The sequence below is a fragment of the Micromonospora psammae genome (assembly GCF_036902725.1).
In the GTDB taxonomy this organism is placed as follows: domain Bacteria; phylum Actinomycetota; class Actinomycetes; order Mycobacteriales; family Micromonosporaceae; genus Micromonospora.
Map to the genome: position 1 here is coordinate 1 of NZ_JBAKHM010000032.1, position 52,635 is coordinate 52,635.

A 52,635-nucleotide genomic window follows, 5' to 3' on the forward strand; every position below is an offset into this window, starting at 1 on the left:
GTCGGGGGCGGCGGCGGCAGCACCGGAGCCGGCCGGCGGCGCGGATGGCGGCGTCGGGCGGCCCGGCGCGGCGGCCGGAGCCGGCCGCGGCGGGGCCGTGACGCGGGAGGCGCCGAGCGACGCCCCACCCCGTTCGCCGGCCACCTCGCAGCGGATCTGCCAGCGCCCGCCCAGCTCCTCGTAGAGCGCGTCGGTGAGCACCGCGGCGTGGTCGGACATCATCTTGGCCAGCACCGACGACTTCACCGTCAGCACCAGGGTGTCGCCGTCGAGGTCGCGGACCACCGCGTCGCGCATCAACGCCGCGATCCGCTTGTTGCTCCGGTTGACCTTGCCGACGACCTCGGGCCAGACCCGGCGCACCGCGACCGCGTCCAGCGCTCCGGGCGCCTCCGCACCCGGCCGGGGCGGCTCGGGGGTGGCCGGGTCGCGCATCATCGCCGACGGCGGCACCCGTCGCGGCGCACCCGGCTCCCCAGCGGTCGGGGCGAACCCGCCCGAAGTGGGGGCCCCGGCGGGACCACCGGTGGCAGCCGCCGGGGCGGGACGCCCGTTGGCCGGGGCCGGCCCGGCGGGGGGAGCGGCAGCCGCCGGCGTGCCGGCGGTCTCCGGGTGGGGCGCGGCGGCAGCCGCGGGCGGGGCGGGCGGCTCGGGGCGTACCTGAGGAGCGGGGGTGACCGGCGCGGGCCCGGCGGCGGCCGACGGCAGCTCGACGCCGCCCAGGGTGAGCCGCCGTTCCATCCGCTCCAGGCGCTGGAGCAGGCCACCGGTGGTGTCGTCGACGCCGGGCAGCATCATCCGGGCGCAGATCAGCTCCAGCAGCAGCCGGGGCGCGGTGGTGCCGCGCATGTCCACCAGGCCGTTGTGCACGATGTCGGCGCAGCGGGAGAGGGTGCCCGGACCGAGCCGCTGGGCCTGGGCGGCCATCCGCTCGATCTGGTCGGACGGGCCGTCGATCAGGCCCTTGGTCGCGGCGTCGGGCACCTGCTGGAGCACGATCAGGTCGCGCAGCCGTTCGAGGAGGTCCGAGGCGAACCGGCGCGGGTCGTGCCCGGCCTCGGCCACCCGGTCGACGGTGGCGTACGCGGCGGCGCCGTCCCCGGCGGCCAGGGCGTCGCACATCTCGTCGATCAGCGCCGAGTCGGTGACGCCGAGCAGCGCGGCGGCCCGGGCGTAGGTGACCCCCTCCGGGCCGGCGCCGGCGATGAGCTGGTCGAGCACGGAGAGGCTGTCCCGGGCGCTGCCGCCGCCGGCCCGCACCACCAGCGGGAAGACCGCCGGCTCCACCGTGACGCCCTCGGCCTCGCAGAGCTGCTCCAGATAGGGCCGGAGCGTCTTCGGCGGGATCAGCCGGAACGGGTAGTGGTGGGTCCGCGACTTGATCGTGCCGAGGACCTTCTCCGGCTCGGTGGTGGCGAAGATGAACTTGACGTACTCCGGCGGCTCCTCGACCAGCTTGAGCAGGGCGTTGAAGCCGGCCGACGAGACCATGTGCGCCTCGTCGATGACGTAGATCTTGAAGCGGCTGCGGGCCGGCGCGAAGACGGCCTTCTCGCGCAGCTCACGGGCGTCGTCGACGCCACCGTGGCTGGCCGCGTCGATCTCCAGCACGTCGATGGACCCGCCGTCGGTGGCCAGCGAGCGGCAGGACTCGCACTGCCCGCACGGCTCCGGGGTGGGACCCTGCTCACAGTTGAGCGAGCGGGCCAGGATGCGGGCGCTGGAGGTCTTGCCGCAGCCGCGCGGACCGGAGAAGAGGTAGGCGTGGTTGAGCCGCCCGCTGCGCAACGCCTGCGACAGCGGTTCGGTGACGTGCTCCTGACCGATGACCTCGGCGAAGGTGCGCGGCCGGTACTTGCGGTAAAGGGCCAGTGTCACCCGTACCGCCTCCTCTCGACCGAGCCATTCTGCGCCGGTCAGGCGCGGGTGACCACCCACCACCCCGTGACCTGACCCGCAGGTACGGTACCGGCGCCCGGAGACAAAAAGGCCTCCCGTGCACCCGGCAGAGCCCGCTTATCCTTGCTGCCTTCCGGCCCTGGGGAGGTTCACGAGATACCGCCGCACGGGAGGTGAGCCCAACCCTACCCGACCCGGCGTGGATCTTCAGGGGGTGGTGGGGTGGCCGGGCCGTCGGAGACCTGTATTCTGGCTCGCGGAGGATTCGCCTAGAGGCCTAGGGCGCACGCTTGGAAAGCGTGTTGGGTTCACACCCTCACGAGTTCGAATCTCGTATCCTCCGCTCGCTGAGCAGCACGAACGACAGGGCCGGCCCTCACGGGGACCGGCCCTGAGTCGTCTCTGGCGGGCCGCCGGTGCCACGGAGACCACCGGAACAGTCATGACGTGTCGCCCGACCACCCTTGGACGGGACCCGACTGGTTGGTCTTCTGTTCGGGCAGCCTGGCTAGGGTGACGCCATGATCGACTTCTCCAACGGCTCCGTGTTCAAACTGAATCCCTGCAACCCGGCCGACATCGCCCCTTCGGTCGCACCGCTGCTCATCCCCGGCGAGCAGGTGGTCTCGTGCTTCAAGGCCGTTCGGGACTTTGTGGTGTTCACGGACAAGCGCCTGATCGCGGTCAACGTCCAGGGAATCACTGGGAAGAAGCGGGACTACACCTCGCTCCCCTACAGCAAGATCCAGGCGTTCTCGATCGAGACTGCCGGCACTTTCGATCTCGACGCCGAACTGGACCTGTGGTTCAGCGGGCTCGGAAAGGTCCGGCTGGAGTTCAAGGGGGGCTCGGACATTCGGCAGCTCGGGCACATGGTTGCCTCCTACGTGCTGTAGGCAGCGCTCAGGTGGCGTCGTCGTCCCAGTCCGACACGAAGAGCGGCCCCGCCGTGGGCGCTCTTCGTCGTACGCCAGGAAGGTCGGCGGTTACGCCGCGTGACGCCGCTGAGAGGCATGACCGCCACGAGGGTGATACCTCTGAGTCATCAATATGCCTCTCAGGTATCACGCTCACACAGAAGTGGCCCGCCATCCAGGCCTGCCCTCCTCGCACCCCGTAGGCGGGCCCAGGAGACGAAGCGGTCCGTCAGGCCCGCCGGGGACGTGCCGTGGCCGGAACCGGCCAACTGGTCGGCGGCCTCGGCCTGGAGCGTCGCCAGGTAGACCGTGAGTGCGACACGGTCGTGGCGGTATTCGGCGAGCAGCCGCAGCTTCGCCGGCGAGCAGGGCCAGGCGATGCCGCAGGACTGGCAGCGCCAGGTGGGTCGGCTGGCGACGTGCTCCCGGCGGCGACTCACCGCGACGGCACCGCGACGGCGACGGCGACGGCGGGGACGCGGATCGTGGCGCCGACGCCGACGCGGGACCTGGCTGGCATGGGCGGGGCCTCCTTCGCGGTGGAGGGGGCCGCCCCGCCTCCCCGTCGGGGCGGCCCCTGACTGACGCCGGCCGCCGGGCTCACTCGCCTCCACCGGCCGCGCCGTCCTGCGGCACCACCCTCCCGCGCGTCACCGGACACGTACACCGCGTAGCGATATGGTCGGCGGATATTCGAGACGTCCGATGGAGGGGCCGTGAACGACGCGCTGCGGGTGGCGCTCAGCGACACCGGGCACACCACCGAATCCCTCGCCGCACAGGTCGGCGTCGACCCGAAGACCGTCGCGCGCTGGCTGACCGAGGGCCGCATCCCACACCCCCGCCACCGCTTCACCGCGGCGGAAGCTCTCGGCCGGGACGTGGCGGACATATGGCCGGACATTTCGCGACGTCGGGACCCGATCTGGTTCCGCCCGTGGCAGGAGATCGAGCGCGAGGCGGTGTCGCTGCGTTCGTATCAGTCAGTGGTGTTGCCCGGCCTTCTCCAGACCGAGGCGTATGCCCGCGCCGTGCTCGCCGGCGGCGGCGTGTTTCCCAGGGGCGATGTCGAGCGGCACCTGGCGACCCGGCTTGCCCGCCAGGGCATTCTCAAGCGGGACGACCCGCCGCAGTTCACGGCCGTCGTCGACGAGGCGGTCCTGCGCCGGCCGGTCGGGGGCGGGGCGACCATGCACGCGCAACTACGGGCCCTGGTCACGGCGTGCGCCGAGCCGCACGTCCGGGTGCACGTCGTGCCCTCCACCGTCGGTGCCTATGCGGGCCTGAACGGCCCCTTCGTGATCGCCACCAGCCATGACCACCGGGTCGCCGGCTATCTGGACAACCAACTCCAGGGACAAGTGGTTAGCGACGCTGACGACATCGCGGCGATACTGGCCGCGTGGGAGAACGTCCGGGGTGAAGCGCTGTCCCACTGGCAATCAGTCGACCTCATCACGGAAGTGGCGGAGACATGGAGCTGAACGGCGCGCGGTGGCGCAAGAGCAGCCGTAGCAGCGGCAACGGTGGCGACTGCGTCGAGGTCGCCGACAACCTGCCCGGCATCGTCGGCGTACGCGACTCGAAGGACCCGGCCGGGCCCGCGCTGGTCTTCGCGCCGGCGGCCTGGCGGGCGTTCGTCGCCCGGGTCGCCGAGCGGGCCTGACCTCGTACCCCAGCTCATGGCAGCCTGACGCGGCCCCGCCGCGCCGGCCGGTACCGTGCGGGAGATCGACGGCGGGCGCGGGATCCGTCGTACACATGTTCCATCCACAGCCTGTGGATGGCGGGGGGACCGGATGAGTTACCAGCTCAGCGCCGTGGTCGCGGACGTCGAACTGCTCCGCGAACAGACCGCCGGGTTGGACCACGCGGTCCTCGCGGCGCTGCGGCAGGACTTCGCCCTGCTGCCGGTCACCCCGCAGTTAGTGGAGGAGCTGACCGGCGCGCTACCCGACTACGCCACCGGGGAACCGGAGGCCGGCCAGCCGTTCGAGCTGGTCCTCTCGCCGGCGCTGGCGGACCTCCTGGCCCGCTGGTCGCGGAACGGGCCGGTGGCGTACTTGGAGGCGGAGTTCGCCGGGGGCGCCGGGCGGCAGTCGGCCGTGGTGTGGCTGGACGGGCACCTCAGTTGGGGGCCCCGCTTCGCCGACGCCTTCGACCTGCCCCGCCCGGAATGGCCGATCAACGCGGCGCTGGCCCGGTTGGGTGCCGAGCCCGGCCGGTGGATCGACCCCTTCGCGGAGCTGGGTCTGCACCTGGAGCGGCACACCGACGGCTGGCTCGCGCACGGCCGGCGCGGACTGACCGCCGACTACTGGGACGAGCTGGCCGAGGAGTGGGAATACCGGCAATCTGGCGTCGACCAGCAACCTGAACGCCCCGGTCCCGTTGGGGACTGGGGGATTCCATGAAATTGCGACAATTCGGCTTCATCGCCACACTGCTCACGGCTGCCTCGATCGCCGGCAGCGGCGTCAGTCCACAAGGGCCGATGGTGCCGGCCCGCCCCGTCGGCGACGCCCAGGTGGTCGACCTGGACGGCCTGGGCGGCATCGAGTTCGGCGACACCGAACAGGACCTCACCCGGCGCGGTGCGCTCCGGGCGGAGGTCGACGCCTGCGGCCCGACGCTGGCCGGGCACGAGGAGGTCAGCCCGATCTTCGTCGAGGACCGGCTGGTGCTGCTCTGGCTGGACGACCCGATGAGCACCCCGGACGGGATCACCGTTGGCACGCCGATCGGCGAGGTGCTCGCCAACCACCCGTCGGCGACCCGGCTGCACGCTCCACAGCGGACGTACCGGTTCGACGGGCTGCTGGCCCGCGATGGCGACCGCGCGTACCTCTTCCTGCACGACGGGGTCACTGTCCAGAAAATAATCGCCGGGTACGCCGAGTGGGCCCGCCGCCTCTTCGACGAGGGCCACGGCCCCTGCTGACCGAGCGCCGAACGAGTGTCGGATTTGGGACATCTACTGGGCTGAACACAAACGCGGCCGACAAATTCCGTACAAAGGCCGGGAATATCGATGTGCGCCAGCTTTGCAGGGTCGACCTGCTTCTGACACTCGGCTACGATCGGCCCGCGAGGACCCGGACACACGGAAGTGGCCTGATGGATGAGCTCGTAGAGGCGGTGGACCACAATGGCCACCCCATCGGTGTAATCGGCCGCAAGCTGGCCAATCGTATCGGCGTCTGGCACTTCTGTGCTCAGGTCTTCGTGCTGGTGACCCTCGATGACGAGCCGGCGGTCGTCTTCCAGCGACGCCCCCGGACCAAGTCTGTTTCTCCCGGAGTGCTCGATATCAGCGCTTCCGGGCACGTCACGTTCGGGCAGACGGTTCAGGCAGCCGCCCTGCGCGAGGTCGAAGAAGAACTCGGCTTGCATTTCACCGAGGACGACCTGGTGCACGTGGGCAGGAGAATCGACATGTACGAGGCGCCTGGCGTACTCAGCAGGATCTTCGCGGAGGTGTACGTCGCAAGATCCAGCGTCGATGTGGCCAATTTCAAATACGATCGGGACGAGATCGAAGAACTGGTGGTCATTCCCGCGTCCAAGCTGGCTGACGTGTTCGCCCGCGGAATTCCCGCGACCTGCATCGCCTTCTCTCCCGACCAGCACGGCGAGAACTCCGAGCGGACCATCGAGGTAACGGCCTCTGAGTTCCTGCCGCGCATGGACAATCTGTATTACCGGATCGCTCGCTACGCCTTAAACGACAACTACATATTATAGGGGGAAGAGTGCCCCACGGGTATCCCGGACCCGATATCAGCCGCCTCCGCCCCACCCGAAGAGCCAGAATCCACTACGCGCTGCTCCGTCACCACACAGCCTGGCTGTTCTCGTTCTTTGTGCTCGCCTATTCTGTGATCGCTTCGCTCTTCGGTGTCGTCTACCAGATCCTGTCCTACCTGGGCCACGGCCAGGTCCAGAATACGCAGTCGTTCTGGGACCGCCTCTACTTCAGCTTCATCACGCAACTGTCGATGGAGTACAGCAGTCTGGACCCCACCGCCTGGAGCCGTCCGGTCGCGGTGGTCCAGGCCCTGGTCGGAACCGTTCTCTTCGGTGTACTGACCGCGTACGTCGTCCTACGGGTCACCTCGCCCGACCCGAAGACCCTGGTGCTCTCTCCGGTAGCGGTCTACATCAAATCGGAGAAGGTGCTGGCCATCCTCCTCGTCAACACGTGCGGCATAACCGTCACGGACCTCGCGATCAGCATGGTCCTCAAACTCCGACGGAGGCACACGCGGCTGCAGACGACCACGCTGCCGTATCTGAGGACCTCCGCACTTCTGGTCAAGGGGCTCGGCTACGACCCGGTCACGGATGACATCGGATCGGGCTACGACCCCTCCGAAGACGGTCTGAAGGTTGCCGTCCGGTGTTCCATCCTGGGGGCCGGATTCGGGGTGGACGGCAAGTACAACTTGACGAAGGTGGTGGTGGCGGAGAACGACGACTTCATGGACCGGCCGGAATTCCAGGAGCCCGACCTCGGCAGCAAGGAGTTCTGGGAACTTTTCTCCTCTCCGGTTCCGGATGCCCAGCGGCTCCACGATCTCATGCTGGCGAGAGCCCGGGAGAAGCCCAGTGGAAGCGACGAATAAGCCGTACGAGCGACTCGCTGCCCGGTACGACCTCCGGTCCCACATCGAGCCCAAGAGGCGGGTGGCCCAGTACCTCTCCAGTCTTCTGCCGACCCGGGAGGCGCCGGCCACGCCACTGGTGCTCGATCTGGCGTGTGGGACCGGTAACGTTTCGGCGGCCCTCGTGACGAACGGCTTCGACGTCGCCGCCATCGACATCTCTCAACAGATGCTGAGTCGCGCAAGGCGCAAGAACCCACGGGTGGGTTTCGTGCGCGGCGACCTCAGGAAGTTGCCCTTCCGGGGCACCTTCGACGGGGTCGTCTGCCTCTCGTTCTCGCTGTCCTACCTCACGATCCCGGATGACCTGCGGGGCCTGGTCTCCAACCTTCACCGGATCACCCGTAAAGGCGCTCCGGTGATCCTCGACGTCATCCGTCCCGAGGCCCTGGACAGCGATTGGCTGCAGCGCGAGGCCGCACGGTGGGAGGCCAAGGGCATCCAGTTCGACTTCAGGTGGCTCAGCAAGCCGAACCGCCTCTACAGCATCGGGTACTCACCTCGGAGGTCAGGGCGCGACGGAGTGTGGCGAGAGGCCCACGTGGGACGCGCATACACGGCCCAGGAGCTGCACGACCTCTTCGAAGGTCGAGGACTGTTCAAACTCGAAGCGAGCTCCGTCCTCGACGCGTCGTGCGGCACCAGTCATCTGTCCTACTACGTGGCAAGTCGATCAGGAGCGGACGTGGGATCACCATGATGGATACCACCGTCGCGGCGCTGGGCCGCTTCAACGAGATGTCGGGCCGGCTACGCGTCTCGGTCACCCACGCATGTCAGCTCCGGTGCAAGTTCTGCCACCAGGAAGGGATCAGTGATCACTGGCAGCCGATCCACATGGATCCCGTGGTCTTCGGTCGGGTGGTTGACGCATTCTGCGCGCTCGGCGGCAAGGAGATCGATGTCACCGGTGGCGACCCGCTCGTTCACCCCAGGATCATTGAAGTGCTCGAACACCTGGCGGACCGCAACATCCACCGCGCCCTCTGCACCAACGGCCTCCTGCTCCACCGCGTCCGGAAACCGCTCGAGCAGGGCTACATCGACGAGATCAAGCTGAGCGTTCATGCGTCCAGCGACTCGGTCGGCAAGGAACTACTGGGGGCCGCCTGGTCGGAGAAGCAGATGGACGCGATGCTGGGTCTGGCCCGCGACGTCGGCGTCGCTGTCACCATCAACTTCTCGGTCACCTCCGAGAACGTTCAGGAATTCGAGATGGTGCTGCAGAAGTCGCTCGCGATGCGCACCAACCTCCTGGTCATTGACCTGATCGGCACCCGGTGGGACCTGCAGCAGAGGGGTCTTCGGGAGACCTCCACCAACGCCATCGTCTCCAGAATCGCCGCGCTGGCGGAGCCCGCGGGCGTCGTCCACGACCGGACGGGCTGCAGGATGACCCGCTTCACCAGTCCGACCGGAAACCTGTGGATGGTGAAAGATGTCCGAAACGGGCTGCTCTTCACCGGAATGTGCAACGGCTGTCAGTTGAAGCAACGCTGCGGGGAGGGAGTGTTCGTACTCCGCATCGACTCTCGCGGCACCTTCAGACCGTGCTTGATCCGGCCCGATCTGGAGGTCAGGCACAACATCGGCTCCTACGGACCGGAGACGATGAGAGACGCCATGGCGCAGAGCCTCACGGGGATGATGGCCGAGCCGTGCCGGGTCGAGGCGGGTGTCAGCCTCTACGGCTGACGGGACGGAACCAGGACCGGAAGCGGAACGCCCGGCCGGTCCTCGCGGACCGACCGGGCGTTGCCACACCGAACAGCTCAGTACAGCGGGAGACTGCTCTCCGGCGCGGCGATACGGCTGCCGTACCCGAGCAGCAAGGTGCGGTTGCTGCGCAGGTTCAGACCGCTCGTCGAGGTGCTCTGCGGTACGAGCCCGCCGGTGGCGCCGTAGAACGAGCTCAAGGTCCCGGAGGGGTACCCGGCGGTGTCGCCGGAGACCTCTTCCCGGGGCGACGCCACGAGGGCGTCCAGCCCGCCGGTGCCGTTGAGGTTGAGCAACGCGACGCGGGCCCCGAAGTTGTCGCCGCGCTCCGCCGAGCCCGGGACGACCGCGTGGTTCTGATCGAACGCCTGGGCTCCGCTCCCGCTCAGCCCACCGGCGGCACCCTTGAGCAGGGTGACGACGCCGGCCTCACCCGTCGAGCCGATCGCCTCGCCGGGCGCACCGACCAGTACGTCCGCCTTACCGTCGCCGGTGACGTCGCCGGCCGCGAGCGCCGCACCGAACCGGTCCCCGCTTTCGGGGTCCCCCGGTACGCCGGTCGTCCGCTGCGTGATGACCCGCACGGCGCTGCCGGAGAGACCACCGGTGCGGCCCGTGAAGACCGTGATGAGACCGCCGTCGAGTTGCGGCGTCTGGGCGCTCGGCGCCCCGGCGATCACCTCGCCCAGTCCGTCACCGTTGACGTCGCCGATCGTGAGCGCCAGACCCAGGTACCACGCGATGGTGTACCGGTCGCCCGTCGCGCCGTGCACCCCCGCGCCGGTGACCGCGGTGACGCCGGTGCTCGACACACCACCGGCCGAACCCCGCAGCAGGGTGACGATGCCGGTGCCGTACGACGACGAGCCGTCGTTCTCCATGGGAGCCCCGATGGCCAGGTCGGCGTACCGGTCGCCGTTGACCTTCCCGATCGCGAGCGTCCGGCCGAACTGGTCGTTGCGCTCCGCCGCGCCGGGCACCGCGGCCTGGTCCTGGTGGAAGTACTGCGCTCCGGTGGCCGTCAGGCCATCGGCTCCACCGAAGAGGACGGTGACCGCGCCGGCCTGCGCCTTGGTCCCGATCGCCTCGCTGTACGCCCCGACCGCCAGGTCGTCGCGGCCGTCACCGTTGAGATCGCCGGCCGCGAGGGACGCGCCGAACCAGTCGAGGTTCTCCGGGTCGCCGGGAACGCCCGGCGAACTCTGGTTGAAGTGCTTCGCCGAGTCCACCACCAGGCCGCTGCTGCTGCCCGGGATGATCCAGACCCCGCCAGCGCGGGCCTTGTTACGCGGATCGGCCTCGTCGGCGTCACCGACGGCCAGGTCGTCATAGGCGTCGCCGTTGAAGTTCCCGGCCACGATCGCCGATCCGAACGAGCCGCCGTTGTCGGACAGCATGGCACCGAAGAAGTAGTCGACCTGCGCCGCCGAGGAGTAGCGCACCGCGACCGCACCGGTCGGATAGTGGGGCAGATTGTGGTTGAAGGGGTCACCGACCGCGGCGATGTCGTCGACGCCGTCGCCGTCGAAGTCGGAACGGGTGACGCCGGTCCCCTTCATCGAGGCACCCGTCTTCGCCACCCGGTGGTATTGAAGGACGATGCCGTCCCGGGTGATGGTCCGGAACTCGTCCGCCGCCTGGGCAGGGGCACTGACCGCCAGTCCGGCCGCCACCGCCAGAACCGAGACCCCGGCAATTTTTCGTCGCAAAAAGATCCTCCGCTCCCTGTGGGCTTCCACATCGTAGGGAGAATTCGATCATTGGCAATCGCCGACGGACGGACACCTCGACGACGACCGGCCAGCATCACCGGCCGAAAGGACGCGCGAGGGGCATCCCCCGCCGGAGTGCTTCGCACGTTGATGGTGGTTTGCGTAACGTCTGCGCACTTCGGAGCGCCTTCTGGTCGGCGGGCCAGGGTCCGGTCCCGACCCGCGTCGCAGATCACGAACGGGGAACGATGAGCCGAGCAGCACACAGAAGCCGGCGCGCACGGATCTGGCTGGTGGGGGTGGGTGCGCTCGCCCTTCTGACCGCCGGTGCGGGCACCGCCGTGGCGGCCAGTGCGGTGGCGGGCAGTGACCGGCCCGCCGACCGCAACACCGCGGAAGCGCAACTGGTCGCCGAGAGCACCACCTCCAAGGCCGACCGGGCGCCCAAGTCGCCGCAGCCGGGACGGAAGCCACGTCCCACCGCTTCGCCGACGTCCAGCCCGACCGCCAGCCCGACGCCGACCCCGACCACCACCTCGCCGCCGAACACCGACCGGAACGTGCAGATCCCGATCCCGGGGTACGTCACCGGCTTCCGGTTCGGTGACATCCTGGTGGACGAGGCACGCGGCCGGGTCTACCTCACCGGGGGCAAGGGCACCGACGGTCTGATCGTCACCGACCTGGACGGCAAGGTCCTGCGCACGCTTCCGGGCATCGCGCCGGGGGCCGCCGGGATGACGCTGAGCCCGGACGGCCGCAAGCTCTACATCGCCGCCGGCGACCAGGACTGGCTCAGGATCGTCGACCTGGACACCTGGGAACTGGACGGGCAGTTCGCCGGCAAGACCGACGGGACCATGACGTGCCCGAAGGACATGGCCTTCGCGGCCGGCCAGCTCTGGGTCTCCTGGGGTTGCGAGAACGAGCCGACGGCGGGCATCGGCCGGGTCGACCTCGCGACCCGCAAGTTCGACGTGTACGCCGTCGACGCCATCGACGAGCGGATCAGCTCGGCGATGCTGCTGGCCACCTCGCCGGCTCAGCCCGACATGGTGATCGCCGGCGCGACGGGGAGCAGCCCCGCCCTGCTGGTCCGCTTCGAGGCCACCGCGACGGGGCTGGTCCAGCGGGCCATCAGCCGTACCGACGGTGGCTCGGTCACGCAGTTGGCGGTCACCCCGGACGGCACCGGGGTGATCGTCCCCTCGGGCGCGCCGTACCACCACCCAGTCCTGCGCACGTCCGACCTCGTCGAGGCGCACCGGTATCCGACCGTGCCGTACCCGAATGCCGTGGCGATCCGGCCCGACGGCCTCGTCGTCGCCGGCACCGACTCGTCGTACGACAAGGACGTCCGGGTCTTCGAGCCGGGCGGCACCACGCCGATCGCCATGTACGAGTTCGGGCACCTGCCGAACCAGGAGACGTGGGCGCACAACCTGGTCAAGGGCGGCCTGGCCGTGTCCGGCAACAAGATCTACGCGGTCACCGACCAGCTGGCCGAGCCGGAGATGGTGACCTTGCGAATCCGTACCCTGCCCTGACCTCTGATCGCCCGGCCCGTCACCCGACGGGCCGGGCCCGGAAAGCGGAACGCCCGGTGCGATCCTCACGGATCGACCGGGCGTTCTCGCTGTTCACGAGCGGTGGCGGCGGGATTTGAACCCGCGGAGGGCGTAAACCCTCACACGCTTTCGAGGCGTGCTCCTTAGGCCACTCGGACACGCCACCGCCGACGAGGGTACAGGACCGCGGGTTCGGATGCCGAACCGGCGTCCCCACACCCGGCCTGGCAGGATCTTTGCCATGAGTACGCACATCGGCGCGAAGCCGGGAGAGATCGCCGAGCGGGTCCTGATGCCGGGCGACCCGCTGCGGGCCAAGTGGATCGCGGAGACCTACCTCGAGGACGCCACGTGCTACTCGACGGTCCGCGGCATGCTGGGCTTCACCGGCCGCTGGAACGGGGTGGAGGTCTCCGTCCAGGGCTCCGGCATGGGCATGCCGTCCGCCTCGATCTACGCCCACGAGCTGGTCAACGAGTACGGCGTGAAGACGCTCATCCGGGTCGGCTCCTGCGGCGCCCTCAGCGAGGATCTCAAGCTGCGCGACGTGGTGGCCGCGATCGGGTCGTCCACCGACTCGAACATGAACCGGATGCGGTTCGACGGGCTGATCGACTACGCGCCGGTCGCCGACTTCGGGCTGCTGCGTACCTCGGTCGAGGTGGCCGAGCGGCGCGGCATCAGCATGCGGGTGGGGCCGATCCTGGCCGCGGACGCCTTCTACACCGACCGGCCGGACCTCTACGACACCCTGGCCGACTACGGCGTCCTGGCCGTGGAGATGGAGTCGGCGGCGCTCTACACGATCGCCGCCCGGTTCAAGGCCCGCGCGCTGACCATCCTCACGGTCAGCGACCACATCAAGACCGGCGAGAAGACCACCTCGCAGGAGCGCGAGCAGACCTTCGGCCAGATGGTCGAGATCGCCCTGGACACGGTCATCGCCTGATCCGGCTCGTCGAGAGGGGCCCCCGGTCGACGCGTCGCGTCGACCGGGGGCCCCTCCTCACGCCGTGAGGGCCTCGGTCGGGGAGAGGCGGGCGGCGCGGACGGCCGGGTAGAGGCCGGCGACCCCGCCGATCAGCAGGGTGGCGGCCACACCACCGAAGGTCGCCCAGGCGGGGACGACGGTGGGCCAGTCCTGCGAGACGGCGTAGCCGGCGGTGACCAGGATGCCGAGCAGCACTCCGCCGATCCCGCCCAACGCCGACAGCAGCAGCGACTCGGCGAGGAACTGGACGCGGACCTGACCCCGGGTGGCGCCGAGCGAGCGGCGCAGGCCGATCTCGGCCCGGCGTTCCAGCACCGAGATCACCATGGTGTTGGCCACGCCGACCCCACCCACCAGCAGTGCCACCGCGCCGAGGCCGAGCAGCAGCCCGGTGAACGCCGCGTCGGTCGCCTCGGCGGCGGCCAGCGCGTCGGACGGCCGGGACACCTCCACCTCGTTGGGCGCCTCCGGGTTGGCGGTCGCGCCGAGCACCGCCCGGACCGCCTCCACCTGGTCCTCCCGTGCCCGGGTGTAGACGGTGGTCGGGTGCCCGTCGAAGCCGAGGTAGGTCGCCGCCGCCGGCCAGCCGACCAGCGCGGACGCGTCCAGCTCCGGGGCCAGCGGCACGGGGGCCAGGATGCCGACGACGGTGAACCAGCGGCCGCCGATCGAGACCTGGACGTCCGCACCGGCGGCGCCGAGCCCGAGCCGCCGGGCGGCGGTCGACCCGAGCACCACCGCCGGGTAGCGGGCCGTCGCCTCGTTGAGCCAGGTGCCGCTGGCCAGCGCCGCGCCGACGGTGTGCGGCAGTTCCAGCCGGGCCGCCCGGGTGGCGATCCCGCCGGTCTCGGCGGCCGGGATGCGGTCGGAGCGGTAGACCGGCGCGTCGGGGACCTGCCCGGTCGCCGACACCTCGGTCACCGGCCCGATCCGACCGATCATCGCCACCGACTCGGTCGGCAGCTCCGCCTCGTCGCCGAAGAGGGTGTTCCCCGGGGAGACGGTGAGCAGGTTGGTGCCCAGCGCGTCGAGGGTGCGGTCCAGGTCGGCCCGGGACGACGACGAGATGCCGACCACCGCGATCATCGCGGCGATGCCGATGGCGATGCCGAGCGCGGAGAGGAACGCCCGCAGCGGTCGGGTGCGCAGGCCCACCCCGCCGACGCGCAGCACGTCGCCGGGGCGGAGCCGGGCGGGACGGAGCCGGGCGGGGGCGAGCACGGCCACCTCAGCTCACCCCGCTCAGCAGGGTGTCGGCCTGGATCCGGCCGTCGCGCATCCGCACCTGCCGGGGCAGCCGGTCGGCGATCTCCCGGTCATGGGTGATCACCACCACCGTCGTGCCGGCCCGGTGCAGCTCGTGCAGCAGGTCCAGCACACCGGCGCCGGCAGCCGAGTCGAGGTTGCCGGTCGGTTCGTCGGCCAGCAGCACCGCCGGCTCGCCGACCACCGCCCGGGCCACCGCCACCCGCTGCCGTTCGCCGCCGGAGAGTTCGTGCGGCCGGTGGCCGAGCCGGTGGGCCAGCCCCACCCGGACCAGCGCGGCCTCCGCGCGCCGTCGCCGCTCCGACCGGGGTACGCCGACGTAGAGCAGCCCGTCCGCGACGTTGTCCACGATCGGTACGCCGGGCGCCAGGTGGAACTGCTGGAAGACGAAACCGATCCGGGTGGCCCGCAGGGCGGAGAGTTCCCGGTCGGCGAGCCGGGCCACCGCGTACCCGTCGATGGTGACGGTGCCGGAGGTGGGCCGGTCGAGGGTGCCGATCAGGTTCAGCATGGTCGACTTGCCGGAGCCGGAGGGGCCGACGATGGCGACCAGCTCGCCCCGTCCGACGGTGAGCGAGACGTCGTCCACGGCGACCACCCCGCCGGGGTACCGCTTGCCGACCCGGTCCAGCACGATCACGTCCGGGGTCACGTCGGCACCCCCACGGTGGTGCCCTCGGCGAGGCCCTCGCCGGTGATCTCGACCCGGCCGCCGGCGAAGAGCCCGGTCCGTACGGCGACGATCCGGGTGGCGGCGCCGTCGACGACCTGGACGCCGTAGCCGCCCTCGGCCAGCGCGAGCAGCGCAGTCACCGGGACGGTCAGCACGCCCTCGCGTTCGGCGGCGGTGAAGGTGACCCGGGCCGAGGCGTGGTCGAAGCCGGCGAGGGCCTTCGGGTCGCCGACCGTCACGGTCACCTCGACCTTCGTCTCGGCCTCCGCGGACTGTCCGGTGCCGCCGCCGGAGCCGGTCGTGATGACGGTCTCCACCTTGCTGATCTTCCCGGCCACCCGCCTGCCGTCGGGGAGGACCACCTGCACGGTGGCGCCCCGCCGGGCCAGCCGCTGGTCGTCGACGTCCAGCTCCACGGTGACCAACCGGCTGGTCCCGGTGTACGTCAGCACCGCCTGGCCGGGCTGCACCGCGTCGCCCACCTCGGCCTGGTGGGCGGCGACCCGGACCGGGCCGTCGGCGTACCGGATCCGGCCCGGGTCGACCCGGCCGGTCTCCGGCAGGCCCAGGTCCTCCTGCCAGTCCCGGACCGCGTCGGCGGTGTCGCCGGTGTACTCGTCGTCGACGGTGAAGCCCGCGTAGCCGAACGCCTTGAGGTTGCGCTCGAACTGCTTCACGTCGGCGCCCTCGACCCCGGGGGCGAGCTCCCGGTACGCGGGCAGCCGCCCGTACAGGAGCACCACCGGCCCGGCGTCGACGGTGTAGAGCGCCCGGCCCCGCGTGACGGTGGCGCCGGTGGCGGGCAGCGCGGTGATCGTCCCCGCCAGCCGGCTGGTGGCGGTGCGGGTCGCCCCGTACCCGAGTTCCCCGTCGGCGGTCTCGGCGTCGGCCAGGGTCTGCCGGGTGACCGCGGCGGTGGCCGGCGGGGCGGTGTCCGCGACCGCGGCGTCCCCGCCCGAACCGCCACCGACACCGACGGCGGCGACCACGCCCAGCGCGCCGACCAGCAGCACGGTCGCGCCGACCGCCAGGGCGCGTAGCCGCGGGCGGCGAGCGAAGCGGCTCACTGGCCGCCGCCGAGCTGCGGGGCGTACCGCTGGCACGTCTCCAGCGCGGTCTTCATGGTGGGATCGTCCGGCTTGATCCCGCCGCTGCCCGGCCGGATCTGGATCCGGCCGCCGGCGTCCGGGTCGGGGAAGTCCGGCACCCCGTTCTCCCGCATGCACTTCGCCAGGTTCCGCAGCTGCTCGGTCTGCTCGGCGTTCAGCTGGGGGGCCTGGCCGCCGTTGGGCAGCAGGTTCCGGCACTTCTCCATGGCCTGCTCGACCTGCTGCGGGTCGGTGCCCTCGGCGAACCGGAACGCCGGTCCGCCGCCGGCCTGCGGGTCGGGCATGTCGACCCCGTTCTCCCGCATGCACCGGGCGAACTCGAGCTGGCGGTCCGGGTCGCTCAGGGCGGCGCCGGTCGCCGCGGCGCTGGGCGGCGCGCCACCACCACCGGCGGTCGCCACCGCCGCGCCGTCGGCCGGGTCGCCGCAGCCGGCGAGCGCCAGGGCGAGCAGCACCGGCAGCGCGAGCATTCGTCGTCGCATCATGGTCCGCTTCCTCTCCGGGTCCGGCGCGGTCCGCCGGACGTTGCGACCCAGTTGACCCGGGTGTCGGTATCCGGGGCGTAACCGCGGCCGTTAACGGCGGCGTTATCCGAGGCCGGGCACCATGGACCGGTGCGAGTGCTGGTGGTGGAGGACGAGCCGGTCCTGGCGAACGCCGTCGCGGAGTGGCTGCGGCGCGAGGCGTTCGCCGTCGACGTCGCGTACGACGGCGACGCGGCGCTGGAACGCCTCGGGGTGAACGAGTACGCCGTGGTGGTGCTCGACCGGGACCTGCCGGTGGTGCACGGCGACGACGTGTGCCGGGCGATCGTGGCGGCCGGCGGGGAGACCCGGGTGCTGATGCTCACCGCCGCGGCGGCCGTCCGGGAACGGGTGGCCGGGCTGGCGCTCGGCGCCGACGACTACCTGCCGAAGCCGTTCGCCCTGGTCGAGCTCTCCGCCCGGGTGCACGCGCTGACCCGGCGCGCCCGTCCGGCCGTCCCGCCGACGCTGGTCCGGGCCGGCATCGTCGCCGATCCGGCCCGCCGGGAGGTGCACCGGGACGGCCGGTACGTGCCGCTGTCCCGCAAGGAGTTCGCGGTCCTGGTCGAGCTGCTGCGGGCCGAGGGGGCGGTGGTCTCGGCGGAGGATCTGCTGGAGCGGGCCTGGGACGAGCACATCGACCCCTTCACCAACGTGGTCCGGGTGACGATGATGAAGCTGCGCCGCAAGCTCGGCGACCCCTCGGTGATCGAGACGGTGCCCGGAGCGGGGTACCGGATCCGATGACCCGACTGACCATCCGGGCCCGGCTCACGCTGATCTACGGAGGGCTCTTTCTGCTGGCCGGCGTGGTGCTGCTCGCCGTGACGTACGTCCTGGTCGACCAGCGGATGCCGCAACCGTTCGGGGTGAAGCTGGACGACGTCCCCCAGGTCCGGCCGATGCCCGGCATCCCGGCCGGCGACCAGGACAACCTGCGCCGGCTGGTCCTCGAGGTGCAGAGCGAGGCGAAGCGCAACGCCCTGGAGTCGCTGCTCACCCAGGGCGGGATCGCGCTGGTGCTGGTCTCTGCGGCGGCGATCGCGTTCGGCTGGCTGCTCGCCGGCCGGGCGCTACAACCGCTGCACCAGATCACCGGCACCGCCCGCCGGATCGCCGGCGCGGACACCGCCGGGCGCGGCCTGCACGAGCGGATCGCCCTCGCCGGACCCCGGGACGAGGTTCGCGAGCTGGCCGACACGTTCGACGAGATGCTGGAACGGCTGGACCGTTCGTTCGACGGCCAGCGGCGGTTCGTGGCGAACGCCTCACACGAGCTGCGTACCCCGCTGGCGCTGAACCGGGCGCTGGTGGAGCTGGCGGTGACCCGGCCGGACGCCTCGCCGGACACCCGCCAGCTCGGGGAGTCGCTGCTGGCGGTGAACGAGCGGCACGAGCGGCTGATCGAGGGGCTGCTCACCCTCGCCGACTCGGAGTCCGAGCTGACCGACCGGTCCTCGGTGGACCTGGCCGAGGTGGCCGGCTACGTGATCGACCAGGTGGCCCCGCCGGAGGGCATCCCTGTGCACCGGGAGCTGGCCCCGGCCCGGACCGTCGGCGACCCGGTGCTGCTGGAACGACTCACCGTCAACCTGGTGGAGAACGCGCTGCGGCACAACCTGCCCGCCGACGGCCGGGTGGAGGTACGCACCGGCCTGGTCGACGGCCGGCCCACGTTGACGGTCGGTAACACCGGCCCGGTGGTCCCCGGTTACGACCTGGAGACCATCTTCCAGCCGTTCCGCCGGCTGGCCCGGGAGCGGACGGCCGGCACCCGCGGCTTCGGCCTGGGCCTGTCGATCGTCCGCGCGGTGGCCCGCGCCCACCACGGCACCGTCGAGGCGCAGCCCCGCGACGGCGGCGGCCTGACGGTCACGGTCACCCTGCCGGCGCCCTGACGACGCCGGGCGGTCAGCGGAAGAAGGCGCGCAGCACCGCGGCGTTCTCCGCCTCCAGCACCCCGCCGTACACCTCGGGTCGGTGGGTGGCGCGGAGGTCGCGCAGCACGTCCCAGAGCGACCCCACCGCCCCGGTCTTCGGCTCCCAGGCGCCGAAGACCACCGTGGAGATCCGGGCCAGCCCGATCGCCCCCGCGCACATCGTGCAGGGCTCCAGGGTGACCACCAGGGTGCAGTCCTCGAGCCGCCAGCGGCCCAACCGTTCGGCGGCCCGGCGCAGCGCCAGCACCTCGGCGTGCGCGGTCGGGTCCCCGGTCAGCTCCCGCTCGTTGCGGCCGACGGCCAGTTCGGCGCCGTCCGGGCCGTAGACGACGGCCCCCACCGGCACGTCGTCGACGGTCACGGCGTCGCCGTCCGGCTCCGGGCCGGTGACCGCGATCTCCAGCGCCCGGCGCATCCACAGCTCGTGCCGCTGCCGGCGGCCCAGCTCGCCCGGATCGGCCAGCCCCTCGTGGGCGCCGGGCCCGACCCGGCCCGCCGCGCCGGGGGTGGGATACCCGGGGCGTACGGTCCCCAGCGCGGGGTCGGTCGCGTCGGCCGGTTCGGCGGCCCCGGTCGACGGCGAGCCGCCGCCGGACAGGTGCGGCCCGGAGGACGGCGGGTCAGACCTCACGGAGCTCCTCGACCTCGTCGCCGCAGCCCAGCACCGCGCAGATCTCGGCGGTGACGTCGGCGGGGAGCATCCCCTCGTGGCCGCAGAGCGCGAGCAGCTTCTGGGCCGGGATGCCCAGGTCGGCCAGGAGGTCGGCGTCACCGACCGGGTCGGCCTCCGGGTCCACCGCCGGCTGGTCGGTCTCCTCGTCGCCGCCGGCCGCCGGGCGGGGCTCGTCGACCTCCTCCAGCCCGGTGACCGAGGTCTTGAGGTCGCCGATGAGCAGCGCCCCCAGCCGGGACTCCTCGGCGTACGCGGAGTCGGAGCCGAAGACCCGCAGGTCCTCCCCCTCGTCCAGGCGCAGGATCACCAGATAGGCGTCGTCGGCCTCGACGAAGAGCAGCGACAGGTCGGCGTCCGGCTCGACGTCGCGCAGCCGGTCGGCCACGTCGTCGATGTCGGTGGCGCCCCGCAGGTTCACCTCGGCGGCGCTCCAGCCGCCCTCGTCGCGCACCACGGCGGCAGCGAAGTACGACACGGTCCCCCCAAAGGCTTCGGCACAGCACGCCGACTCGTTACGCGTGCACGTTAACCGGTCGGGTCGGCAGGCGACCGGTCAACGCCCCGAAGGACCGGTCAATCCTGGAAAAGTCTGTTCAGCCCGCGACGCGGCGGCGGGTGGCGATGAGCTGCCGCAGCCGCTCGGTGCGCTCCCGCTGCGGCCGCTCGCGCTGTCGTACCGCGCGGGCCCCCGCCAACTCGGCGAGAATCTGCAGGCGGCGACGGCTGCGCTCCGGGTCGAGCCGCGGGGTGGTCCAGGCCATACCGCAAAGCGTCCCCAGTCACAGCGGGTACGTCAAGATGGCGTTCGAAGCGAAGCCGGGCGATGACGCAGCGTCACCACATCGGCCAGTCCGCGCTGGTCGCCCAGCGCACCACCACGACCGCGAACGCGATGCTCGCACCACCCGCTGTGACGATCGCCACCCCGGCGGCGACCCCGCGGTCGCCGTGCCGGACGAGCACCAGCGCGGCCAGCCAGGCCACCGCGACGGCGACGACGGTCCACCAGGCGTAGCCGGGCACGTCCCGGCCGAGCAGGCCGAAGAGCAGCAGCCAGGCCGCGGCGAGCGCGGCACCGGCGGCGACCCCGCCGCCGGTGACCGGGTGCGGTTCGCGCCAGGTCGGCCGGGGCGGCGGGCCGGCCGGGAAGAGTCCCGACGGGATGCGCGGCAGGTGGCCGGGGTGGTTGGTCACCGGTTCGGCCGGGAAGGCGGGTCGACCGTTCATCGCCGTCACTGCTCCCGTTCTCGGACCGTTGCTGCCGGGGGGCCACCCCCACCGTATCGGTCTGTCAGGATGGCCGGATGTCGTCGCGATCGATCGGGTGCCACACGCGTCCGGCGTACCCGGTGCTGGTGCTCGTCGCGGCGGCGCTGCTCGCCGGCTGCGGGACGGCCGGTCGGCCGGTCGCCGCGCCGAGCGCGGTCTGGGACGGCCCGAGCGGGGCGGCCACCGCCGGGCAGCCGGCCGCCACGGCCGTCGCGCCGACGCCGCCTGCCCGGTCGCCGTCACCGTCGGTCACGCCGAGCGGGGCCCAGCCACGCCGGGTCTTCCCGGTTCCCGCCCGGAAGGTCGCCTACCACCCGACGCACTCGGCGTACCCGGGTACGGACATCTTCGCCGACTGCGGTGAGCCGTTCGTGGCGGTGACCGACGGGACGGTGCTGGAGGTGAGCCGGGTGGACCGGTTCGACCGGCGGGGCCCGAGGGGGCCGCACAACGGTGGGTTGTCGGTGTCGCTGCTCGGCGACGACGGCGTGCGGTACTACGGCTCGCACCTGCGGGTGGTCCGCGCCGGGGTGGACGCCGGGGTCCGGGTGCGGGCCGGGCAGCAGCTCGGCGAGGTGGGCCGGACGGGTAACGCGAACAACGTCTGCCATCTCCATTTCGGGCTCTCGCCGAAGTGCACGGGGCGCGACGACTGGTGGATCCGGCGCGGCGTGGTCTGGCCGGCGAAGTACCTGGATTCGTGGCGTGACCGCGGCAACCGCTCGCCGGCCGCCGAGGTGGCCGCGTGGGAGCGCAGGCACGGCTGCCCAGCGGCACCGCGCGGCAACTGAGCAGGGCGACCGCCGGGCGCGGCGATGGGCTCGTCATCCGCTCGACATATTGACGAAGTGTTATCAACCGGTTAACGTCCGGAGGAGAGAGAGCGCTCTCTCACCTAACAAGACTCCTAATTCCGGCGAACCGCGCGGTCGGCTCGTACGTCGACCCCGCTGGAGGAACGATGACACCTCCCGTCCCGCCCCGCCGCACCCGCTGGGTGCTCGCCACCACCACCGCCCTCACCGTCCTCGTCGGCGGCCTGACCTTCGCCACCACCACCGGCACCGCCGAGGCCGCCCCCGTCGGCGCCGGCAGCTACACCACCGACCCGGTGGGCCCGCTCCCCTCCGGCTGCGGCGCGATGTCCACCAACCCCCGGCAGTTCGCCACCGCCAACGCGCCGGCCGGCCCGGTCCCCACCAACGACTGGTGGTCGTCGCTGCTGTGGAAGCGGACCAACTGCGCGTACAGCGAGCCGCTGCACGCGCATCCGGTCTCCTACCAGCCCTTCGGCGACGGCCTCGGCTTCTCCGCCACCTCCACCCCGACGATCAGCGGCACCGCGACCGGCGTCGGCGAGTACAAGTACGCCTACTCCGAGGACATCCGGGTCGGCGTCAGCGGGCTCGGCGCCCCCGTCGTCAAGGTCGACGGCTGGACCGACTGGACGGTCAGCCCGCACTGGAGCGACGGCACCCGCACCCTGCGCGCCACCATCGGTCACGGCCTTCCGTTCGCGTACTTCCAGACCAGCGGCGGCGACGCCCTGATCAACCCGACCGGCGGCAGCCCCACCGTCTGGTCCAACAGCGGCGCCACCATCGGCTTCACCGTCAAGGGCCACGACTACGTCGCCTACGCCCCCACCGGCGCCACCTGGACCGTCCAGAACGGACGAATCACCTCCGCGCTGGCCGGCCGGGGCTACTTCTCGGTCGCCCTGCTGCCCACCACGCCGGCCACCGGCGCCACCGCCCGCGCCGAGCTGGCGGCCACCTTCGGTCGGTACGCCCACGCCCACGTCACCGGCACCCGGGTCTCCTACTCGTACGACCCGGCGAGCAGCACCGTGCAGACCACGTACGGCTTCACCACCACGCCCCGGGAGGGCACCACCACCCAGACGGTGGTGAGTCTCTACCCGCACCAGTGGAAGTCGCTGACCGGCTCCACCCCGCTCAGCCCGACCTACCCGTCGGCGCGCGGCCGGATGAAGGTGCTCACCGGCGTCGGCGAGTTCCGCACCTCGATGCGGTACCACGGGGTGCTGCCGGAGCTGCCGGCCGTCGCCACCGGCGCCGGGGCCGACCTGACCCAGCTCCGGGAGCAGTTGGCGGCGGTGCGGGGCAACCCGATGGACCAGCGCGGCACCGACACCTACTGGACCGGCAAGGGGCTCGGTCGGGCCGCCCGGATCGCCGAGATCGCCGACCTGGTCGGCGACACGGAGACCCGGACCGCCGCGCTGAACGCCATCCGCACCACCCTGAACGACTGGTTCACCGCGGCGCCCGGCAAGACCGCCAAGGTCTTCTACTACGACCGGAACTGGGGCACCCTGATCGGCTACCCGGCGTCGTACGGGTCCGACCAGGAACTCAACGACCACCACTTCCACTACGGCTACTTCATCGCGGCGGCCGCCACGCTGGCCAAGTTCGACCCGGCCTGGGCCACCAACGACCGGTACGGCGGCATGGTCGACCTGCTCATCCGGGACGCCAACAACTACAGCCGCGCCGACACCCGCTTCCCGTACCTGCGCGACTTCGACATCTACGCCGGCCACGACTGGGCCTCCGGGCACGGCTCCTTCGCCTCCGGCAACAACCAGGAGTCGTCGTCGGAGGGGATGAACTTCGCCAACGCCCTCATCCAGTGGGGACAGGCGACCGGCAACACCGCCGTACGCGACGCCGGTGTCTTCATGTACACCACCCAGGCGGCGGCGATCCAGGAGTACTGGTTCGACGTCGACGACGAGAACTTCCCGGCGGGGTTCGGGCACTCCACGGTCGGCATGGTCTGGGGCGACGGCGGCGCGTACGCCACCTGGTTCACCGCCGAGCCGGAGATGATCCAGGGCATCAACATGCTCCCGGTCACCGGCGGCCACCTCTACCTGGGCTACCGCCCGGCCTACAACCGGACGAACTACGCCGAACTCGTCCGCAACAACGGCGGGGAACCCACCGTCTGGCAGGACATCCTCTGGCAGTTCCTGGCCCTCGGGGACCCGGACGCGGCGCTGGCGAAGCTGCGCGCCAACCCCGGCTACACCCCGGAGGAGGGCGAGAGCCGGGCGCACACCTTCCACTGGATCCGCAACCTCGCCGCGTTGGGTCAGGTGGACACCGGGGTCACCGCCAACCATCCGCTGGCCGCGGTCTTCCAACGCAACGGCGCCCGCACCTACGTGGCGAGCAACATCACCGCCGCCCCGCTGACCGTGAACTTCTCCGACGGCACCCGGCTCACGGTGGCGGCCGGCAGGACGGCGACCACCGGGGCGTACACGTGGAGCGGCGGCAGCGCGGGCGGCGGCACCAACCCGACCCCGCCCCCGACCGACCCGACCCCGACGCCGCCGCCGACCACGCCGCCGCCGAGCGGCTCGCCGACGCGGTACCTGCTGCCCGGTGGCGGCCTGGGGGCGGCCGGCAGCGCGGCGACCGCCACGGTGGCCGGCGCCGGCGGCGCCAACCACGACGGCACGCCGACCAACCCCCTGGTGTTCACCACGACCGGCCTGAACCTCGCCCACGCCGGCGGGCAGACCACGTTCGACCTGTTCCTCGACGCCGGCCCGGCGGTCGGCAACGGGGTGCAGGCCCGGGTGTCGTACGACCTGACCGGGAACGGGAGCTTCGACCGGGTGGAGACGTACCGGTACTTCGCCACCGACCCGGTCACCGGCTACGAGCACTACACGCAGAACGCCGGGCTGCTCTCCGCCGTCGGCAGCCTGGGCAACCTCTCCAACGGCACGGTGAAGGTGGAGGTCTGGTCCGCCATCGGCGCCAACCCGACCACCCTCGGCATCGGTGACCGGTCCTTCGTCAAGCTGCCGTACGCCTGATCCCACCCACCCACCACCAGCCCGCGCCGCCGGTCGTCCCGCGACCGGCGGCGCGGGCGCGTAGTTTGCAGGGCATGAGCGCCCGGGATGCCATCGCCGACCTGCGCCGGATCGCGTTCCTGCTGGAACGGGCGAACGAGGCCACCTACCGGGTCCGGGCGTTCCGGTCGGCGGCGAAGGCGCTCGGCGCGCTGCCGGCGAAGGAGCTGGCCGAGCGGGCCCGCACCGGCAAGCTCACCGAGCTGCCCGGGGTGGGCGACGTGACAGCCCGCTGCGTGGCCGAGTCGCTGGCCGGTGAGGAGCCGGTCTACCTGCGCCGGCTGGTCGCCACCGAGGGCAGCGACCTGGACGCCGAGGCCACCGCGCTGCGTACCGCGCTGCGCGGGGACTGCCACACCCACTCCGACTGGTCCGACGGCGGGTCGCCGATCGAGGAGATGGCGCTCGCCGCGGTCGAGCTGGGCCACGAGTACGTGGTGCTGACCGACCATTCACCCCGGCTCAAGGTGGCCCGCGGCCTCACCGCGGACCGGCTGCGTCGGCAGCTCGACCACGTGGCGGCGGTCAACGAGGCGCTGCCGGCGGGCTTCCGCATCCTCACCGGCATCGAGGTGGACATCCTCGCCGACGGCTCCCTCGACCAGGACGAGGAGCTGCTGGCCCGGCTCGACGTGGTGGTCGGCTCGGTGCACAGCGGGCTGAACGACGAGCGGGCGAAGATGACCCGCCGGATGCTCGCCGCGATCGCCAACCCGCACCTGGACATCCTCGGCCACTGCACCGGGCGGATGGTCTCCTCGCGCCCGGCAGGGGTGAAGGGGCCGGGCGACCGGGCGCACCGGGCGCGTACCCGGGCGGAGAGCGACTTCGACGCGGACGCCGTCTTCGCCGCCTGCGCCGAGCACGACGTGGCCGTCGAGATCAACTCCCGGCCGGAGCGGCAGGACCCGCCGAAGCGGCTGATCCGCCGGGCGCTGGAGGCGGGCTGCCGGTTCTCGATCAGCACCGACGCGCACGCCCCCGGTCAGCTGGACTGGCAGCGGTTCGGCTGCGAGCGGGCCGCCCGCTGCGGCGTCCCGGCCGACCGGGTGGTCAACAGCTGGCCGGCGGACCGCCTGGTGCAGTGGACCCGGGCGCGGGGCTGACCCACGCCAGGGCGGCTCAGCGGCGGGACGCCGGCTCGACCGTCGGTACGGCGGGCGCGGCCACCCCGACCGCCGCGCGCGGCCGGCGCCGGCCGACCAGGCCCTGCGCCACCGCGACCCCGAGCAGCACGATCAGCGCACCGACCGGCTGGTGCCAGTTGAGCCGCTCGCCGAGCACCGCCGCGCCGATGAGCACCGCGAAGATCGGGATCAGGTAGGTCACCGTGGAGGCGGTGCTCGCCCCGGCCACCCGGATGTTGCGCATGTGGATCACGAAGGCCAGGCCGGTGCCGAGCGCGCCGAGCGCCAGCACACTGCCCACCACCTCGGCGGAGAGGCCGGTCGGGACCGGCGGGGCGCCGGCCGCCAGCGGCGCGACCACGGCGAGCTGGAGCGCCGCGACCAGCAGCTGCGCGGTGGAGAGCGAGAGACCGGAGTGCGCGCTGCCGGCGAGGAACTTCTTCTGGTACGGAATGGCCACGCCGTAGCAGGCCGCCGCGCCGAAGCACATCAGCTGGCCGGTGAAGTGCGCCCCGCCGACGCCCTCCCAGACGCCGAGCACCACCAGCACGCCGACGAAGCCCAGCCCGAGCCCGACCGCGCGGCGCGTGGTCAGCCGCTCGGTGCGGAAGACCAGCACCGCCAGCGGCAGCACGATCAGCGGGGTGGTGGCGTTCCAGATCCCGGCGAGCATCGACTCGACCCGCTGTTCGCCGTAGCCGAACAGGGTGAACGGAATGGCCACGCCGAACGCGCCGACCACCACGAGGTGGGCCCAGATCCGGGGCTCGCGGGGCAGCCGGTCGCGGAGCAGGGCGAGCACCACCACCAGGGTCAGCGCGCCGGTGGCCACCCGGTAGAGGGTGAGGTGCAGCGGGTGCAGCTCCTCGACTCCGACCTTGATGAACAGGAAGCTCGAACCCCAGATGGCGGCGAGCGCGAGGAAACCCGGCAGCCAGCTGCGCAGCGCGGCACGGTCAGGAGCGGTATCCGGTTTCACCCCTGACACTCTGCCGCAGGGGTACGACGAAGTCCCGCGATATTCGGACGCCGTGTTCCGGACCACAGCAACCGACCTAAAGTGGAGGCGTTGACCAGTCGAGGAGGTGCGCACGATGGCTATGCCGGAGAGGTTCGACCCGCTCTTCGACTTCGACGGGCTCTGGACCACGGCGCTGGCAGACCGCTACCTCCCGCCGCGCGACCTCCCGGAGGCGCACTTCGAGTGCATCGACGGAAGGCTGGTCATGACCCCGGCGGAGGCAGGCGCGAACAGTTTCGGCGAGATAAAGCTCGCCCGACTCCTGGCGCCGGCGGCGGAGTCCGCCGGCCTGTACGTCTTCGGCCAGATCAATCTGACCTTCAGCCCACAGAGCTGGATCCAGCCCGATCTCACCGTTCTGCACACCCTGCCGAAGACCGACGACGAGGACCGCTGGGTACCGGTCCGGTACTGCACCCTGGCGGTGGAGTTCGTCTCACCGGCCAGCCGGCAGCAGGACTTCATGGACAAGCCGCAGCGCTGCGCCGAGGCCGGGGTGCCGTACTTCATGCGGGTGCAGATCACCCGCCGGATGCGCAACGTCTCGGTGGAACTCTTCACCAAGTGCGACTGGAGCGGTTACCAGATCTTGGCGGAGGCAACCGCCGGGCAACGGCTGAGGGCCGACGCGCCCTTCCCGATCGACTTCGACCCGGCCGAACTGCTCCCCTGAACACGGCAAACACGGTCGACATCCGCACCGGTTGGTCACGTAGGGTCGCAGCGTGGGACGAATCGATGACCTCGCGAACCGCTACGTGGCCGACTGGGCCCCGCTGAGCCCGACCGGCGCCACCTACGTCGGCATCGCCGGCTACGACGACCAGCTCGACGACCTCTCGCCCGCCGGCTACGCGGCCCGGGCCGACCTGACCCGGCGCACCCTCGCCGACCTCGACGTCACCGAGCCGGAGTCCGAGGCGGAACGGACCGCCAAGGAGGCCATGCAGGAGCGTCTCGGCCTGGACCTCGCCCGGTACGACGCCGGCGAGGTGACCAGCGAGGTCAACGTGATCTCCAGCGGCCTGCACGAAATCCGCATGGTCTTCGACCTGATGCCGGCCGAGGGTGAGGCCGAACGGGCCAACATCGCCGCCCGGCTCAACCGGTTCGCCTCGACGCTGGAGGGCTACAAGACCACGCTGCGCGAGGCGGCCGCCACCGGCCAGGTCAGCTCCAAGGTGCAGCTGGTCGAGGTGGCCAAGCAGTGCGACACCTGGACGGACCCGGACGGCGACAACTTCTTCCACGGCCTGGTGGAGCGGCTGGGCGCCGACGGCACGCTCGGCGCCGAGCTGCGCCGGGGGGCGGCCGCCGCCACCGCGGCGACCGCCGAGTTCGGTCGGTTCCTCCGCGACGAGCTGGCCCCGCACGGCCGGGAAAAGCAGGCCGCCGGCCGGGAACGGTACGAGCTGGCCTCGCAGTACTTCCTCGGCGCGAAGGTCGACCTCGACGAGACGTACGCGTGGGGTTTCGCGGAGCTGGCCCGCCTGGAGGCCGAGATGCGGACCGTTGCCGGACGCATCGCGGGTCCGGGCGCTACCGTCGACGAGGCCGTCGCGACCCTGGACGCCGACCCGGCCCGGACGATCCAGGGCAAGGAGGCGTTCCGGGACTGGATGCAGGCGCTGGCGGACAAGGCGATCAGCGAACTGCACGGCACCCACTTCGACATCCCGGAGCAGGTCCGGCAGATCGAGTGCTGCCTCGCCCCGACCAGCGACGGCGCGATCTACTACACCGGCCCGAGCGAGGACTTCTCCCGTCCGGGGCGGATGTGGTGGGCGGTGCCCCAGGGCATCACCGACTTCTCCACATGGCGTGAGGTGACCACGGTCTACCACGAGGGCGTGCCGGGCCACCACCTCCAGGTCGCGCAGACCGCGGTCCGGGCGGAGCTGCTCAACCGCTGGCAGCGGCTGCTGTGCTGGGTATCCGGGCACGGCGAGGGCTGGGCCCTCTACTCGGAGCGGCTGATGGACGAGCTGGGTTACCTGGAGGACCCGGGTGACAAGCTCGGCATGCTCGACGGGCAGGCGTTCCGGGCGGCCCGGGTGATCGTGGACATCGGCATGCACCTGGAGCTGGAGATCCCGAAGGACAACCCGTTCGGCTTCCACCCGGGCGAGCGCTGGACCCCGGAGCTGGGTTGGGAGTTCATGCGGGCGCACTGCCGGGTGCCGGACGAGAACCTGCGCTTCGAGCTGAACCGTTACCTCGGCTGGCCGGGTCAGGCCCCGTCGTACAAGGTGGGCGAGCGGATCTGGCTCCAGGCCCGCGAGGACGCGAAGGCCCGCAAGGGCGCCGACTTCGACCTCAAGGAGTTCCACCGCCAGGCGCTCGACCTCGGCTCGCTCGGCCTCGACCCGCTGCGCAAGGCGCTGGCCCGGCTCTGAGCTGTCGGGACCGGGGGCGGGCGGGACGGCCCGCCCCCGGTCACCGGTGGTGGTGGGACGGAGGTCAGGGAACGCTGAGCTCCAGCGAGGGCCGGGCGGTCAGCGTGTCGGACTCCACGAAGGCCAGGTCGATCACCGGGCTGGTGAAGGTGATCGGGATCGGCGAGGTGATCGGGATGCCGTCGGGGAACGGCAGGTCCGGGGTCAGGGTGATCTTGATGCCGAGCAGCCGGCCGACGAAGCGGGTGGCGTAGAACGACACGTCGCCCTGCACGGTCAGCCGGTCCGTGACGTACTGCTGGGCGCGGTCCGCCGGCCCGTCCGCCACCAGCTTGAAGTCGTCGGTGACCGCCTTGCGCATGCTGAACTTCAGCGCCTTGAGCGTCCCGTTCGCGGTCGGCAGGTCGACGATCCCCTCGAACCGCAGACCCGTCATGGTGACCTTGGAGCCGGTCAGCTTGGACGGCTTCTGCGCCACCCTCGGCTGCCCCGGCTCGGCGGCGATCCTCGGCATCAGCTCGCCCGCCTGGACGGTCCCGGGCCGGGTCGGCTTCGGCTTCGGGCAGGTGCCGGCGCGACGCGACGGCGTGCCGGTCGGCGTCGGCGTGCCGGTGGCGGTCGGGGTCGCGGCCGGCGTCGCGCTCGGCGTCGGGCTGGCCGACGGCGTCGCGGCGGGCTCGTTCCCCCCACCGGTCAGCAGGTCGCCGATGCCGCGGAGGAGATCGGTGATCAGGTTGCCGTCCGAGGTGGACTCGGGGGACGGGCTCGGGCTGGCCGACGGCGTCGAGGTACCCCGCCCCGCCGGGGCCGGCGGCGCGGACGCCTTGCCGGTCGGGGCGGACGCCTTGCCGGTCGGGGCGGACGCCTTGCCGGGCGGCGTCGGGCAGGCGGTCGAGGTCGGAGCGGCCGGCGTCGGCGGCGCGGCCCGCACAGGCGGCGGCTGGGTGACCGTCAGCCCACCGGCGGAGAGGCCGAGCACGACCAGCACCACCGCGAAGTACCGGGGATCCCGCGAGCCGCCCGGCGACCCGGTCGGGCCGGGGCCGGTGTGGGCGTCGCCGTCCGGGGGGTGACCGGGCCCGCCGTGCTCCTGCGGCGCGTAGCCGGGGGACGGGACCGGCCCCCGCTGCCGGGGGATGCCCCGCTCGTCGACCGGCAGCAGTTCGTCCTCCAACGTCGGGTCGTCCGGCCCGACGAGGGCCGGTGCGGGCGCCGCCGCGACCGCATCGGAGGCCGGGTCGGCAGGGGCGGGCCGGGCGATGGGCGTCCAGGCGAAACCGAGGGCGGCGCCGAGGATGCCGAGCAGCAGACCGACGAAGAAGCCGCCCAGGTTGAGGCCGATCAGCGAGTAGACCGCGGTGACCGCGGCGACGATCGAGTAGAACGGCCGCTGGGCCGGGCTGAACCAGAGCAGCAGTCCGCAGGTCACCAGGATGATCGGGATCAGCAGGGAGTAGAGCCCGGTGGATCCGCTGCTGAAACTCAGGCCGTTGAGCGTCATCCGGGTGGAGGCGAACATCTCCACGCCGGCCAGCGCGGTGAACAGGCCGCCCCAGAACGGCCGGCTGAGCCGCCAGCGACGGAAGGCCCGCCACAACTCGCCGGGGCCGCCGGGGCGGGCGTGTTGCGGATCAGGGGTTGTCACGTACTCCTCCTGAGCGGAGCTGAGGGATGAGGGACGGAGCCCGGGCCCGCGGCGGGTGAGCGCCGCGGGCCTCGGCTCAGCTCAGAAGCACTCCTTCGCGTCCGCCCCGATGTTGACCTTCAGGCGCAGGCCGACCAGGGTGAACGTGGAGGCGGTGGTGTAGCGGGACACCTGCTGGAGGTCGCGGATGGTGACCCGGTCCGCGTTCTGGCCGAAGGAGCCGGCCTCCGCCGTCGCGTTCAGCTCGGAGGCGTCCCGGCCGATCTTGATGTTGGTGAAGGTCGCGTTGCCCTCCAGGCTGTCCATGGCGATGAACAGGTCCTTGGCCCTCGCCGGCTCCTTGCCCTCACCGGCGTGGATGGTGAGCACCACCGGGATGCCCTTGGCGCGCACCGACTGGCAGAGCTTGTAGAGCTCGGCGCTCTCGATCTCGGCGAGGGCGATCGGGTGGACGGTGCCGCCCTTCTCCCGCACCTTGCCGCCGTACTGCTTGAAGCCGTCACCCTCCAGCCGCTCGGCGGCGATCTTGAAGGTCTGGCCGGAGACGGTGATGTCGGACGCGATCGCGCCGTTCTGCATGCCGAACAGGATGGCGCCGACGGCTGCGGTCGCCGGCACCATCATCGCGGCGAAACGCCGCCACCGGGTACGCCCCGGTCTGTAGATCCGATCCTGCACGGATTCCTCCTCGGTGGGGGCGGTGCTCTTCGGGGTGGGCCGGTCGGCTGGTGCGCGCCCCGTGCCGGACGGTGACACCTGTTACCGGCGAGTAACGAACGTGCGCCTGATGGTGCACCCAGTGAGGCGTGGGTCACAAGACCCCACTTACGGTTCCGTAGGTTACCGACGGCCCCGACACCCCCCGATCTCACGCTGAGTACAACAAGCCGCCGCACGAACCCCGGGATCAACCCTTCAAATAGGGCAATCCACTCGACGTCCAGTCACCGTCGGCATGCAAACCATCGACGCATCACGATTCAATAACAAGCGCCCGGGGTGACCGTGGAAACGCGAAGGGCGGGTCGGCACAAGCCGCCCCGCCCTTCGGTGACCCTGCCTCAGGTCAGCGCTTCTCCGCCTCGTCGTCGGCCACCCGCTGGGTCGGCACGGTCGGCTCGTCGTCGCCCGTCCGCTGGGTCGGGACGGTCGGCTCGTCGTCCGACTTCCAGTTCGTCGAGGCCGGCGGGATCTCGTCGCTCAACGGACCACCCGGACGGTCGACCGCGGGCTGCTCGGCGGTCGGCCGCTCCTCCTCCACGACCGGCTCCTCGTGCCGGGTGGGCGCGTCGACCGCGGCCGGGGCCGGCGCGGCGGCCGCCCGGTGCCGCGCCTCGCCGGCGACGGCGGGGGCACCCCGCCGGGCCACCAGCAGGCCGACGGCCAGCAGCAGCAGACCCAGCACGGCCAGGCCCACCGGCACGTAGACGCTGAGCAGCTGGAGCTTGCCCCGGCTGTCCTTCGCCCGGTCCACCGACGCCTTGATGGTCGCCTCGTTGTAGGCGAAGTCGGCGTCCAGCAGCGTGACCGGTGCGCCGACGTTCGGCGTGAGCACCTTCTTCTGCACCTCGCGGACCTTCAGGAACGACCCGGTCACCGGGTCCACCCAGACGGTGCGCTGGTTGCTGTAGACGACGGTGCCCTGCGTCGCCCCCGGCGCCGCCAGGGCGCCGACCAGCAGCCCGACCCGTTCCGCGGCGAGGTTCAGCGTCTCGTCCGTGATCACCTGCTCGAAGCGGTACGCCTCGACGCCCTCGATGTTCTCCGTACCGGCGAACTTGGCCGGCCGGACCGCCCGCAGGTCGCGGTCGAAGATCTCGTAGTCCCGCTTCTCGGTGTTGAACGGGAACTTGTACATCTGGCCCTTGAAGGCGACCGGGTCCTGCTCGCCGGCGTCGTCCAGCCAGGCCTGCTTCCACTCCACCGCCGCGCCGGATACCCGGTCCAGGGCGAGCTTGGCGCCGTACGCGCTGACCAGTTCCTTGTTGTCGGTCCGGTCCACGGTCTGGCCGACCTGCCAGACCACGGCCCTGCCGTCGAGGTCACCGTCGAGCTTCGCGGTGTCCTTCTTCGACGGGGTGACCAGCACGGTCGACCTGAGGTCGCCGTCGTTGACCTTGATGGACCCGTTGTTGATCTGGAGGAACTTCGCGTTGCTGGCTTCCGCCACCGACGTCGAAGGTTCCAGGTCGTACGGGAGCTTGGTCAACGCGGGGGCGACGACGAACACCAGCCCGGCGGCCAGCGCCAGGAGCAGTACGCCAATCCCGAACAGCACGGCACCAACGGCGCGGTGCTTCATGTTTCCTCCCTGGAGGAGCTCAATTTCGTCGTTGTCGATCGGTGAGATGGCCGCGAGGTTACTACCTGGTCACATGGCGACGCGACCCCCGGTCAGCTCTTGTTTTTCCGCCGCAGCCGGTTCTTCCCGCGTACCGACGGCTGCCGGCGGGGCACCTTCCGGCTGCCCGCCGGCCCGCCGCAGCACCAGCACGAAGTTCCACGAGGCGACCTCCCGGACCCCCGGCACCCGCACCACCCACCGCGCCCACCAGGGGTGGTAGCGGGGCAGCGCGTCGAGCACCTCGACCTGCCGGTTGCCCCGGGCCCAGCGCAGCGCGTCGGCGACGGAGACCGGGAAGAGCGTCTCCCGGTAACGGTTCTTCGGCGGGTGGCCCATCCGGCGCTCGTACCGCCGGCGGGCCCGCTCGCCGCCCAGCCAGTGCCAGGGTGCCGTCTCGTGCCCACCCCAGGGCGAGAGCCACGGGGTGAACGAGACGAACAGGACGCCCCCGGGTGCGGTCACCCGGGCCATCTCGTCCAGCATCCGGTGCGGCTCCGAGACGTGTTCCAGGACGTTCGACGAGAAGCAGACGTCCACGCTGCCGGTGCGCACCGGCAGCGCCGTACCGCTGCCCCGGAGCATCCCCTCGGCCGAGTCCGCCGCGGAGAAGTCCCCGACGTCCGGGTCCAGCCCGACGTAGTACGCGCCGGCCCCGCGGAAGGCCGCCGCGAAGTAGCCGGGACCACCGCCCACGTCCAGCACGGTCCGGCCGGCCAGCCCGGTGTAGCCGGAGACCTGGCGTACCGAGTCGTCGGCCAGCAGGCCGTAGAAGCGGTCGGGGTCGGTCTGCTCCACCAGGAACGCCTTGAACAGGGCCACCGAGCGACCCAGGGTGGCGAACCGGCGGCGGGCCGCCCGCCCCTGCTCTGCGGTCATCGCACTTCCGTCCCGTCCTCGTCCTCACCGGTGCCCGGCCGGGCGCCGGCCACCGGGCTCGTCACGCTCTCGGACGGATCATCGTCCACCCGCGACGGATCCGGCTCCGCACGGGGTGGGTCGACGTCCACCGCGGGTGGCTCGGCCGCGTCGACGGGGGTGCCGGGGACGGGCACCACCGCCGCGACCACCGCGCCGATCGCCACCAGCATCCCGGCCTGCACCCAGGTCCCGTACGCCCACTCCTGGCCGAGACCGCGCAGCCGGCCCGCGACCGCGGTGACCGTGGCCACCGCCAGCCCGCCGAAGACCACCACCGGCAGCGCCCGGCGGGCGAACTGGCGCAGCAGCATCGCGGCGATCACGATCGCCACCGGCAGCACCCCGCCCAGCGCGGCGAGCAGCACCACCAGCAGGGTGCCGATCAGCCAGGGCGGCCCCTCGGCCGGGATCGCCGCCCCGTCCTCCGGTCGGCGGCGCAGCGGCCAGGCGGCGAGCACCAGCACGCCGAGCGCCGCCGCCGCGCCGCCGGCCAGGCCGCCCCGGTAGGCGCGGTCCGGGCCGAACTCCAGCCGGACCTCACCGCCCGCGCCCGCCGGCAGCACCCACGCCTGCTGCCAGCCGTCGACCCGGGTCGCCGGTAACGCCCGTCCGTCCAGCGTCGCCGTCCAGCCGGCGTTCGCGTTCTCGGGTACGACCAGCAGCGCGCGCTCGCCCGCGCCGACCCGTACCCGGCGCTGCGTCGGCGCCCAGTCCCGCACCGTCACCTCCCGGTGCCGGGGCGCGGCGGTCGTCGCGCCGGTGGGCCGCAGGGTGGCGTCCTGCACCACGAACCCGGCCGAGGGCGAGGTGGCCAGGCGGTGACCGCCGGCGGGCAGGTCCACCACCGCCCCGGTGTCGCCGCAGAGGGTGACCGGCATCGGCCGGCCGGCGACCGCGTCGGCGACGGTGCCGGTGACCGCCGTGTCGTACCGGAAGCCGTCCAGCTCGACCATGGGGCCGGCGCCGCAGGGGGCGGTGAGCGGGACGTCCGGCCGCACCGGCCGGATCAGGCCGGCCAGGCCGGGGATCTCCACCTCGGCGATGCCGACGGTCGCCGTCCAGCCGTTGCCGCGCCGGTCGGCGATCCGGTCGGCCGTCCCGCGCACCACGATCTCCACCCGGTCGGTGCGCACCTTGGCGATGCGGACCAGCCCGTCCGCGCCGACCGGCACCACCTGGGTCCGGCCGCCGGCGCGCACCTCGACCTGGGTGGGCAGCGAGCCGACCGGCAGCTCCGCCGGGCGCAGTCGCAGCCGGTCGATCCGGCGCTGCCCCGACCAGCTCAGGGTGAGCGCGGGACGCAGGTCGCCGACGTCGGCGAGCCAGGCCGTCCCGGGGTCGCCGTCGACCGCCGCCCACCCGGCCACCGCGACGTCCCCCGCCAGGTACGACGAGGCGGCGGCGGTCACCCGCGTCCCGGCCGGTCGCAGCGCGCCACCCGGTCGGGCCACCGCCGTGAGCGTCAACTGGTACGTCCCCGGGCTCGTGCTGCGGAACAGCCGGTCCACCCCGAGCGGTTCCTCGCCGACCCGGGCCAGGAAGCGGTCGCACCGGATGACCGTGCCGGCCGCCCGGATGCCGTTCTGCCCGCCCGCGTCGGAGCCGACCGGGACGGAGCGGGACGGGGAGGTGGGTGCGGGGGCGGGGAAGCACGCGGGCCGGTTGGCCGACCCCCGGCTGAACGACCAGGAGACCGGGCCGCTGACCGCCGTGGGCAGGTCGGTCGGCACCCGCAGCGCCCGCCGGGGCGTGATCTCCGGGAGGGACAGTTCGCGGACGCCCACCCCACCGTCGAGCCGGCCCCCGGCCACCGCCAGCACGGTGATCCGGACCTTGCTGGTGGCACCGGGCAGCGTGTAGTACGTCTGCGCGCCCAGCCCGGGGGCGACGTCGTGGTCGACCGCTCCCCGGTCGGTGCTGATCCGGAACCGGGTCACCGGCCAGCCGACCCCGAGGTCGTCGACGAAGGAGAGCGAGACCCGCTGGACCTCGCGCGGGGTGTCCAGGTCGAGCTGGAGCCACTGCCCGACCGGCCCGGCCAGCGGCGCCGAACGCCAGGAGGTGCCGGCGTCCCCGTCGACCGCCGCGAACGGCAGGTGGGACGGGTCGGCGGGGGCCAGGTTGTCGACGAAGCTGGCCGCCGTGGAGGCGGTGACCTCGCGGATCCCCTGGTACGTGGCGAGGGTCTGGTGCCGGCGGCCGGAGAACGGCAGCAGGTCCAGCGCGACCCGCCCCTGCCGGCTCGCCTCGGCCGCGGTCAGCGTCTGGCTGAGGTTGTCGCGTACCCGGCCGATGTCCCGTTCCCGGCGGCGCAGCCCGTCGGTGACGATCCACCGGTCTCCGGTGGCCTCGACCGTCGCGTCGTCGGGCCGGTCGCCGGCGAGCACCACCGGGCGGTCCCGCTCCACCAGGCCCTGCTCCAGCAGCGGCAGCAGCGACTCCGGGCCGCCGCTGACCGTGGGCACGTCGGCGGTGAGCACCGCCGAGGCGAGCGGCACCGCACGGTCCACCTCGTAGATCTCGACGGCCGGCAGCGGACCGGCGTCGTCGTCGACCGGGCTGCCCGGCGCCCGCTCCACCGCGCCGGTGGTGCCGAAGGTGGCCACCCGGGCGATCCCCGGCGAGCCGGCCAGCGCGCGGCGCAGCACCGCCACCGGCGGCGCGTCCACCTGGGTCCGGTCGATGTCGTTGCGCAGCAGCAGGTGGCGGAAGCCGGAGCGGGCCAGGAAGTCGGCCAGCCCGGCGGAGCCACGCCCGTTGGCGAGGACGGTCTCGACGGTGTCCATCATCCGGGTGTTGCCGGCGGAGCCGAGCGGGATCTGGTGGCGTACCGCCCAGGGCGCCCCGGCCAGCGACTGCAACGGCTCGTCGACGGTGCGTCCCCAGTCGTACTGGCCGAAGCCGGAGCCCGGCACCACCAGGGTCCGGGCCAGGGCGTCCCGGTCGGCCAGGTAGGTGGCCGCGGCCCGCCAGTGCGGCGGCAGGTCCGACCAGCCGGGGCCGGGCCGCAGGAGACCCGTCCAGGCCGGCGCGGCGGCACCGACGACCAGCAGGAACACCGGTACGAACACCACCGGCCGCAGCCGCAGCCCGAGCCGGCGCCGGCGGGTGGCGGTGTGCAGCCGGGTGACCCAGGCGTCCACCCCGTGCGCGAAGCCGAGCATCAGCGGCAGTCGCAGCACCGGCTCCAGCTTGTGCACGTTGCGGAACGGGGCCAGCGGGCCGTCGAGCAGGTCCCGGACCAGTCCGGACAGCGGGCTGTCCAGGCTGCCGACGTAGCCCATGGTGAGCAGGGTCAGCCCGGTCAGGAAACCGAGCACCAGGAAGCGCCGCTCCGGCAGCAGGTTGCCGGCCAGGCCGGCCAGGCCGACCAGCGCCACCACCGCGGTCAGCGCCATCAGCACCGGGTGGTCGATCAGCAGCCACCCCGCCGGCCACCACGGGTCGCCCTGGACGATGTACGCCACCCACTGGTTGGTGCCGCGGACCGCCTGGAAGAGCGAGGCGACCGCGGTGGTCGTGGTGGACGACTCGATGTAGTCGAGGAACGGCAGGCTGTACTGGCCGAGCAGCAGCAGCGGGACGATCCACCACAGGCAGACCCCGACCACGCAGAGGCACCACCACGCGACCAGCCGCCGGTGCTGGCGGTCCCAGCGGCGGGAGAGCAGCCACACCCCGGGCAGCACCAGCGCGAGCAGCACCACTGCGGCGTTGATCCCGCCCATCCCGAGCACGGCCAGCGCGGAGAGTGCGGCGGCCCGGCGCGGGGAGCCGATGCGGTTCACCCGGACCAGCGGCAGCAGCACCCAGGGCAGCATCGCGGCGGAGAGGATCTCCGAGGAGAGCGCGCCGATCTCGGTGAGCATCCGGGGCGCGAGCGCGTAGCCGAGCGCGGCGGCGTACCGGGTGGGCTCGGTGCCGATCCGCATGGTGCGGGCCAGCAGCAGCAGGCCGTAGAACGCGGCGCAGAACAGCAGCGCGCACCAGAGCCGCTGGGTGATCCACGGCGGCACGCCGAGCAGCTGCCCGGCGGCGAAGAACGGGCCCATCGGGAAGAGATAGCCGTACGCCTGGTTCTGCAGCTCGCCGGAGGTGGCCTCCGGGTTCCACAGGTGCAGCGCCCGGGCCAGGAAGTGCACCGGGTTCGCGGCGAGGTCGAGCTTGGTGTCGAAGGTGATCTGGCCGGGGCGCTGGGCGAACGCGACGGCGGTGAGCAGCAGCAGGCAGAGCGCGGTGGCGGGGGCCTCCCGGACCGGCCGGGCCAACCGGCTCGCCACCCGCACCGGCAGCGTCGTGGTCACCGTCGGCACTCCGGCGGCAGGCAGCTCAGGTCGGCCAGCGCGGAGAAGAAGATCTGCCGCATCCCCTTCGGCTGGGCGGTGCGGAACACCTGACCGCCGGTGACCTTCGCGATCGCGTTCAGCTCGTCCGGGTCGACGTCCGGGCCGAGCCCGATGAAGACGACCGGCAGCGGCCGGCGCGGGTCCTGGAGGGCCTTCAACTCGGTGAGGAACTTGCCCCGGCCGATGCTGTCGGTGTCCTCGTTGCGACCGTCGGTCATCACCAGCACCAGGTTGATCCGTCCGGGGGTCCAGTGCCGCCGGGCGTCCCGGTACGCGGCGAGCGTGGTGTCGTAGAGCCCGGTGCCGCCCTTCGGCTTCACCTTGACCTCAGCCAGCCGCTGGGCCACCGCGGCCCGCTGGGCGCGCAACGGCCGGACGGGGAGGATCTCCCGGTAGTCCCGGTCGCCGTCCACCTTCGTGGCGAAGACCCAGATGCCCAGCTCGCTGTTGTCCAGCAGCAGCCCGGCGCCCTCCCGGGCGGCGGCGAGGGTGGCGTCGAGCCGGGTGCCGCCACCGGGCACCCGGGCGGCCATCGACCCGGAGATGTCCAGCACGGTGAGGATCCGGGCGCTGCGCTGCACACCGCTCCACCCGGTCAGCGCCTCGGTGACGGTCTCCTCGCCGGGCAGCGGCACCGGCTCACGTACGTCCGGGCTGAGCCGGCGGTCCCGCGGCACCGCCGGCGGGTAGCCGGCCGCGGTGCGGAAGCCGTACCCGGTCAGCACCTCCCGGGAGGCGCTGGCGAGCAGGTCGGTGAGGAAGCCCGCCGCCGCGTCGCGGACCGCGTCCCGGGCGGCCGGCAGCACCACGTACGGCAGGTCGAGGGAGGGGACGGCGACCTCCGGGTACGCGGCGACGAGCTTGTCCGCGCCGGCCAGCGCGTTGTGCCCGAGCACCGCCTGCTCGGTGGTGGCCACCGCCTCCGCCTTGCCGGGGAGCCCGCCGGACGGGGGCAGCGCGGCGGCCGTACCGCCGGGGCTGAAGGTCCGGCCGGCCAGCCGGCGCAGCGTCCCCGCCACCGCGCCGCCCGGGTCACGTTCCCCGGCGGCCAGCGCGCGGACGCCGAGCAGCGCGCCCACCCCGGCGGGGTCGACGGCCGGGTCGGGCAGCCCCACCTTGACCTTGGTGGCCTTCGGCCCGATCAACGATTTCCAGGTCGGTGGCCGGCGCGGCCAGCCGGACCGGCGGGCCACCGGCTCGGTCACCGCCAGCACGACCGGGGTGCTGGCGACCGAAGTGCCCTGGCCGGGCACCTCGAAGGCGCCGGCCGCGCGGGCGCGGCGCAGCCAGAACGTCGACTCCGGCAGCCAGGCGTCCGCCGCGTCGACGCCGTTGGCCAGCTCGGCGGCGACCGCGTCGGACTCCCGCGACTCGACCGCGATGGAGACGCAGGGCTGCCGGCCGACGGCGGCGCGGGCGATCCGGTCCACCGCCGGGGCGACCACCGGGGCGGCGGCCACCCGCAGGCGTACCTGCCCGGTGCAGCTCGGCGCGGTGCGCTCGTCGCGCAGCCAGGCGTACCCGCCCCAGCCGACCAGCAGCAGCACCAGGGCGGCACTGAGCAGCACCACCGGCGATCGCCGGGTGAGGGACCGCACCGACACGTCGCGCACCACGGCCGCCTCCCCTCTCGTCGTTCGCCCGTCGGCATCGACCTGCCGCAGGTCACGGGTGTCGCGGGCGGTCCGGCCGGTGTGTCCACCGGCCCCGCATGGTTCCGCGCTGACACACCCTGCCAAGCTTTCGGGTCCCCGGCAAACCCCCGTCCGCGGAGCTTTATCCGATCGTCGCTGCCGACACGACCCATTGCGTACGCGGGCCGCGCCGCCCTAGGGTGGCGCGATCGTGCCGCTTACTGACCGGTAGGAGCAGCGTGGACGACTCCAGCAGCACCACCGCTCGCCACGTGCTGTTCCTCAACTGGCGCGACACCGCCAACCCCGAGGGCGGCGGCTCGGAGGTGTACATCGAGCGGATCGCCGCCGAACTGGTCGCGGCCGGTCACCGGGTGACGCTGCTCTGCGCCGCCCACGCCGACGGCGCGCCGGAGGAGACCAACTCCGACGGCGTGCGGGTGCTGCGCCGCGGCTCCCGGCACACCGTGTACGCCCGCGCGGCGCTGACCTACCTGGCCGGCCGGTTGGGGCTGGGCCCGCTGGGCCGGCGTCGGCTGGGCCTGCCCGACCTGGTGGTGGACGTCTGCAACGGGGTGCCCTTCTTCTCCCCGCTCTACGCCGGCCGGCCGGTGCTCGCCCTGGTGCACCACGTGCACCGGGAGCAGTGGCCGGTGGTCTTCGGCGCGGTGATGTGCCGGTTGGGCTGGTGGATCGAGTCGTGGTTGGCGGTGCGCCTCTACCGCCGTTGCCGCTACGTCACGGTCTCCGAGGCGAGCCGCGCGGAGCTGGCCCAGCTGGGGGTGGACGCCACCCGGATCGAGGTGGTGCCGAACGGCACCCCGCCGGTGACCGGCCCGGCGCTGCCCCGCACCGACCACCCGTCGTTGCTGGTGCTGGGCCGGCTGGTCCCGCACAAGCGGGTGGAGATCGCGCTACGTACGGTCGCCGAGCTGTCCGCGGAGCTGCCCGACCTGGAGCTGGTGGTGGCCGGTCAGGGGTGGTGGGAGGCGCCGTTGCGGGAGCTCAGCGACGCCCTGGGCATCTCCGACCGGGTGCGCTTCACCGGTTTCATCAGCGAGCAGAAGAAACACGAGGTGCTCTCCTCCTCCTGGCTGGCCCTCACCCCGTCGCTGAAGGAGGGCTGGGGCCTGACCATCGTGGAGGCCGCCGCCCGGAGCACCCCGACGATCGCGTTCCGCTACGCCGGGGGCGTCGCCGAGGCGATGGTCGACACCGAGACCGGCCTGCTGGTCGACGACGAAGCGGAGTTCACCGCCCGGGTGCGGGAACTGCTCGCCGACGACGTGCGCCGCAAGGCGATGGGCGAGGCGGCGCTGGCGCACGCGGCCCGTTTCACCTGGACGGCGACCGGGGCGCGCTTCGCCGAGTTGGTCGGCCGGCTGACCGCCGCCCGCCGGTAGGCCCACCGCCGCCGGGCGGGGGCGCGACGCCCGACGGTGGATACGCGACCGGGGCGCCCGCGGTCAGCGGACGCCCCGGTCGACGGTGGTTCAGCGCGTGCCGTACAGAGTGCTCTCGGAGCCCTGCTCACTCACCGAAGTGCTGTTGAGCGCCTCCTGGGCGGACGGACTGAGCGCATTCGCCAGACCGACGGCGCCGAGCAGGCCGAGCACGACCCCGAGTACCCCGACGGCGACGAACGCGGGCAGGTTCCTCATCCACCTTCTCCTTCCGCGGGACTCGCGTCCCGGGACGCTACCACGCGCCGGAGCACCCGCGCAGTGCCCGAAAAACCGATGGCCACGACCACCGTTCCGGCCACCAGGTGGGCCCACCCGACCGGGCCGGGACCGGGCTGCGGCGCGGGGGCCACCCAGGCCGGATTCTCGTAGAGGGACAGCTCCGGTCCGGCGTGCGCCAGCCGCAGCCCGGCCAGCGCCGTCACCGGCACCGGCGGCCCCGCCGCCCGCTGCACCAGCACCCAACGCACGGCGGTGCCGGCCACCGGACGACCGGCGGCGAGCAGCTCGCGCACCCGGGCCGCGCGCGGGTCCTCCCCGCCGACGGCGACGTCCCCCACCCGCAGGGTGTCGTCGATCAGCACCGGCGCGGCCAGATAGCGGGGGGCCGGGTCGATCACCACCCGCCCGTCGTTCCAGGCGTACCGCTGGTACTCCTGGAACGGCAGCGAGACCACCTCCCCCGGCCGGTCGGCCACCTGCCGCGCCACCACCGCCCAGTCCGCCGGGTAGCGGACCGGGGTCAGCCGGCCCAGCGCCCCGAAGGCCAGGTCGGGCAGGAGCGCGACCGGCAGCAGCGCCGCGCCGACCAGCAGCACCCCGCCGGTGGTCCGGTCGAACCGCGCGGCCAGCCGGTCGGCGAGCCGTTCCGCGCCGAGCGCCCCGGCCACCGCCAGCGCCAACGCGTACGGGACGAGCAGCTTCTGACCGTCGCGGACGAGCCCTCCCCCGGGCGCGGTGTCGACCAGCCAGCCGAGCAGCGCGGCCCCACCGGGCAGCACGCCGAGCGCCGCCACCAGCCACGACCCGACGGCCAGCAGCCCGAACCGCCCGACCGCGCCCGCCGGCCAGCGCCGGCGCAGCAGGGGCACGCCGTACCCGGCGAGGAGCAGCAGCAGCGCGGTGGCCAGCGGCACCACGGCGACCTGGCGGGACACCGGCACGGTCAGGGCGTTCCAGATCCCGCCGGTGCCGGCCAGCGCGACCAGCGACCCGCCCCAGTTCTCGGCGCGGGCGGCGAACGCCGGCACCCCGGCCGGGTCGGAGCGGCCGCCGGTGGCGCTGCCCAACCCGGCCACCAGCCACGGCGCGTTCAGCAGCACCGTCGCCGCGACCGCCGTTCCGGCCCGCCGGAGCGCCCCCGCATACCGGCCGGGCAGCAGCACCAGCACCGCCACGAGGGCGATCAGCCCGCCGGTCGGGGTGATCGCGGAGACGGCGGCGGCCAGCAGCAGCCGGGGCAGCGCCCCGGGCCGGGCCGCGCGCACCCCCAGCGCCGCCGCCACCAGCCAGGGCAGCATCGCGTACGCCAGCAGCAGCCCCCACTGCCCGATCAGCAGCCGCTCGGCCAGGTACGGCGTCCAGGCGTAGCCGAGCGCGGCGACCACTCGGACGGCGGTCCGGTCGGTGGGCACCAGCCGGGCGGCGCCGAGCACGGCCAGCCAGAGGATCGCCGCCAGCACCAGCCGTTGCAGCAGCCAGCCGGGCATCAGCTGGGTGGCGAGCGCGACCACCGCGTCCTGCGGCACCGCCCGGGGCAGCGCCGAGGCCGGAGCGATCAGCTCCCAGCTCAGCGCCGACCGGGGCACGAAGACCATGTCGTAGCGGAGCACGTACCCGGGCAGCGCGAGCGGCGCGAGCACCACCGCCGTCACGGCGGCGGCCACGCCGTGCGGCACCAGCCGTTCCCGCATTCCTCGACCTCACCTGCCTGCCGGGCGCGACCCGGGCCGCGCTGGTGTGGCGGCCACTGTACGCGGCGTCCAGCCGGCCCGGGCCACCCGCGAACCACCCGTTGACCTGATGGGACGTCCGCCGACCGGTGTGGCAGTCTTCCCGCCATGGCATCGACCGGCGCTACCCCCACCACCGACCGGAGCGGCCTCCTCGGCGGCTGGACCCGGGTCCACCCGGTCCGGGCGGTGGCCGTGGCGATGATCCTGGTCAGTCTGGTCTGGCGGGCCCAGCTCGCGTCCCGCGGTCACCTCGCGGTCGACGACTGGGTGCTGATCGCCCGCGCCGCGGAGTCCGACCTGACCCCGGGCTTCCTGCTGACCCTCTACAACAACCACTTCATGCCGGCGGCCCTGCTGGTCACCTGGCTGGTGACCCGCGCCGCCGGCATCGCCTACTGGCCGTACGTGCTGCTGCTCACCGCCGCCCAGGCGGTGCTGGCGATCAGCTTCGCCCGGCTGCTGCGCACCCTGGTCCGCCCCGGCTGGGCGCTGCTGGTGCCGCTGGCGGTGTTCCTGTTCAGCCCGCTCACCCTGGAGGCCACCTCCTGGTGGGCGGTCGGGGTGAACATGCTGCCGATGCAGATCGCCATGGTGCTCGCCATCGGCGCCCAGCTCCGGTACGTCCGCACCGGCCGGCGGCGGCACCTGGCGACGCTGGCCCTGGCGGTGCTGTTCGGGCTGCTCTTCTTCGAGAAGGCGCTGCTGGTGGTGCCGCTGGTCTTCCTGTTCACCGCGTTCCTCCTCGTCGGTGGCCCGCCGGTACGCGCGGTGCTGACCACGGTCCGCCGCTACTGGCCGTCGTGGCTGGTGCTGACCGTGCTCTCGCTGGGCTTCCTCGCCCTCTACGGATCCCGGGCGGAGTCGTCGGTGCGCCGGCCGGACTCGCTGGGCGAGGTGTTCTCGTTCCTGTGGCAGCTGCTCGGCTCCACCGTCGTGCCCGGTCTGCTCGGCGGGCCGTGGCGCTGGCTGCCGGCCGGCGACGGCGCGCCGGTGACCGCCCCGCCGGAGCTGGGCCGCTGGGTCGCCTGGGCGGCCTTCCTGGTGCTGGTGGTGGTGACCGTACGGCTGCGCCGGGTCGCCGGGCGGGCCTGGCTGCTGCTGGCCTCGTACCTGACCCTGGTGACCGCGCTGCTGGGCGCCACCCGGCTCGGCTCGATCTACAGCGACGTCGCCGGGGCCGTCCCGCGCTACGTCAGCGACGTCGTGGTGGTGGCCGCGCTCTGCATCGGCGCAGCCCTGCTGGGGCTGCGGTCCGCGCCGGACCGCTTCGCGACCGCCGGGGCGGCGTCGCCCGACCGGGACGGTGACCGCCCGACGGGACCGGACGACGACACCCCGACGACCGGGGTGGCGGGAACGCCGGACGACGAGGCCCGGGAGCCGGCGGGCACCGCCGCCGGGGCGGCGGGCGACCCGAGGCGCGCGACGGACCCGGACCGGGCCACGGCGGGGACGAGCGCGGGAACCACCACCACCGCCGGGCAGCCGGCCGACGACCCGGCGGACACCGGCGACGAGCCCGCGCCGGTCGAGGCGCCCGCGCCACGGGTCACCGTCCCGGCCGCCGCCTACCGGGGCCACGGCGTCATCCACGCCGAGTACGACGACGACGAGCTCCCGGCGCCGGGCCGCCCCCAGGCGGCGCGGCCCTTCGACACCCCGCCCCAGCGCCCGTCGGCGTCGGCCACCGCGGCCGTACCCGCCCCGCCGGCCACCGGCGGACCGGAGCGGCCGGCCACCGGCGCACCCGGCCACCCGGGGACGCCAGCCGACGACCCGGAACACCGGCCCGTTCCGGTCGGCGCGCGGGGCGCCCTGCCGATCTTCGGTGACCGCGACCCGGACGACCCGCCGCCGCCCGCCGTGCTGGCACGCCACCGGGAGGCGGTCTCCGCCGGCCTGGCCCTCGCCCTGGTCGCCGGTGGTCTCGGCACCGCCTGGACGACGGCCCGGTTCGGTGACGAGTGGGCGGTGAAGAGCGGCCGGACCTACCTGGACACGGTCCGGGCGGAGCTGGCCGCCGCGCCCCCCGGCACGGTCTTCTTCGACCAGACGGTCCCGGGGGACGTGGTGCCGGCGCTCTCCGGCCCCTACAACCGCCAGTCGCACTTCTTCCGCGCCCTGCCCGACGGGCCGGTCTTCGTCACCGAGGCGGAGACGCCGTCGCTGCTCGACCGGACCGGCCGGATCACCCCGGTCACCATCAACGGCCCGACCGTGCAGCCCGGGCCCGAGCAGGCCTGCGGCTGGAAGGTCGCCGACGGCGAGACGGTGCGGATGCCGCTGAGCGGGCCCCGGGACGACTGGTTCTGGGTGGTCCGGATCGGCTACCTCAGCTCCGGCGACACCACCGCCACCTTCCGGCTGGGCGACACGGAGAAGCGGTTCCCGGTGAAGACCGGGCTGCACCAGATCTTCTTCGAGTTCACCGGCGGTGGGGACACCGCCGAGTTGAGCCTCGCCGACCCCGACGTCACCCTCTGCACCAACGAGGTCGCGGTCGGCACCCCGACCCCACAGCAGTGACCGGCCCGGACCCGGGCGGGCTCACTCCGGGCGGAAGAGCACCGAGTTGACGTACCGGGGGCGGGGCCAGAGGACCCGGCGGGCGAAGCTCTGCCCCACCCGGGCGATCGCCTCGCGCTGGTGCCGCCCGAGGTCGAAGTCGGCCAGCGGCACCCAGGTACGCCCCGGCAGCACGTACCCCCGGTAGCCCCAGCCGGTGAGCAGCTCCAGCAGCGGCTCGACCGGCTGGATCCGCTCCTCGACCTCGACGAGCAGCACCGGCCGGTCCCGGCGGATGGTCTCCGCGCCGCCGCGCAGCGCGGGCAGCTCGTGCCCCTCGATGTCGAGCTTGACGAAGCGCACGTCGGTGAGGCCGAGGGAGTCCAGGGTGATCCGTGGCACCCGCAACGGGTCACCCTGCCCGGGATCCTCCAGCGAGGAGGTGCCGACGATCGCGCCGCCGTCGGGGAGGTAGAGCTCGGCGGTGCCCTCGTGGTCGGAGACGGCGGCCTCGACCACCTCGACGGCGGGAAACGCGGTGCGCAGCTGCCGGGCCAGCGGGGGCGTCGGCTCGACGGAGACGACCCGGTCGGCGCGACGCAGCAGCCGGGCCGTCCACGGGCCGTACCAGGCGCCCACGTCGAGGGCGGTGCCGCCGCGCGGGACGAAGTCGGCCAGCCGGGCCAGCTCCGGCTCCACCCGGGGATAGACCAGCCGGATCCCGTCCGCCACCCACCGCTCGGGGAGCTTCGCGGCCAGCCCGGAGGTCGCTGCCGCGGTCACGTTCGTCGACGCCATGGGGCAGCACACTAGACCGTTCCCGGCGGCGGGGGCAGGGGTCACGGGTGCGGGGCTGACGAGCCGGTCGGTCGACCGGTACCGTCTCCTGGTTCGGGCCGGGGCGGTCCCGGCCGCACACCGGCCGCGGCGGGCACGGCCCGCGCCGGCAGAGCAGCGCAGCGCAGGCGACCCGGGGCGGCATGACACAGACGATCGGCAGGGATTCCGGCGCGGCCCGGCTCGGCGCCGCCGGCGCCGCCGTCACCGTGGCCACCACCCTGACCAACGCGCTCGCGTACCTGGTCCCGGTGCTGGGCGCCCGCCGGTTGGCCGCGGCGGAGCTGGGCGCGCTGGCCACCGTGCTGGCGCTGGCCGCGATCGCGGCCGTACCCGGCTTCGGCCTGCAGATCGCCGTCGCGGTGCACCGGGCGCGGCACGGCGCCACCCGCACCGGCCGGCTGGCACTGGTCACCGCCGCCCTCACCGCCGGGGCGACGGTGGTGGCGGCGCCCCTGCTGACCGTGCTGCTGCGGCTGCCGGTGGCGCTGACCCTGCTGCTCGCGGCGACCACGTTCGCCACCGTGCTGGCCGGCCGCTGGCTCGGTGAACTCCAGGGCGACCAGCGCTTCCTGCGCCTCGCCGCGGCGATGACCGTGCTCGCCGTCGGCCGGTACGGCGGTCTGGTCGCCGGCCTGGCGCTGGGCGGCGGCGCGGTCACCGCGCTGGCGCTCGCCGCGGTCACCGGCCTCCTCGCCCTGCCCGTGCTGGCCCGGCTCGCCGCCGGTGCCGGCGCCGCGCCGGACCCGGGCCCGCCGGGCGGCCGCGACCTGCGCCCCACCCACGTGATGACCGCGTGCGCGGCCACGCTGGCGATGCTCACCATCTCGTACGCGGACCTGATCCTGGCCCGGCAGCTGCTCCCGGCGGCCGGCTCCGGCGCGTACGCGGTCGGCGCGGTGCTCACCAAGGGGGCGCTCTGGGCGCCGCAGGTGGTGACCCTGCTGGTGCTGCCCCGGCTCGCCCGGGGTGACCGGCGGGCCCGCGCGTCGGGGCTGGCGCTGATCCTCGCCTGCGGGGCGGCACTGGTGACGGCCGCCACGCTCGGCGGGGAGCTGGCGTTCCGGCTGGCCGGGGGCGCCGACTACCTGCACCTGGCGGGCCAGGCCCCGCTCTTCGCCGCCACCGGGGCGCTCTACGCGGTGGTCTTCATGCTGGTCAACGACCGGGTGGCCAGCGGTGCCCGGTTCCCCGCCGCGCCGCTGTGGGTGGCCACCGCCGGCCTGACCGGTGCGGCCCTGCTGGTCGCCCCGCGCACGGTCGAGGGGGTCCTCGCCTGCGCCCTGGCCACCGCCGCGCTGACCGCCGCCGTGATGACCTGGCTGGCCTTCCGCCCCCGTCCCTGACCACCGGACCCGGCCGGCTCGCCCTCGCCTCGCGGGGGCGTCCCCGGGCCGGGACACCCCGACGCCGCGCCCCCGGCCGTCAGTCGGCGGCGGCGAGCCAGTCGCCGAGCAACTGGTGGTCGATCGAGTCGACCCGGCCCAGGGGCCGGCCGGCGGCGACCCGCTCACGCAGCTCGTCCCGGGTGAACCAGCGCGCCTCGAGCAGTTCCACGCCGTCGACCCGCACCTCCTCGGTGGCGGCGGTTGCCCGGAAGCCGACCATCAGCCCGGCCGGGAAGGGCCACGCCTGCGAGCCCTGGTACGCCAGTCCGGCGACGCTCACCCCGGCCTCCTCGGCCATCTCCCGCCGGACCGCGTCCTCCAGGCTCTCGCCCACCTCGACGAACCCGGCGAGCGTCGAGTACGCCCCCTCCGGCGCGCCGGCGTGCCGGGCCAGCAGGCAACGGTCCGGGCTGCCGGGCGCCTCCACCAGCACGATGACCGCCGGTTCGATCCGGGGGAAGATCAGCCGGCCGCAGCGCGGCGCCGCGCAGGCCCGCACGTGCCCACCGTCACGCGGCCGGGTGGCCGCCCCGCAGCTGCCGCAGTACCGCTGCTGACGGTGCCAGTGCAGCAGGCCCCGCGCGTACGCCTGCACCGCGGCCTCGGCCGGGCGGAGCCGGCTCACCAGCGCCCGTACGTCGGCCGTGCCGGCGGCGCCGGTGAGCGCCACGGCGTCGGCCTCGGCGCGCTCGGAGAGGTCCACGGCGAAGACCGGCGTCCCGTCCTCCAGGCCGAGGAGGACGGTCTCGTCGGCGGCGGCGAGCGCCCCGGCGGCGTCGGCCCCGGTGAGCCGTACGGGTGCCTGCGCGGCGGAGACCAGACAACGGTCCCGCCACAGGGGCAGCACCACCGCCGTCGGGTCGGTCAACCGCGCGGAGACCCACTCCGGGTCGGCGCGCAGCGCCCCGGCCCGGTCCAGCCAACCGCCCCCGTACGCCAGCACCCGATCGCTCACCCGGACACCGTGCCACGAACACTCCGGAAGCGCCGCACCGGACCCGACACGCGGGGGCGAGGATGGCCGAGCGCACGGTGTCGCCCGGACCGGGCGACGGCTACCGTAGGTGTCTCCCTGGGGGAGCAAGAACTCTGTGGTACATCCCGATCGAGGTGGCTGTGACCCTGTACGGCGACAAAAGTCTCTCCGACGACCGGCCAACGGTGCAGGTCACCGCGGTTTCCTGGCCGGGCGAGGACGAGCAGGCGGGCAAGTCCGCCGGCTCGGGCCGGGGTCCCGGGTCGTGGTCACGACGCGCCCGCGTCCTGCTCGCCGGCGTGCTGGCCGCCGTGGTGCTGGCCGGCGTCGGCGGCGCGGCGGCGTGGGCGTACGCCGGTGACGTGCCGCGCGGCACGACGGTGCTCGGCGCGGAGCTCGGCGGCCGGAGCCGGACCGAGGCGGCCCGGGAGCTCCGGACCGAGCTGGACCGGCGGTCCGCCACCCTGAACGCCCCGTTCACCGTCCTCGTCGGGGAGAAGGAGGCGCAGCTCACGCCGGCGGAGGTCGGGCTGGCGGTGGACGTGGACGCGACCGTGGCGGCGGCGGCCGAGGCGGAGGCGGGCCCGACGGGCCGGCTCTTCGGCTCCCGCGAGGTGAAGCCGGTGGTCACCGTCGACGCGGCCCGGCTCGACGCGAAGCTGCGCGAGATCGTCGGCAAGCAGGGCCGCGAGATGACCATGCCGGCGATCATCTTCACCGGCACCACCCCGAAGCCGGTCTACCCGAAGCCGAGCCTGGCGCTGGACCCGGAGCGCTCCACCGAGGTGGTCCGGGACGGCTGGCTGGCGGGGCAGCCGGTGACGGTGCCGCTGGTGGAGAAGCACCCGGCGACCACCCGTGAGGAGGTCGACCAGCTCGTCACCGAGCTGGCACGGCCGGCGGTGGCCGCCCCGGTCACCCTGAGCACCGACAAGGGTAAGGTCACCATCCCGCCCGCCGCGATCGCCCGCGGCCTGCGGTTCTCGGCCGACGACGCCGGCAAGCTCACCCCCCGGGTCGACGTCAAGCGGCTCCGCGCCGCCCTCGGCGACCGGCTGGCGGCGATCGAGGTGGCGCCGAAGGACGCCGGGCTGACGATCGCGGGCGGCAAGCCGAAGGTCGTACCGGGTCGTGCCGGTAAGCAGGTGGACTCCGCCGCGCTCGGCCGGGACCTGCTCGCCGTCCTGCCGAAGTCGGACGGGCGGACGGTCACCGCCACGCTCAAGACGGCCGAGCCGGAGCTGACCGAGGCGAAGCTGGCGGAGCTGGGCATCAAGGAGCGGGTCTCCACCTTCTCCACCCGCTTCCCCGGCGGGCTCTCCTCGCCGCGCAGCCAGAACATCATCCAGGCCGCCAAGGACGTGGACGGCACGATCGTCGAGCCGGGGAAGACCTTCTCGCTCAACGGGCACACCGGCGAGCGGGGCTACGACCAGGGCTACAAGGACGCCCCGGTGATCCTGGGCGGCAAGCTGGTGCCGGGCGTGGGTGGCGGCGTCTCGCAGTTCACCACGACGCTCTTCAACGCCAGCTACTACGCCGGCCTGGAGGACGTCGAGCACAAGCCGCACTCGTACTACTTCAGCCGGTACCCGGCGGTCATCGAGTCGACCATCTTCTGGCCGGACCTGGACTTCAAGTTCCGCAACAACACCCCGTACGGGGTCCTGATCGACACGTCGTACACCTCGAACACGATCACCGTGTCGATGTGGAGCACGAAGATCTACGACAGCGTGAAGACCGAGTACGGCCCCCGCCGCAACATCACCCAGCCGAAGACGGTCTACCTGGAGCCCGGCCCGAAGTGCATCGCCGCCGTGGGCAGTGAAGGCTTCACCCAGGACGCCTTCCGGGTGATCAAGAAGGACGGCAAGGTCGTCAAGCGGGAGAAGTTCACCTGGACCTACGACGCCGAGCCCAAGTTCATCTGCGGCCCCGAGCCGTCCTGACCCCGGGCACGAAGAAGCCCCGCCGGCTGGTCGCCGGCGGGGCTTTCCTTTTGGGTTACGACGTCAGGGTCGCGCCTCGGCCAGGCCCTGCCGTACGCCCTCGGCGTTCCGGTCGGTGCCGTAGACCGGTGTGTCCGGCTGTTGCCGCCAGCTTCCGTCCAGCGTCCCGGCGTCGACCGGGTCAAAGCCGAGCGAGTCGACCAGCTCCATCACCAGTTGCTTCGCGTCGGCGTCGTCGCCGGCCACGGGCAGTCCGATCCGGTCGGCCGAGCCGGCCGGGCGGCCGTTCTCCATCAGGTGCGCCGCCTGGATGTTGTTGAACGCCTTGACCACCCGGGCGCCCTTGAGGTGCTCGGCGGTCCAACGGCTGGAGCTGAGGCTGCGGTCCAGCAGCTCGGGGATGTCACCGTCGCGCTCGGGGTAGTAGTTGTTGGCGTCGACGACCAGCTTGCCGTCGAACAGTTCGGCGGGCAGCGCCGGCACGGCCAGCAGCGGGATCGCCACGATCACCACCTCGGCGTCGCGCACCGCCTGCTCCAGGGTGCCGGCGGTCGCGCCGGTCTCCTGCGCCAGATCGGTGAGGCTCTCCGGGCCCCGCGAGTTCGCCACCGTCACGTCGTGGTCGAGGCCGCGCAGCCGCCGGGTCAACGTCCCACCGATGTGCCCCGAGCCGATGATTCCGATCTTCATGACACTCCTGCCTCCGCCGGTCCCGACGGTCAGTTCCGGTCGTACCGTCAGCAGGTACCCCGACCGGTCCGCCCCGATTGCGGACGAGGGCGTACACCACGTCACGTTTCGCCATCACCCTGAGGGACACGTCGGCAGACGGCCCCGCCACGACGGTACCGACCCGGAGCCGGGCGCCCGGCCCGATTCGCCGATCGCGGCCGGTCTTTCCCGACGGCCCGCCCCACGCTCCGCAGGCCGGGCCGCCCGGGTGCTCCCGCCTCCCCCAGCCCATCCCCACGGGGCCGGCCCGGCCGGCCCGCTTCCGGGGGCTCTCCGCGGCTCGACAGCAGCTCCTCAGAGTGTTCTGAAAACGCATTCAGGCCCACCCCGTATGGGGTGGGCCTGAATGGAATGGTTGTCCGGCGGCGTCCTACTCTCCCACACCCTCCCGAGTGCAGTACCATCGGCGCTGGAGGGCTTAGCTTCCGGGTTCGGAATGTTACCGGGCGTTTCCCCTCCGCCATGACCGCCGTAACTCTATCGACTTGTCAAACACCCAACCCACATGGTGGGGGTGTTCGTTTGTCGGGAGTTGCACAGTGGACGCGTAGCTTCTTTGTAGTCAAGTCCTCGGCCT

At 73.1% G+C, this 52,635-nt stretch carries 43 protein-coding genes, 2 tRNA genes, 1 rRNA gene, 1 other RNA gene and 1 pseudogene; 23 read left to right on the forward strand and 25 right to left on the reverse strand.

The window, feature by feature from the left end; translation table 11 throughout:
* Window positions 1-1,878, reverse strand: a 1,878-nt coding sequence (locus V6U79_RS26905) for a DNA polymerase III subunit gamma and tau (RefSeq protein ID WP_334616310.1), incomplete at its 3' end; no start/stop codon positions are given.
* Window positions 1,879-1,985: 107 nt separating this feature from the next.
* Window positions 1,986-2,075, reverse strand: an RNA gene (gene ffs, locus V6U79_RS26910) — signal recognition particle sRNA small type.
* 82 nt (window positions 2,076-2,157) lie between these two features.
* Between ffs and V6U79_RS26915 the strand changes: the two genes are divergently transcribed.
* The 10 genes from V6U79_RS26915 to V6U79_RS26960 all read left to right on the forward strand — a co-directional run bounded on the left by V6U79_RS26915 (window position 2,158) and on the right by V6U79_RS26960 (window position 9,175).
* Window positions 2,158-2,242: transfer RNA gene (locus V6U79_RS26915), tRNA-Ser, on the forward strand.
* A 178-nt stretch (window positions 2,243-2,420) separates the two neighbouring features.
* Window positions 2,421-2,795: a PH domain-containing protein gene (locus tag V6U79_RS26920; RefSeq protein ID WP_334531677.1), complete on the forward strand. Its 375-nt coding sequence runs from the start codon at window positions 2,421-2,423 to the stop codon at window positions 2,793-2,795.
* Window positions 2,796-3,532: 737 nt separating this feature from the next.
* The gene (locus V6U79_RS26925; RefSeq protein WP_334616311.1) at window positions 3,533-4,300 is read left to right on the forward strand and encodes a helix-turn-helix domain-containing protein; all 768 of its coding nucleotides are present in this window, start codon (window positions 3,533-3,535) and stop codon (window positions 4,298-4,300) included.
* The gene (locus V6U79_RS26930) at window positions 4,291-4,482 is read left to right on the forward strand and encodes a DUF397 domain-containing protein (protein ID WP_334616312.1); all 192 of its coding nucleotides are present in this window, start codon (window positions 4,291-4,293) and stop codon (window positions 4,480-4,482) included. The genes V6U79_RS26925 and V6U79_RS26930 overlap by 10 nt, the downstream gene beginning before the upstream one ends.
* Before the next feature lie 133 nt (window positions 4,483-4,615).
* Complete coding sequence (locus V6U79_RS26935) at window positions 4,616-5,230, forward strand: hypothetical protein (protein ID WP_334616313.1); 615 nt, start codon at window positions 4,616-4,618, stop codon at window positions 5,228-5,230.
* Window positions 5,227-5,757 carry a hypothetical protein gene (locus V6U79_RS26940; protein WP_442933826.1) on the forward strand — a complete coding sequence of 177 codons (531 nt, stop codon included), beginning with the start codon at window positions 5,227-5,229 and terminating at the stop codon, window positions 5,755-5,757. Before V6U79_RS26935 ends, V6U79_RS26940 begins: the two co-directional genes overlap by 4 nt.
* Before the next feature lie 176 nt (window positions 5,758-5,933).
* Window positions 5,934-6,560 (forward strand): NUDIX hydrolase, encoded by a 627-nt coding sequence (locus V6U79_RS26945; protein ID WP_334531661.1) that lies wholly within the window; start codon window positions 5,934-5,936, stop codon window positions 6,558-6,560.
* Between the two features lie 8 nt (window positions 6,561-6,568).
* Window positions 6,569-7,441 (forward strand): ion channel, encoded by an 873-nt coding sequence (locus tag V6U79_RS26950; RefSeq protein WP_334531658.1) that lies wholly within the window; start codon window positions 6,569-6,571, stop codon window positions 7,439-7,441.
* Between the two features lie 61 nt (window positions 7,442-7,502).
* Window positions 7,503-8,180, forward strand: coding sequence for a class I SAM-dependent methyltransferase (locus tag V6U79_RS26955; protein WP_334616315.1), 678 nt, complete (start codon window positions 7,503-7,505; stop codon window positions 8,178-8,180).
* On the forward strand, window positions 8,177-9,175 hold the full coding sequence (locus V6U79_RS26960; RefSeq protein ID WP_334531650.1) for a radical SAM protein: 999 nt from the start codon (window positions 8,177-8,179) through the stop codon (window positions 9,173-9,175). Before V6U79_RS26955 ends, V6U79_RS26960 begins: the two co-directional genes overlap by 4 nt.
* A gap of 77 nt (window positions 9,176-9,252) precedes the next feature.
* On the opposite strand, the gene V6U79_RS26965 is transcribed toward V6U79_RS26960, so the two are convergent.
* Window positions 9,253-10,869: a hypothetical protein gene (locus V6U79_RS26965; RefSeq protein ID WP_334616316.1), complete on the reverse strand. Its 1,617-nt coding sequence runs from the start codon at window positions 10,867-10,869 to the stop codon at window positions 9,253-9,255.
* A gap of 332 nt (window positions 10,870-11,201) precedes the next feature.
* Here V6U79_RS26965 and V6U79_RS26970 point away from each other — a divergent pair, with 332 nt between their 5' ends.
* Window positions 11,202-12,455 (forward strand): WD40 repeat domain-containing protein, encoded by a 1,254-nt coding sequence (locus tag V6U79_RS26970; RefSeq protein ID WP_334616317.1) that lies wholly within the window; start codon window positions 11,202-11,204, stop codon window positions 12,453-12,455.
* A gap of 100 nt (window positions 12,456-12,555) precedes the next feature.
* On the opposite strand, the gene V6U79_RS26975 is transcribed toward V6U79_RS26970, so the two are convergent.
* A tRNA-Ser gene (locus tag V6U79_RS26975) sits at window positions 12,556-12,642 on the reverse strand.
* Between the two features lie 75 nt (window positions 12,643-12,717).
* Here V6U79_RS26975 and deoD point away from each other — a divergent pair.
* Window positions 12,718-13,425 carry a purine-nucleoside phosphorylase gene (deoD, locus tag V6U79_RS26980; protein WP_334616318.1) on the forward strand — a complete coding sequence of 236 codons (708 nt, stop codon included), beginning with the start codon at window positions 12,718-12,720 and terminating at the stop codon, window positions 13,423-13,425.
* Window positions 13,426-13,482: 57 nt separating this feature from the next.
* Here deoD and V6U79_RS26985 read toward each other — a convergent pair whose 3' ends face one another.
* Genes V6U79_RS26985 through V6U79_RS27000 form a run of 4 tightly spaced genes read right to left on the reverse strand, consistent with a single transcriptional unit; the run spans window position 13,483 to window position 17,000 of the window.
* Complete coding sequence (locus tag V6U79_RS26985) at window positions 13,483-14,694, reverse strand: ABC transporter permease (RefSeq protein WP_334616319.1); 1,212 nt, start codon at window positions 14,692-14,694, stop codon at window positions 13,483-13,485.
* A 1-nt stretch (window position 14,695) separates the two neighbouring features.
* Complete coding sequence (locus V6U79_RS26990; RefSeq protein WP_334616349.1) at window positions 14,696-15,373, reverse strand: ABC transporter ATP-binding protein; 678 nt, start codon at window positions 15,371-15,373, stop codon at window positions 14,696-14,698.
* Between the two features lie 8 nt (window positions 15,374-15,381).
* Window positions 15,382-16,473: a peptidoglycan-binding protein gene (locus V6U79_RS26995; RefSeq protein ID WP_334616320.1), complete on the reverse strand. Its 1,092-nt coding sequence runs from the start codon at window positions 16,471-16,473 to the stop codon at window positions 15,382-15,384.
* Window positions 16,470-17,000, reverse strand: coding sequence for a hypothetical protein (locus V6U79_RS27000; RefSeq protein WP_334616322.1), 531 nt, complete (start codon window positions 16,998-17,000; stop codon window positions 16,470-16,472). Before V6U79_RS27000 ends, V6U79_RS26995 begins: the two co-directional genes overlap by 4 nt.
* A 129-nt stretch (window positions 17,001-17,129) precedes the next feature.
* Between V6U79_RS27000 and V6U79_RS27005 the strand changes: the two genes are divergently transcribed.
* Both V6U79_RS27005 and V6U79_RS27010 read left to right on the forward strand, forming a co-directional pair.
* Entirely contained in the window at window positions 17,130-17,786 is a 657-nt protein-coding gene (locus V6U79_RS27005; RefSeq protein ID WP_334616323.1) for a response regulator transcription factor, read from the forward strand.
* Window positions 17,783-18,937: a sensor histidine kinase gene (locus V6U79_RS27010; protein WP_334616324.1), complete on the forward strand. Its 1,155-nt coding sequence runs from the start codon at window positions 17,783-17,785 to the stop codon at window positions 18,935-18,937. The genes V6U79_RS27005 and V6U79_RS27010 overlap by 4 nt, the downstream gene beginning before the upstream one ends.
* Window positions 18,938-18,950: 13 nt before the next feature.
* On the opposite strand, the gene V6U79_RS27015 is transcribed toward V6U79_RS27010, so the two are convergent.
* The 4 genes from V6U79_RS27015 to V6U79_RS27030 all read right to left on the reverse strand — a co-directional run bounded on the left by V6U79_RS27015 (window position 18,951) and on the right by V6U79_RS27030 (window position 20,879).
* Complete coding sequence (locus V6U79_RS27015) at window positions 18,951-19,394, reverse strand: nucleoside deaminase (protein WP_334616351.1); 444 nt, start codon at window positions 19,392-19,394, stop codon at window positions 18,951-18,953.
* A 205-nt stretch (window positions 19,395-19,599) separates the two neighbouring features.
* Entirely contained in the window at window positions 19,600-20,127 is a 528-nt protein-coding gene (locus V6U79_RS27020) for a tRNA adenosine deaminase-associated protein (protein ID WP_334531621.1), read from the reverse strand.
* Between the two features lie 118 nt (window positions 20,128-20,245).
* Window positions 20,246-20,413, reverse strand: a complete 168-nt coding sequence (locus V6U79_RS27025) for a hypothetical protein (RefSeq protein ID WP_165942613.1) — start codon at window positions 20,411-20,413, stop codon at window positions 20,246-20,248.
* Window positions 20,414-20,486: 73 nt separating this feature from the next.
* Window positions 20,487-20,879 (reverse strand): hypothetical protein, encoded by a 393-nt coding sequence (locus V6U79_RS27030; RefSeq protein ID WP_442933827.1) that lies wholly within the window; start codon window positions 20,877-20,879, stop codon window positions 20,487-20,489.
* A 77-nt stretch (window positions 20,880-20,956) separates the two neighbouring features.
* Between V6U79_RS27030 and V6U79_RS27035 the strand changes: the two genes are divergently transcribed.
* From V6U79_RS27035 to V6U79_RS27045, 3 genes are all read left to right on the forward strand, one after another.
* A complete protein-coding gene (locus V6U79_RS27035) occupies window positions 20,957-21,712 on the forward strand; it encodes a M23 family metallopeptidase (protein ID WP_334616326.1) in 756 nt (251 codons plus the stop codon).
* Between the two features lie 170 nt (window positions 21,713-21,882).
* Complete coding sequence (locus V6U79_RS27040; RefSeq protein ID WP_334616327.1) at window positions 21,883-24,780, forward strand: glycosyl hydrolase; 2,898 nt, start codon at window positions 21,883-21,885, stop codon at window positions 24,778-24,780.
* A 74-nt stretch (window positions 24,781-24,854) separates the two neighbouring features.
* Entirely contained in the window at window positions 24,855-25,925 is a 1,071-nt protein-coding gene (locus tag V6U79_RS27045; RefSeq protein ID WP_334616328.1) for a PHP domain-containing protein, read from the forward strand.
* Window positions 25,926-25,941: 16 nt separating this feature from the next.
* Here V6U79_RS27045 and V6U79_RS27050 read toward each other — a convergent pair whose 3' ends face one another.
* Entirely contained in the window at window positions 25,942-26,925 is a 984-nt protein-coding gene (locus tag V6U79_RS27050) for a DMT family transporter (protein ID WP_334616329.1), read from the reverse strand.
* Window positions 26,926-27,040: 115 nt separating this feature from the next.
* Here V6U79_RS27050 and V6U79_RS27055 point away from each other — a divergent pair, with 115 nt between their 5' ends.
* Complete coding sequence (locus V6U79_RS27055; protein ID WP_334616330.1) at window positions 27,041-27,640, forward strand: Uma2 family endonuclease; 600 nt, start codon at window positions 27,041-27,043, stop codon at window positions 27,638-27,640.
* A gap of 52 nt (window positions 27,641-27,692) precedes the next feature.
* Window positions 27,693-29,363: a DUF885 domain-containing protein gene (locus tag V6U79_RS27060; protein ID WP_334616331.1), complete on the forward strand. Its 1,671-nt coding sequence runs from the start codon at window positions 27,693-27,695 to the stop codon at window positions 29,361-29,363.
* A 64-nt stretch (window positions 29,364-29,427) separates the two neighbouring features.
* Here V6U79_RS27060 and V6U79_RS27065 read toward each other — a convergent pair whose 3' ends face one another.
* The 6 genes from V6U79_RS27065 to V6U79_RS27090 form a co-directional block, all read right to left on the reverse strand.
* Complete coding sequence (locus tag V6U79_RS27065; RefSeq protein ID WP_334616332.1) at window positions 29,428-31,008, reverse strand: DUF6114 domain-containing protein; 1,581 nt, start codon at window positions 31,006-31,008, stop codon at window positions 29,428-29,430.
* A gap of 81 nt (window positions 31,009-31,089) precedes the next feature.
* Window positions 31,090-31,686, reverse strand: coding sequence for a DUF6230 family protein (locus V6U79_RS27070; RefSeq protein WP_334616333.1), 597 nt, complete (start codon window positions 31,684-31,686; stop codon window positions 31,090-31,092).
* A 388-nt stretch (window positions 31,687-32,074) separates the two neighbouring features.
* Window positions 32,075-33,310, reverse strand: a complete 1,236-nt coding sequence (gene pgfA / locus V6U79_RS27075) for a cell envelope lipid trafficking protein PgfA (RefSeq protein WP_334531594.1) — start codon at window positions 33,308-33,310, stop codon at window positions 32,075-32,077.
* A 69-nt stretch (window positions 33,311-33,379) separates the two neighbouring features.
* The gene (locus V6U79_RS27080) at window positions 33,380-34,228 is read right to left on the reverse strand and encodes a class I SAM-dependent methyltransferase (protein WP_334616334.1); all 849 of its coding nucleotides are present in this window, start codon (window positions 34,226-34,228) and stop codon (window positions 33,380-33,382) included.
* Complete coding sequence (locus tag V6U79_RS27085) at window positions 34,225-38,574, reverse strand: alpha-(1->3)-arabinofuranosyltransferase domain-containing protein (protein ID WP_334616336.1); 4,350 nt, start codon at window positions 38,572-38,574, stop codon at window positions 34,225-34,227. Before V6U79_RS27085 ends, V6U79_RS27080 begins: the two co-directional genes overlap by 4 nt.
* Complete coding sequence (locus V6U79_RS27090; protein WP_334616337.1) at window positions 38,571-40,232, reverse strand: substrate-binding and VWA domain-containing protein; 1,662 nt, start codon at window positions 40,230-40,232, stop codon at window positions 38,571-38,573. Before V6U79_RS27090 ends, V6U79_RS27085 begins: the two co-directional genes overlap by 4 nt.
* A 257-nt stretch (window positions 40,233-40,489) precedes the next feature.
* Between V6U79_RS27090 and V6U79_RS27095 the strand changes: the two genes are divergently transcribed.
* Window positions 40,490-41,653: a glycosyltransferase family 4 protein gene (locus V6U79_RS27095; RefSeq protein WP_334616338.1), complete on the forward strand. Its 1,164-nt coding sequence runs from the start codon at window positions 40,490-40,492 to the stop codon at window positions 41,651-41,653.
* Window positions 41,654-41,743: 90 nt separating this feature from the next.
* On the opposite strand, the gene V6U79_RS27100 is transcribed toward V6U79_RS27095, so the two are convergent.
* Together V6U79_RS27100 and V6U79_RS27105 are read right to left on the reverse strand one after the other, a co-directional pair.
* Window positions 41,744-41,911: a hypothetical protein gene (locus V6U79_RS27100; protein WP_334531583.1), complete on the reverse strand. Its 168-nt coding sequence runs from the start codon at window positions 41,909-41,911 to the stop codon at window positions 41,744-41,746.
* The gene (locus tag V6U79_RS27105) at window positions 41,908-43,626 is read right to left on the reverse strand and encodes an MmpA family trehalose lipid delivery protein (protein WP_334616340.1); all 1,719 of its coding nucleotides are present in this window, start codon (window positions 43,624-43,626) and stop codon (window positions 41,908-41,910) included. The genes V6U79_RS27100 and V6U79_RS27105 overlap by 4 nt, the downstream gene beginning before the upstream one ends.
* Window positions 43,627-43,773: 147 nt before the next feature.
* On the opposite strand from V6U79_RS27105, the gene V6U79_RS27110 reads away from it, so the two are divergent.
* Window positions 43,774-46,194 carry a hypothetical protein gene (locus V6U79_RS27110; RefSeq protein ID WP_334616341.1) on the forward strand — a complete coding sequence of 807 codons (2,421 nt, stop codon included), beginning with the start codon at window positions 43,774-43,776 and terminating at the stop codon, window positions 46,192-46,194.
* Between the two features lie 21 nt (window positions 46,195-46,215).
* Here the strand turns inward: V6U79_RS27110 and V6U79_RS27115 are convergent, their stop codons facing one another.
* Window positions 46,216-46,971, reverse strand: a complete 756-nt coding sequence (locus tag V6U79_RS27115) for an FkbM family methyltransferase (protein ID WP_334531575.1) — start codon at window positions 46,969-46,971, stop codon at window positions 46,216-46,218.
* Window positions 46,972-47,153: 182 nt separating this feature from the next.
* Between V6U79_RS27115 and V6U79_RS27120 the strand changes: the two are divergent.
* A pseudogene (locus V6U79_RS27120) lies at window positions 47,154-48,353 on the forward strand (polysaccharide biosynthesis protein); the annotation flags it as partial.
* Between the two features lie 82 nt (window positions 48,354-48,435).
* On the opposite strand, the gene nudC reads toward V6U79_RS27120, so the two are convergent.
* A complete protein-coding gene (gene nudC, locus V6U79_RS27125; protein WP_334616344.1) occupies window positions 48,436-49,353 on the reverse strand; it encodes an NAD(+) diphosphatase in 918 nt (305 codons plus the stop codon).
* A gap of 155 nt (window positions 49,354-49,508) precedes the next feature.
* On the opposite strand from nudC, the gene V6U79_RS27130 reads away from it, so the two are divergent.
* Window positions 49,509-51,326 (forward strand): VanW family protein, encoded by a 1,818-nt coding sequence (locus V6U79_RS27130; RefSeq protein ID WP_334616345.1) that lies wholly within the window; start codon window positions 49,509-49,511, stop codon window positions 51,324-51,326.
* 63 nt (window positions 51,327-51,389) lie between these two features.
* On the opposite strand, the gene V6U79_RS27135 is transcribed toward V6U79_RS27130, so the two are convergent.
* Both V6U79_RS27135 and rrf read right to left on the reverse strand, forming a co-directional pair.
* Window positions 51,390-52,016: an NADPH-dependent F420 reductase gene (locus V6U79_RS27135; RefSeq protein ID WP_334616346.1), complete on the reverse strand. Its 627-nt coding sequence runs from the start codon at window positions 52,014-52,016 to the stop codon at window positions 51,390-51,392.
* A gap of 399 nt (window positions 52,017-52,415) precedes the next feature.
* Window positions 52,416-52,532, reverse strand: a 5S ribosomal RNA gene (gene rrf, locus V6U79_RS27140).
* Window positions 52,533-52,635 lie beyond the last annotated feature (103 nt).

Excerpts from the sequence above, each read along its gene's own strand:
- V6U79_RS27080 (WP_334616334.1), bottom strand. The coding sequence starts at position 34,228 with ATGACCGCAGAGCAGGGGCGGGCGGCCCGCCGCCGGTTCGCCACCCTG.
- V6U79_RS27135 (WP_334616346.1), bottom strand. The coding sequence starts at position 52,016 with ATGAAGATCGGAATCATCGGCTCGGGGCACATCGGTGGGACGTTGACC.
- pgfA (WP_334531594.1), bottom strand. The coding sequence starts at position 33,310 with ATGAAGCACCGCGCCGTTGGTGCCGTGCTGTTCGGGATTGGCGTACTG.
- V6U79_RS27010 (WP_334616324.1), top strand. The coding sequence starts at position 17,783 with ATGACCCGACTGACCATCCGGGCCCGGCTCACGCTGATCTACGGAGGG.
- V6U79_RS27025 (WP_165942613.1), bottom strand. The coding sequence starts at position 20,413 with ATGGCCTGGACCACCCCGCGGCTCGACCCGGAGCGCAGCCGTCGCCGC.
- V6U79_RS27110 (WP_334616341.1), top strand. The coding sequence starts at position 43,774 with ATGGCATCGACCGGCGCTACCCCCACCACCGACCGGAGCGGCCTCCTC.
- V6U79_RS27000 (WP_334616322.1), bottom strand. The coding sequence starts at position 17,000 with ATGATGCGACGACGAATGCTCGCGCTGCCGGTGCTGCTCGCCCTGGCG.
- V6U79_RS26960 (WP_334531650.1), top strand. The coding sequence starts at position 8,177 with ATGATGGATACCACCGTCGCGGCGCTGGGCCGCTTCAACGAGATGTCG.
- deoD (WP_334616318.1), top strand. The coding sequence starts at position 12,718 with ATGAGTACGCACATCGGCGCGAAGCCGGGAGAGATCGCCGAGCGGGTC.
- V6U79_RS26935 (WP_334616313.1), top strand. The coding sequence starts at position 4,616 with ATGAGTTACCAGCTCAGCGCCGTGGTCGCGGACGTCGAACTGCTCCGC.
- V6U79_RS27055 (WP_334616330.1), top strand. The coding sequence starts at position 27,041 with ATGGCTATGCCGGAGAGGTTCGACCCGCTCTTCGACTTCGACGGGCTC.
- V6U79_RS27100 (WP_334531583.1), bottom strand. The coding sequence starts at position 41,911 with ATGAGGAACCTGCCCGCGTTCGTCGCCGTCGGGGTACTCGGGGTCGTG.
- V6U79_RS27035 (WP_334616326.1), top strand. The coding sequence starts at position 20,957 with ATGTCGTCGCGATCGATCGGGTGCCACACGCGTCCGGCGTACCCGGTG.
- V6U79_RS27105 (WP_334616340.1), bottom strand. The coding sequence starts at position 43,626 with ATGCGGGAACGGCTGGTGCCGCACGGCGTGGCCGCCGCCGTGACGGCG.
- V6U79_RS26920 (WP_334531677.1), top strand. The coding sequence starts at position 2,421 with ATGATCGACTTCTCCAACGGCTCCGTGTTCAAACTGAATCCCTGCAAC.
- V6U79_RS27040 (WP_334616327.1), top strand. The coding sequence starts at position 21,883 with ATGACACCTCCCGTCCCGCCCCGCCGCACCCGCTGGGTGCTCGCCACC.
- V6U79_RS27115 (WP_334531575.1), bottom strand. The coding sequence starts at position 46,971 with ATGGCGTCGACGAACGTGACCGCGGCAGCGACCTCCGGGCTGGCCGCG.
- V6U79_RS26930 (WP_334616312.1), top strand. The coding sequence starts at position 4,291 with ATGGAGCTGAACGGCGCGCGGTGGCGCAAGAGCAGCCGTAGCAGCGGC.
- V6U79_RS26940 (WP_442933826.1), top strand. The coding sequence starts at position 5,227 with ATGAAATTGCGACAATTCGGCTTCATCGCCACACTGCTCACGGCTGCC.
- V6U79_RS26945 (WP_334531661.1), top strand. The coding sequence starts at position 5,934 with ATGGATGAGCTCGTAGAGGCGGTGGACCACAATGGCCACCCCATCGGT.
- V6U79_RS27045 (WP_334616328.1), top strand. The coding sequence starts at position 24,855 with ATGAGCGCCCGGGATGCCATCGCCGACCTGCGCCGGATCGCGTTCCTG.
- V6U79_RS27030 (WP_442933827.1), bottom strand. The coding sequence starts at position 20,879 with ATGAACGGTCGACCCGCCTTCCCGGCCGAACCGGTGACCAACCACCCC.
- V6U79_RS27015 (WP_334616351.1), bottom strand. The coding sequence starts at position 19,394 with ATGCGCCGGGCGCTGGAGATCGCGGTCACCGGCCCGGAGCCGGACGGC.